The 57377-nt window shown below is 72.2% G+C and carries 46 protein-coding genes, 1 tRNA gene and 1 other RNA gene (1 of these 48 running past the window's edge); 13 read left to right on the top strand and 35 right to left on the bottom strand.

Going from position 1 to position 57377, the window contains the following annotated elements; genetic code table 11:
* The 7 genes from ACR9ZG_RS02155 to ffs all read right to left on the bottom strand — a co-directional run.
* Positions 1-495, bottom strand: partial view of an acyl-CoA thioesterase/BAAT N-terminal domain-containing protein gene (locus tag ACR9ZG_RS02155; RefSeq protein WP_481283176.1) — the 5' end (the start) only. Its footprint begins 762 nt before the window's first position; 495 of the gene's 1257 nt are visible here — the first part of the coding sequence; it begins with the start codon at positions 493-495; its stop codon lies beyond the left edge, outside the window.
* Positions 492-1790 (bottom strand): acyl-CoA thioesterase/bile acid-CoA:amino acid N-acyltransferase family protein, encoded by a 1299-nt coding sequence (locus ACR9ZG_RS02150; protein WP_481283175.1) that lies wholly within the window; start codon positions 1788-1790, stop codon positions 492-494. The genes ACR9ZG_RS02155 and ACR9ZG_RS02150 overlap by 4 nt, the downstream gene beginning before the upstream one ends.
* Positions 1787-3172, bottom strand: a complete 1386-nt coding sequence (locus tag ACR9ZG_RS02145) for an acyl-CoA thioesterase/bile acid-CoA:amino acid N-acyltransferase family protein (protein ID WP_481283174.1) — start codon at positions 3170-3172, stop codon at positions 1787-1789. The genes ACR9ZG_RS02150 and ACR9ZG_RS02145 overlap by 4 nt, the downstream gene beginning before the upstream one ends.
* 44 nt (positions 3173-3216) lie before the next feature.
* Complete coding sequence (locus ACR9ZG_RS02140; protein WP_481283173.1) at positions 3217-4413, bottom strand: acetate/propionate family kinase; 1197 nt, start codon at positions 4411-4413, stop codon at positions 3217-3219.
* A complete protein-coding gene (pta, locus tag ACR9ZG_RS02135) occupies positions 4410-6554 on the bottom strand; it encodes a phosphate acetyltransferase (RefSeq protein ID WP_481283172.1) in 2145 nt (714 codons plus the stop codon). Before pta ends, ACR9ZG_RS02140 begins: the two co-directional genes overlap by 4 nt.
* Before the next feature lie 2 nt (positions 6555-6556).
* Positions 6557-7918, bottom strand: a complete 1362-nt coding sequence (locus ACR9ZG_RS02130) for a DUF1254 domain-containing protein (protein WP_481283171.1) — start codon at positions 7916-7918, stop codon at positions 6557-6559.
* Positions 7919-8076: 158 nt separating this feature from the next.
* Positions 8077-8173: signal recognition particle sRNA small type (gene ffs / locus ACR9ZG_RS02125), an RNA gene on the bottom strand.
* 101 nt (positions 8174-8274) lie between these two features.
* On the opposite strand from ffs, the gene ACR9ZG_RS02120 reads away from it, so the two are divergent.
* A tRNA-Ser gene (locus tag ACR9ZG_RS02120) sits at positions 8275-8362 on the top strand.
* A gap of 80 nt (positions 8363-8442) precedes the next feature.
* Here the strand turns inward: ACR9ZG_RS02120 and ACR9ZG_RS02115 are convergent.
* Positions 8443-9465 (bottom strand): aldo/keto reductase, encoded by a 1023-nt coding sequence (locus tag ACR9ZG_RS02115; protein WP_481283170.1) that lies wholly within the window; start codon positions 9463-9465, stop codon positions 8443-8445.
* A 90-nt stretch (positions 9466-9555) separates the two neighbouring features.
* On the opposite strand from ACR9ZG_RS02115, the gene ACR9ZG_RS02110 reads away from it, so the two are divergent.
* From ACR9ZG_RS02110 to ACR9ZG_RS02070, 9 genes are all read left to right on the top strand, one after another.
* Positions 9556-10161: a TetR/AcrR family transcriptional regulator gene (locus tag ACR9ZG_RS02110; protein ID WP_481283169.1), complete on the top strand. Its 606-nt coding sequence runs from the start codon at positions 9556-9558 to the stop codon at positions 10159-10161.
* A gap of 63 nt (positions 10162-10224) precedes the next feature.
* Positions 10225-11253 carry a LacI family DNA-binding transcriptional regulator gene (locus tag ACR9ZG_RS02105; protein WP_481283168.1) on the top strand — a complete coding sequence of 343 codons (1029 nt, stop codon included), beginning with the start codon at positions 10225-10227 and terminating at the stop codon, positions 11251-11253.
* Between the two features lie 119 nt (positions 11254-11372).
* On the top strand, positions 11373-12698 hold the full coding sequence (locus tag ACR9ZG_RS02100) for an ABC transporter substrate-binding protein (protein ID WP_481283167.1): 1326 nt from the start codon (positions 11373-11375) through the stop codon (positions 12696-12698).
* 31 nt (positions 12699-12729) lie between these two features.
* Positions 12730-13695: a carbohydrate ABC transporter permease gene (locus ACR9ZG_RS02095; RefSeq protein WP_481283166.1), complete on the top strand. Its 966-nt coding sequence runs from the start codon at positions 12730-12732 to the stop codon at positions 13693-13695.
* On the top strand, positions 13692-14639 hold the full coding sequence (locus ACR9ZG_RS02090; RefSeq protein ID WP_481283165.1) for a carbohydrate ABC transporter permease: 948 nt from the start codon (positions 13692-13694) through the stop codon (positions 14637-14639). The genes ACR9ZG_RS02095 and ACR9ZG_RS02090 overlap by 4 nt, the downstream gene beginning before the upstream one ends.
* A gap of 48 nt (positions 14640-14687) precedes the next feature.
* Positions 14688-16193 carry an arabinosylfuranosidase ArfA gene (gene arfA / locus ACR9ZG_RS02085; protein WP_481283164.1) on the top strand — a complete coding sequence of 502 codons (1506 nt, stop codon included), beginning with the start codon at positions 14688-14690 and terminating at the stop codon, positions 16191-16193.
* Between the two features lie 147 nt (positions 16194-16340).
* Entirely contained in the window at positions 16341-16871 is a 531-nt protein-coding gene (locus ACR9ZG_RS02080) for a hypothetical protein (RefSeq protein ID WP_481283163.1), read from the top strand.
* 59 nt (positions 16872-16930) lie between these two features.
* The gene (locus tag ACR9ZG_RS02075; protein ID WP_481283162.1) at positions 16931-17773 is read left to right on the top strand and encodes an AraC family transcriptional regulator; all 843 of its coding nucleotides are present in this window, start codon (positions 16931-16933) and stop codon (positions 17771-17773) included.
* The gene (locus ACR9ZG_RS02070; RefSeq protein ID WP_481283161.1) at positions 17770-18606 is read left to right on the top strand and encodes an aminoglycoside phosphotransferase family protein; all 837 of its coding nucleotides are present in this window, start codon (positions 17770-17772) and stop codon (positions 18604-18606) included. Before ACR9ZG_RS02075 ends, ACR9ZG_RS02070 begins: the two co-directional genes overlap by 4 nt.
* Before the next feature lie 31 nt (positions 18607-18637).
* On the opposite strand, the gene ACR9ZG_RS02065 is transcribed toward ACR9ZG_RS02070, so the two are convergent.
* From ACR9ZG_RS02065 to ACR9ZG_RS01975, 19 genes are all read right to left on the bottom strand, one after another.
* Positions 18638-19153 (bottom strand): N-acetyltransferase family protein, encoded by a 516-nt coding sequence (locus ACR9ZG_RS02065; protein WP_481283160.1) that lies wholly within the window; start codon positions 19151-19153, stop codon positions 18638-18640.
* Between the two features lie 139 nt (positions 19154-19292).
* Entirely contained in the window at positions 19293-21128 is a 1836-nt protein-coding gene (locus ACR9ZG_RS02060; protein ID WP_481283159.1) for a helicase HerA-like domain-containing protein, read from the bottom strand.
* 65 nt (positions 21129-21193) lie between these two features.
* Positions 21194-22471 carry a saccharopine dehydrogenase family protein gene (locus ACR9ZG_RS02055; protein WP_481283158.1) on the bottom strand — a complete coding sequence of 426 codons (1278 nt, stop codon included), beginning with the start codon at positions 22469-22471 and terminating at the stop codon, positions 21194-21196.
* Between the two features lie 91 nt (positions 22472-22562).
* Positions 22563-22988 (bottom strand): hypothetical protein, encoded by a 426-nt coding sequence (locus tag ACR9ZG_RS02050; protein ID WP_481283157.1) that lies wholly within the window; start codon positions 22986-22988, stop codon positions 22563-22565.
* 35 nt (positions 22989-23023) lie between these two features.
* Positions 23024-23734 (bottom strand): class F sortase, encoded by a 711-nt coding sequence (locus ACR9ZG_RS02045; protein WP_481283156.1) that lies wholly within the window; start codon positions 23732-23734, stop codon positions 23024-23026.
* The gene (locus ACR9ZG_RS02040; RefSeq protein ID WP_481283155.1) at positions 23731-30315 is read right to left on the bottom strand and encodes a beta strand repeat-containing protein; all 6585 of its coding nucleotides are present in this window, start codon (positions 30313-30315) and stop codon (positions 23731-23733) included. The genes ACR9ZG_RS02045 and ACR9ZG_RS02040 overlap by 4 nt, the downstream gene beginning before the upstream one ends.
* Positions 30316-30442: 127 nt before the next feature.
* Positions 30443-31129, bottom strand: a complete 687-nt coding sequence (locus ACR9ZG_RS02035) for a phosphatase PAP2 family protein (protein WP_481283154.1) — start codon at positions 31127-31129, stop codon at positions 30443-30445.
* A 31-nt stretch (positions 31130-31160) separates the two neighbouring features.
* Positions 31161-32738, bottom strand: a complete 1578-nt coding sequence (locus ACR9ZG_RS02030) for a hypothetical protein (RefSeq protein ID WP_481283153.1) — start codon at positions 32736-32738, stop codon at positions 31161-31163.
* A 36-nt stretch (positions 32739-32774) separates the two neighbouring features.
* The gene (locus ACR9ZG_RS02025; RefSeq protein WP_481283152.1) at positions 32775-34004 is read right to left on the bottom strand and encodes a multidrug effflux MFS transporter; all 1230 of its coding nucleotides are present in this window, start codon (positions 34002-34004) and stop codon (positions 32775-32777) included.
* Positions 34005-34220: 216 nt separating this feature from the next.
* A complete protein-coding gene (locus ACR9ZG_RS02020; protein WP_481283151.1) occupies positions 34221-35399 on the bottom strand; it encodes an ROK family transcriptional regulator in 1179 nt (392 codons plus the stop codon).
* Between the two features lie 102 nt (positions 35400-35501).
* Entirely contained in the window at positions 35502-37748 is a 2247-nt protein-coding gene (gene yicI, locus ACR9ZG_RS02015) for an alpha-xylosidase (protein ID WP_481283150.1), read from the bottom strand.
* Positions 37749-38651 carry a carbohydrate ABC transporter permease gene (locus ACR9ZG_RS02010; RefSeq protein ID WP_481283149.1) on the bottom strand — a complete coding sequence of 301 codons (903 nt, stop codon included), beginning with the start codon at positions 38649-38651 and terminating at the stop codon, positions 37749-37751.
* Entirely contained in the window at positions 38651-39616 is a 966-nt protein-coding gene (locus ACR9ZG_RS02005; RefSeq protein ID WP_481283148.1) for a carbohydrate ABC transporter permease, read from the bottom strand. Before ACR9ZG_RS02005 ends, ACR9ZG_RS02010 begins: the two co-directional genes overlap by 1 nt.
* The gene (locus ACR9ZG_RS02000) at positions 39613-40920 is read right to left on the bottom strand and encodes an ABC transporter substrate-binding protein (RefSeq protein WP_481283147.1); all 1308 of its coding nucleotides are present in this window, start codon (positions 40918-40920) and stop codon (positions 39613-39615) included. Before ACR9ZG_RS02000 ends, ACR9ZG_RS02005 begins: the two co-directional genes overlap by 4 nt.
* Before the next feature lie 209 nt (positions 40921-41129).
* Positions 41130-42350 (bottom strand): ROK family transcriptional regulator, encoded by a 1221-nt coding sequence (locus tag ACR9ZG_RS01995; RefSeq protein ID WP_481283146.1) that lies wholly within the window; start codon positions 42348-42350, stop codon positions 41130-41132.
* 19 nt (positions 42351-42369) lie between these two features.
* The gene (locus tag ACR9ZG_RS01990) at positions 42370-43482 is read right to left on the bottom strand and encodes a Gfo/Idh/MocA family protein (RefSeq protein WP_481283145.1); all 1113 of its coding nucleotides are present in this window, start codon (positions 43480-43482) and stop codon (positions 42370-42372) included.
* Positions 43467-44159: a ThuA domain-containing protein gene (locus ACR9ZG_RS01985; protein WP_481283144.1), complete on the bottom strand. Its 693-nt coding sequence runs from the start codon at positions 44157-44159 to the stop codon at positions 43467-43469. The genes ACR9ZG_RS01990 and ACR9ZG_RS01985 overlap by 16 nt, the downstream gene beginning before the upstream one ends.
* 38 nt (positions 44160-44197) lie before the next feature.
* Complete coding sequence (locus ACR9ZG_RS01980) at positions 44198-45385, bottom strand: Gfo/Idh/MocA family protein (RefSeq protein ID WP_481283143.1); 1188 nt, start codon at positions 45383-45385, stop codon at positions 44198-44200.
* Between the two features lie 96 nt (positions 45386-45481).
* The gene (locus ACR9ZG_RS01975) at positions 45482-46513 is read right to left on the bottom strand and encodes a LacI family DNA-binding transcriptional regulator (RefSeq protein ID WP_481283142.1); all 1032 of its coding nucleotides are present in this window, start codon (positions 46511-46513) and stop codon (positions 45482-45484) included.
* A 52-nt stretch (positions 46514-46565) separates the two neighbouring features.
* Here ACR9ZG_RS01975 and ACR9ZG_RS01970 point away from each other — a divergent pair, with 52 nt between their 5' ends.
* Positions 46566-47540, top strand: a complete 975-nt coding sequence (locus tag ACR9ZG_RS01970) for an acetylxylan esterase (RefSeq protein ID WP_481283141.1) — start codon at positions 46566-46568, stop codon at positions 47538-47540.
* Positions 47541-47632: 92 nt separating this feature from the next.
* Here ACR9ZG_RS01970 and ACR9ZG_RS01965 read toward each other — a convergent pair whose 3' ends face one another.
* From ACR9ZG_RS01965 to ACR9ZG_RS01945, 5 genes are all read right to left on the bottom strand, one after another.
* Positions 47633-48295 carry a class I SAM-dependent methyltransferase gene (locus ACR9ZG_RS01965; RefSeq protein ID WP_481283140.1) on the bottom strand — a complete coding sequence of 221 codons (663 nt, stop codon included), beginning with the start codon at positions 48293-48295 and terminating at the stop codon, positions 47633-47635.
* A gap of 229 nt (positions 48296-48524) precedes the next feature.
* On the bottom strand, positions 48525-49805 hold the full coding sequence (locus tag ACR9ZG_RS01960; RefSeq protein WP_481283139.1) for an MFS transporter: 1281 nt from the start codon (positions 49803-49805) through the stop codon (positions 48525-48527).
* 46 nt (positions 49806-49851) lie between these two features.
* Positions 49852-50157 carry a thiamine-binding protein gene (locus ACR9ZG_RS01955; protein WP_481283138.1) on the bottom strand — a complete coding sequence of 102 codons (306 nt, stop codon included), beginning with the start codon at positions 50155-50157 and terminating at the stop codon, positions 49852-49854.
* 54 nt (positions 50158-50211) lie between these two features.
* Complete coding sequence (locus tag ACR9ZG_RS01950; RefSeq protein WP_481283137.1) at positions 50212-51501, bottom strand: hypothetical protein; 1290 nt, start codon at positions 51499-51501, stop codon at positions 50212-50214.
* Positions 51502-51553: 52 nt separating this feature from the next.
* Positions 51554-52423 (bottom strand): ADP-dependent NAD(P)H-hydrate dehydratase, encoded by an 870-nt coding sequence (locus tag ACR9ZG_RS01945; protein ID WP_481283136.1) that lies wholly within the window; start codon positions 52421-52423, stop codon positions 51554-51556.
* Between the two features lie 51 nt (positions 52424-52474).
* Here ACR9ZG_RS01945 and ACR9ZG_RS01940 point away from each other — a divergent pair, with 51 nt between their 5' ends.
* Positions 52475-53107, top strand: coding sequence for an HAD family hydrolase (locus ACR9ZG_RS01940; RefSeq protein ID WP_481283135.1), 633 nt, complete (start codon positions 52475-52477; stop codon positions 53105-53107).
* 8 nt (positions 53108-53115) lie between these two features.
* Entirely contained in the window at positions 53116-54222 is a 1107-nt protein-coding gene (locus tag ACR9ZG_RS01935; RefSeq protein WP_481283134.1) for an NADH:flavin oxidoreductase/NADH oxidase, read from the top strand.
* 47 nt (positions 54223-54269) lie between these two features.
* Here the strand turns inward: ACR9ZG_RS01935 and ACR9ZG_RS01930 are convergent, their stop codons facing one another.
* The 3 genes from ACR9ZG_RS01930 to ACR9ZG_RS01920 all read right to left on the bottom strand — a co-directional run bounded on the left by ACR9ZG_RS01930 (position 54270) and on the right by ACR9ZG_RS01920 (position 57116).
* A complete protein-coding gene (locus ACR9ZG_RS01930) occupies positions 54270-54647 on the bottom strand; it encodes a VOC family protein (protein ID WP_481283133.1) in 378 nt (125 codons plus the stop codon).
* A gap of 110 nt (positions 54648-54757) precedes the next feature.
* Positions 54758-55795, bottom strand: coding sequence for a hemolysin family protein (locus tag ACR9ZG_RS01925; RefSeq protein WP_481283132.1), 1038 nt, complete (start codon positions 55793-55795; stop codon positions 54758-54760).
* A complete protein-coding gene (locus tag ACR9ZG_RS01920) occupies positions 55788-57116 on the bottom strand; it encodes a hemolysin family protein (protein WP_481283179.1) in 1329 nt (442 codons plus the stop codon). The genes ACR9ZG_RS01925 and ACR9ZG_RS01920 overlap by 8 nt, the downstream gene beginning before the upstream one ends.
* Positions 57117-57377 lie beyond the last annotated feature (261 nt).

Below are 57377 nucleotides of genomic sequence, written 5' to 3'. Positions count from 1 at the left end.
GACCGCGCGCGAGGGGGCCGCCGCGGCCAGCCCGACGCGCTGCACCCGCGTCGCCGCGACCCTCCTGCCCGCGATCGCCGCGGTGAGCTCGACGGTCTGCGTGCTGATGCCCCAGCCCTCGTCGGCCGTCGCGGCGGCCCCCGAGGCGCTGCGCAGCGACCAGAACAGGCCCATCCCGTCGGCGCCCGTGAACGGCGCTTCGAGCGGCGCCTCGCGGTCGAGGTCGACGACGCCCGTGGCCGGTACGGCGTAGACGGCCCGGGAGGTCCACAGCCGGCCGACCTCGGCGGTGATCGCCACGCGCTCCCCCGGCGGCAGGGCGACCAGCCGCAGGTGCACCGCCTCCCACGCCGGGCTGGGGTTCTGGGCGACCTGGAACCGCGGGCCGGCGCCGGTGCCGCCAGGAGCGCAGCCCGCCAGCACCGCCGCCGGCAGCAGCAGCGCGGCCAGCGCCGCGGCAGCCCGGAGCAGGCGCGGGAGGCGCCGCCCGGTCACCGCCGCACCTCCCGTTCCAGCGTGCCGATGACCGCGGCCCAGAAGGTGCGCCGCCCCTGCTCGGTGGCCTGCGCGGTCGCCGGCGGCAGGTCGTCCAGGCCGATCGGCAGCAGCGGAGCGGTCACGACGTCGTGAGCGGCGCCGGGCGTGCGCATCGCGATGTCGCCGAGACGCGGGCCGCGGGCGGCCTGCACGGCCGACGCCCACGCGCACGACGACGGGAGCAGCTCGTCGGCGAGGCCGCACGCGAGGATCACCGGCCCGGGGATCAGGCGCACGGGCGGGAGGGCGGTGTCGGCGGCCGGACGCCCCGGCTCCTCGCACGGGACCGGCTCGCCGCGGTCGGTCAGCGTCGGCGAGCCTCCCCTGGCCGCGCACAGCAGCGCCGTCGCGCCGCCCGCCGCGATCGCGCCCCGCACGAGGGCCGGCCGGTGGGCGGCGAACCACAGCGCCATCCCGGCCGCCGCCCCTGTCCCGTAGACGAACACGCGATCGTCGTCGACGAGCTGCCGGCCGGCGAACCAGGCCAGCGCCGTGTCGAACGCCTCCACCGACAGCGCGGCCGACCCCGGCAGCTGCCCCTCCGGCCCGAAGGCGGGCAGCACGAAGACGGGGAACCCCGCGGCGGCGATCACCCGGGCCGCGAACACCGCGGAGGCCCCTCCCTCATCGCCGTCGATGAGCAGCACGCCCGGCCGCGGGCGCGCGCTCGGCAGCGGGGTGGGCGCCACGATCCAGCCGACGGTCGCGATCGACGGGGTGCCCGTCGCGTCGGGAGGGACGCCCTCCGGCACCAGCTCCTCGGGCGTGACGAACCGCTGCACCGTCACCTCGGCGAGCCCCTGCCGCCGCAGGGTCGCCGTCGCGACCCTCCTGCCGCTCTGCTCGGCGGCGATCACGACATCCACCCCGCCGTACGCCCAGGCCCGCTCCAGCTCGTCCTGGCCGGCGGGCGGCCCGGTCATGCTCCAGAGCGGCCCGCCCGGGTCTGTGCCGGTGTAGCGGCCGAGGGCGGGAGGCTGCGCGGCGAGCGACACCGTCCCGTCCGGCGGCACCGGGAAGACGCTCCGGGAGCGCCAGATGCCGGCGGCGGTCTGCGCGGTCGCCGTCAGCACGACCGGCTCGCCAGGACGCAGCCCGCGCAGCGTGATGCCGACCTCGCCGGTGACGGTCGTCCCGTACTCCTGCACGGAGAGCCGCGGTCCGCCGACCGTCGACAGCCCGCAGCCGGCGAGGAGGGCGGCGCAGACCGTCGCGGCGACCAGCGCCGTGAGCCGCGCGCGCCGTCCGGTCACGACCGCGCCGCCCGCAACACGACGCGGCCGACCGCGTCCCAGAAGCCGATCCTGGCCTGCTCGGTCGGCTGGGCGGGCGCACCCTCCGGCACGGCGATGGGGAGCCCGGGCGGGACGGTGATCGCGTGCGCCGCGCCCTCGGCGACCAGGGTGACCGAGCCCTCCTCCGACACCCGGCCGGCGGCGAGCGCCTGCTGCCACGCGCACGCCTCCGGCAGCACCTCGTCGTGCTCGGCGCACGCCAGCACGACCGCGCCCGGCACATGGTCGAGGCGGAACATGGAGGCGGGAGTGACCGGCGCCGGGGCCACCCGGCACGGCCAGTCGATGCCATCCTCGACGACCGGGGAGCCTCCCGACGGCGTGCACACCAGCGCCGGGGTGCCGCCGGACGCGAACACGCCCTCGAAGCGCGACCCGAACCGGTTCGCCGCCCACAGTGCGAGCTGCTCGGAGGCGCCCGTGCCGTAGACGAAGAGCGAGCGGGGATCGACGTCCGCCCGCTCCCCGAGCCAGTCGAGCACGGCCTCCACGGTGCCGGAGTCGATCACGCTGGAGAGGAGGACGCCGTCGCCGTCGGCGGTGACCGGCAGTACGAACACCGACGCGCCCAGTTGTGCGAGGAGCGGGGCGGCGAACGAGCCAGACGCCCCGGGCGACGCGTCGTCGAACATCAGCACGGCCGGGGTGACCGGTCGCTCCAGCGTGGCAGCGCTCCAATACCGGCCGATGGGCTGATCCTCGTGCGTCTGCCGCGGGAGGCCGGGAGAAGGGCCGGAGTCCCTGCCGTCGGCGGTCGTGTTCGCCTCCGCCGCCAGCAGGTCGCGCGTGTAGACCGTGCGGGGGCGGAGATTCGAGGCCAGCCCCTCCAGCCGGAACGTCCGCTCGGCCACCACGCGGTCGCCGGCCGATGCGGTCAGGCGCACCGGCAGCGTCTCGCGCATCCACTGCCGGGCGAGGTCCCGGCCGGTCAGCTCGGGCCCGCGGAGCGACCAGTAGAGCCCGATCGAGTCGGGCTCGCGGAACGGCGCGAGCTGCGGACGGGCCGAGGCGAGGTCGAGCGTGCCGCTCGCGGGCACCGTGTAGGTGGCAGACGACCTCCACGTGCCGCGGTCGGTCGTGACGGAGGCCGCCAGCCGCAATCTGCTGCCCGGCTCGGCGCCCACGAGCTGCAGCGGCACCGGCCACAGCACCGAGCTGTAACGGATGAGCGGAGGCGTCACGAACCGCGGACCGAAGTCGCCGCCGTCGGACGGGGCGCAGCCGGCGAGCAGGGTCAGGCCGACGGTGACGGCGACCGCGGCGAGCAGGCGGGCGAGCCGCGACCGCTCCCCCGGGCCGGGACCATGCCCTCCCGCTCGTCCGCCGCTCCGTCGCCGCATCCTGCCACTGCCTGTCTGTCGCGCCTCTCGCGCGCCGCCCGGCCCTAGCCGGCGGCGCCCACCGCCTGGAGGGACTGGCGCGCGATCTCCAGCTCCTCGTTCGTCGGCACCACCAGCACGGTGACCGCCGAGTCGTCGGCCGAGATCACCCGGGGCTCGCCCGACGCCGCGGCGTTGCGCTCGTCGTCCAGCCGGATGCCGAGGACCTCCAGCCCGGCCACCGCCTCCGCCCGCAGCGCGGCGTCGTTCTCGCCGATGCCCGCGGTGAAGACGAGCACGTCGAGGCCGCCGAGCAGCGCCGTGTACGCGCCGATGTAGTGCTTGAGCCGGTGGACGACGGTGTCGAGCGCCCGTCGCGCGCTCTCGTCGCCCTCCCGCGCCGCCGCGCGCACGTCGCGCATGTCGCCGTGCCCGGTGAGGCCGAGGAGACCGCTGCGCCGGTTCAGCAGCTCGTCCAGGTCGTCGGTGCTCAGCTGCGCGCGGCGCGCCAGGTGGACCAGCACGGCCGGGTCGAGGTCGCCGGAGCGCGTGCCCATGACCAGGCCCTCCAGCGGCGTCATGCCCATCGAGGTCTCCACCGAGCGCCCGCCGTCGACCGCGCAGGCCGACGCGCCGTTGCCGAGGTGCAGCACGATCTGCTTGAGCTCGCCGAGAGGGCGGCCGAGGAAGGCGGCGGCCGCCTCCGACACGTACTTGTGCGAGGTGCCGTGGAAGCCGTAGCGGCGCACGCGGTGCCGCTCGGCCAGCCCGGCGTCGATCGCGTACGTGTACGCCTCCGGCGGGAGCGTCTGGTGGAAGGCCGTGTCGAACACCGCTACGTGCGGCACGTCGGGGAACGCCGTCTTCGCCGCGCGGATGCCCTGCAGATTCGCCGGGTTGTGGAGGGGTGCGAGGTCGGCGAGGTCCTCGATGTTGATCTCGACCAGCGGCGTGACGATCGTCGGCTCGAAGAACCGCTTGCCGCCGTGCACGACCCGGTGCCCGACCGCGACGACCGGGTCGGCCTCCAGGTCCGGACCGCTCTCGGCGAAGGCGTCGAGCATCGCCCGGAAGGCGGCGGTATGGTCCGGGATCGGCAGCGAGCGCTCGCTCGTGCCCTCCGGGCCGCGGTGCCGGATGTGGCCGCTGGCCTCGCCGATCCGCTCGACGAGGCCGGTGGCCAGCGACTCCTCGCTCGCCGCGTCGATCAGCTGGTACTTGAGCGACGACGAGCCGCTGTTGACGACGAGGACGGTGCTCATCCGAGAGCCGCCTGGATCGCCGTGATGGCCACGGTGTTGACGATGTCGTCCACGGTCGCTCCTCGCGAGAGGTCGTTGATCGGCTTGCGCAGGCCCTGCAGCACCGGCCCGATGGCGACGGCGCCCGCGCTGCGCTGCACCGCCTTGTACGTGTTGTTGCCGGTGTTGAGGTCGGGAAAGATGAACACGGTCGCGCGGCCGGCCACTTCCGAGCCGGGCATCTTGGCGGCCCCGACGGCCGCATCCGCCGCCGCGTCGTACTGGATCGGGCCGGCCACCGCGAGCTGCGGCGCCCGCTCCCGCACCAGCGCGGTGGCGGTGCGGACCTTGTCGACGTCCTCGCCCGTCCCGGAGTCGCCGGTCGAGTACGACAGCATGGCGACCCGCGGCTCGATGCCGAACTGCTCCGCCGTCGTCGCCGACGAGACCGCGATGTCGGCGAGCTGCTCGGCGGTCGGGTCGGGGATGACCGCGCAGTCCCCGTAGACCAGCACGCGGTCGGCCAGCGCCATCAGGAAGACGCTCGACACGACGGAGACGCCCGGCCGGGTCTTGATGATCTCGAAGGCGGGCCGGATGGTGTGCGCCGTCGTGTGCGCCGCACCCGAGACCATCCCGTCGGCGAGCCCGAGATGCACCATCATCGTGCCGAAGTAGGAGGAGTCGGTCACCGTGTCCGACGCCTGGTCGACCGTGATGCCCTTGTGCGCCCGCAGCCGGGCGTACTCCTCGGCGAAGCGGAGCCGGAGCACGTCGTCGAACGGGCTCAGCACCTCCGCCTTCGACAGGTCGAGGCCGAGCTCGATCGCCCGCGAGCGCACCTCGAACGGCTCCCCGAGGATGGTGAGCCGCGCGACCCCGCGCGCGAGCAGCGTCGCGGCCGCCCGCAGCACGCGGTCGTCCTCGCCCTCCGGCAGCACGATGTGCTTGTCGGCGGCTCGCGCCCGCTCCAGGAGGTCGTACTCGAACATGAGCGGCGTGACGACCTCGTGCCTGCTCACGTCGAGCCGGGCGAGCAGGGCGCCGGCGTCGACGTGCCGCTCGAACAGCGCCAGCGCGGTGTCGTACTTGCGCTGGGAGTCGGCGGCGAGGCGGCCACGGGCGTGCGTGATCCGCACGACCGTCTCGTAGGTGTCGAGGCTGCTGCGCACGATCGGCAGCGGCGAGCGCAGTCCGGCGAGGAGGCGCTCGATCGGCTCAGGGAGGTCGAACCCGCCGTTCAGCACGATGCCCGCGATCGACGGGAAGGTGCCGGAGGCGTTGGCCATGAGCACCGCGAGCAGCACCTCGGTCCTGTCGCCGGGGACGACGACGACCGCACCCTCCACGAGCCGCGGGAGCACGTTGTTCATCGACATGCCCGCGACGACCACGCCGAGCGCCTCGCGGGCCAGCAGCTCCTCGTCGCCGGCGAGCAGCGACGCGCCCGTGGCCTCCATGATCGAGCGGATGCTCGGTGCGACGAGGAACGGGTCCTCGGGGATCGCCCACACCGGGGTGGGGTCGGAGGGCGCTGCGCGCCTGCCCCTCGGCGCGGCGGCGCGGACCGCCTCCCCCACCGCCGTCACGATGTCGTCGAGGTGCTCGGCGTCCGCGCGGTTGGCGACGACGGCCAGGAGGCCGGCGTGCTCCTCGCGCAGCTCGGCCACGGCCAGCTCGGCCAGCTGCCGCAGGTCCTCGGCGGAGCGCGGCTCGGCCTGACCCAGGCGCTCGCCGAGCCCCTGGCCGATGCGGCCGCCGAGCACCAGCAGCACGGGGGCGCCGAGGTTGGCGGCGATGCGGGCGTTGTAGGCCAGCTCGGTGGGGCTGCCGACGTCCGTGTAGTCGGAGCCGAGGATGACGACCGCGTCGCAGCGCGCCTCCACGGCCCGGAACCGGTGCACGATCTCGGCCAGCGCGGCGTCCGCGTCGGCGTGGACGTCCTCGTAGGTGACGCCGATGGCCTCCTCGTAGGAGAGGTCGGCGGTGACCCGGCCGAGCAGCAGCTCGAGGACGTAGTCGCGCTCGACGGTCGAGCGGGCGATGGGCCGGAAGACGCCGACCCGCTCGACCGAGTGCCGCAGCGCTTCCAGGACGCCGAGGGCCACAGTCGACTTGCCGGTGTGCCCCTCCGCCGAGGTGATGTAGAGCGAGCGCGCCATCGTCAGCCGACCCGCTCGATCGCGGGGAGGCGGTACGCGCCGGTGAGCACGTCGTCACCGGGCGCGTACATGCGCAGCAGCGGGCGGAACTCGCCCTCCGGTGCCGGCAGCCAGTTGGCCGCGGCCGTCGGGTCGGTGGGTCGGGTGGCGCTCATCGTGATGGTCAGTCCTCCGTCGTCGTCGTACACGATCCCCTCCGTCCGGTCGCCGATGGAGTACCGCCCGATCGGGTTCTCGACCAGGAAGTACTCCGGCAGGTCGTACATCGTCAGGGACCAGAAGGCGCCGACCGGCGGGGTCGGCGACAGGCGCAGGCGGTACACGTGCTCTCCGGTGAGCGGCGCGCCGTCGGCGTCCTCGTAGGTGGAGGCGTAGGCCGCCTCGTAGCCGTGGTTGCCCCAGAGCCCGCCCAGCGCGGCCGCGGCGCGGGTGGCGTAGCGGGTCCTCTGGTCGTCCAGCCGCCACGCCGGGTCGTCGAGGGCGCCCACCTCGAAGAAGTCGAGGTTGTAGTCGAAGGCGTGGAGGTTCAGCTGCCAGTGGTCGACGACCGCGGCGGCGGAGCGCAGCCCGGCCTGGAGCGCCTCCTTGCCCACCGCGTACCCGGTCTCGAGCGCCGCGAGCAGCGCCTCCGGCAGTTCGGGGATCGGGACATCGCCGGTCAATCCCAGCTCGGCGTAGGACGCGAGCGCACCGAGATCGCGCTGGGCCGGCGGGAACGCCTGGGACCACACCCGCATCCGCTCGAAGAACGTGAGCGCCTCGGTGGCGGCCGGCGGGACCGGCGGCAGCCCGTCCGGCGGGGTCAGCGCGCGCCGCAGCGGCACCAGGCTGAGGGCGTCCTGGAGGGCGTGGACGGCAGGCAGGTCAGCCTCGCCCGCGACGGCCCACCGGCCGACGATCGTGCCCACCCTGGTCGGGAAGCGGATGATCGTGGGGCTCTCGGCGGACTGCGGCACGTCGGAGGGAACCTCCCACCCCGGAGGCACCAGCAGGAACTCGCCCGCCCGCTCGCCGGTCGCGCGGGTGCCGACGTAGGCGAAGTTGTTCGTCCACGCGTCGACGAACTGCAGCACGTAGTAGCGGTCCCCCGCCTCCGGGACCGATAGCAGCACCGGCCCGACGCTTAGGTCGACCTGCGCGATCGAGTACAGGGTGTCGTTGTTGATCGACACGAACGCGTCAGCCGGGCCGGCCAGCGCGCGGGCATGACCGAACGCGTTGAAGGGAGTGGGCGGCACGGAACCGATGCCCAGCCGGGTGAAGCGGTCGACCTGCTCCAGGTCGAACACCAGCGGGAACCCGACGACGTACGCCTCGGAGGCCAGCTCAGCCCATCCGTGCTCGGTCAACCCGTGCTCGGTCACTCCACCACCTCGCTCCACGATGCGGGACTCTCATTCTACAGAACGTAGAAGAGCGGTGTCACTCGCGCACACTCTACGCGGAGGGGGTGACGGTTTCGCTGGGCGATGGCACAGAGCGCGGGCGGTGAACGCGGGCGAGGAATCAGTGCGCGGGCAAAGAAAAAGACCCCTCACGCACCCGCCAGAGCCCGGTTACCCTTGCTGCGTCTCCGCCCTGGGGGAGTTGGCCTGGATGGCGCCACGTGAGGAGCCGAGAACAAGTGTAGCGGGTGACGCTGGGAGCGTGGTGCAGCGAGCGCTCCCGCCGTCCGGTAAGATACTTCAAGCCGTCTCCCGCAAGGGATGATGACGACCCAGGAGAATTCGCCTAGTGGCCTATGGCGCACGCTTGGAAAGCGTGTTGGGTGCAAGCCCTCGGGGGTTCGAATCCCCCATTCTCCGCCACGATCGGCAAAGGCGGGTGCGCGAGCACCCGCCTTTCTTGTCCGCTCAGGTTCTTCGTCTGCTCAGGTTTCTCCGTCCGTTCAGGCCGCCGACCGCTCCCCCGCCGCCCGCCGCCGCAGCCCCGCGTCCGCGACCTCCGGCCCGCGGTAGACCATGTCCATCGCGCCGATGCTCTCGCCCGGCGGGACGATCGCGTCGATGCGGTCGAGGATCTCGTCCGACAGCGACACCTCGGCGCCGGCCAGCGTGTCCTCCAGCTGCTCCATCGTGCGCGGGCCGGCGATGGCGGAGGTGACCCCCGGGTGCGCGATCGTGAAGGCCATCGCCAGGTGGGTCAGCGGGATGCCGCCCTCGTCCGCCAGGGCGAGCAGCTGTTCGATCGCCGCGAGCCGGCGCTCGTCGCGGAAATGGCGCATGCCGGTCCCGGCCCGGAAGTTGTCGTTCGCCGCGCCCGCGCGGTACTTGCCCGTCAGTGCACCGCCGGCCAGCGGACTGTAGACGAGGGTCCCCATCCCGTACCGCTGCGCGACCGGGAGGATCTCGCGCTCGATCTCGCGGTCCAGGATCGAGTAGTTGGGCTGCTCGGTCCGGAAGCGCTCGAAGCCGCGGCGCTCGGCCGCCCACTGCGCCTCCACGATCTCCGACCCGCGCATCGACGAGCTCCCGATCGCCCTGACCTTGCCCTGGCGCACCAGGTCGGTGAGGGCCGAAAGGGTCTCCTCGATGTCGGTCTCCGGGTCGGGGCGGTGCAGCTGGTAGAGGTCGATGTGGTCGGTGCGGAGGTTGCGGAGCGAGCGCTCGACGGCCTGCATGATCCAGCGGCGGGAGGCGCCGCGGTGGTTGATGTCGTCGTCCACCGGTCCCCAGAACTTGGTCGCGAGCACGACCTGGTCGCGGCGGCCGGCGATGGCCTCGCCGACCACCTCCTCCGAGTCTCCGTAGCGGTCGGCCGTGTCCACGAAGTTGATCCCGGCGTCGAGAGCGCGGTGGATGATCCGGACGCCCTCCTGCCGGTCGGGGTTGCCGAACGAGCCGAGCATCATGGCGCCGAGGGCGTACGGCGTGACCTTGATGCCGGTGCGGCCGAGGGTGCGGTATTGCATGGATCCTCCTGTAGTCTGCAAAGACGGAACAACGTTCCGCTACTGCTGGATCACTATACGGAACATTGTTCCGTTTACGCAAGGAGTCCCATGGCATCCCCCGCTGCCGGACGTCCCGCGCGAGCCGACGCGCGCAAGAACCAGGAGGCCCTGCTCGCCGCCGCCCGCACCGTCTTCGCACGCTCCGGCGTCGACGCCCCCGCACGCGAGATCGCCGCAGAGGCCGGCGTCGGGGTCGGCACGATGTACCGGCACTTCCCGGCCCGGTCGGACCTCGTCGCCGCCGTCTTCACGACCGAGATCGATGCCACCGCCGCGGCCGCGGAGAAGTTCCTCGCGACCGAGACGCCCGGTGCGGCGCTCGAGCTGTGGATCGCCCGCTTCACCCGCTTCGTCGCGACGAAGCAGGGGCTCTCGGCGGCGCTGCGGTCCGGCGATCCGGCGTTCGACTCCCTCCCTCGGTACTTCGCCGAGAAGCTCGGCCCGGCCATGCGCTCGCTGCTCGACGCTGCCGCGGCCGCGGGCGAGGTCCGCTCCGGCGTCGACCCGCTCGACCTCCTGCAGGCGGTGGGAGACCTCAGCCACCGCGCGCCCTCCGGCGACGGGTCTCCGAATGCGATGGTGCGCCTGCTGATCGACGGGCTCCGGACCGGCGCCGGGGAAAGCGCGTCGGATCACCGCTCCTCCGGTGGGTGACACGAGCCCACCGCCCTCTACAACGATGTAAGGTCGTCACAGGACGAGGGCGGGGAGGCTTGGATGTCCGCGACGATGCACGATGTCAGCCGGCTCGCCGGGGTGTCGATCAAGACGGTGTCCAACGTCATCAACGACTACCCCTACGTGCGCGACGAGACGCGGCGACGCGTGCTCGACGCCATCGCCGCGCTCGGCTACACGCCCAACCTGTCGGCGCGGAGCCTCCGGTCGGGGCGGACCAACGTCATCTCGCTCATCATCCCGGAGCTGCGCAACGCCTACTTCGCCGAGCTCGCCGACGCCGTCATGAAGGCGGCCGCCGCGCGCGGGCTGTCCGTGCTGATCGAGCAGTTCGGCAACGAGCGCGAGAGCGAGCTGAGCGTGCTGCAGAAGCCGCGCGGGCAGATGGTCGACGGCGTGCTCTACAGCGTCCTCGCCCTCGACGAGGCCGACAAGGAGATCATCGGCGGCATCCCGACCCCGATGGTGCTGCTCGGCGACCGCATCTTCAACGGCCCGAGGGACCACGTCACCATGCAGAACGTCGAGGGCGCACGCGCCGCGACCGAGCACCTGCTCGCGAGCGGCCGACGACGCCTCGTCGCGCTGGGCGCCCACCCGGGCGAGGTGATCGGCTCGGCAGGGCTGCGCCTCGCGGGCTACCGGGAGGCGCTCGCCGCGCACGGGGTCGCCTACGACGAGCGGCTCGCCATCCCCGTCGGCACGTGGCACCGCAGGGACGGCGCGGAGGCGATGCGGGGGTTCCTCGCGCTGGGCCTCCCCTTCGACGGCGTCGTCGCCTTCAACGACACTCTCGCCCTCGGCGCGCTGCGCGTGCTGCAGGAGGCGGGGCTCCGCGTGCCGGAGGACGTCGCGGTGACCGGCTACGACGACATCGACGAGACGCAGTACTCGATGCCGACCCTCTCGACCATCGATCCCGGCCGCGACGAGATCGCCCGGACCGCGGTCGACCTGCTGATCGAGCGGATCGAGGGAGGCACCGCCGCCTTCACCCCGCGGGAGATCGCCGTGCCGTTCCGCCTGGTCGAGCGCGAGTCGACCGCCGTCCGCGTGCCGGCACACTGACCCTCGGACAGGCCACGGCAGAAACTGTTTGACACGGTCACATCGCGGAGGGCATCATGTCTACAACGTTGTAGTACAACGTTGTAGACAAGGGTGTCACACACCGCGAAGGGAATCCAATGAAGAAGCTCCTTGCCGTGGGAGGCGTGGTCGCGGTGGCGGTCGCAGCCCTCACCGGGTGTTCCGCGGGCAGCGCCGCGGCCAGCTGCCAGAACAAGATCGTAGAATCCGACGCCAAGCAGGTCACCATGTGGGCCTGGTACCCCAACTTCGAGCCCGTGGTCGACCTGTTCAACAAGACGCACAAGGACGTCCAGATCTGCTGGACCAACGCCGGCGCCGGCAACGACGAGTACACGAAGTTCTCCACCGCGATCCAGGCGGGCTCGGGGGCGCCCGACGTCGTCATGCTCGAGACGGAGGTCGTGCCCAGCTACATCGCCGACGGCTCCATCGTGAACCTGAGCAAACTCGGCGCCGACTCGGTCAAGGAGAACTACTCCGAGGGCGCCTGGAGCGACGAGTCGAAGGACGGCGACGCGTACGCGATCCCGGTCGACGGCGGCCCGGTCGGCCTCCTCTACCGCAAGGACCTGTTCGACAAGTACGGCATCGCGGTCCCGACCACGTGGGACGAGTACGCCGCCGCCGCGCAGAAGATCTCCGACGCCACCGGCGGCAAGACCAAGCTGACCGACTTCCCTGGCAACGGCCGTGCGTTCCAGACCGCGCTCTTCGCGCAGGCGGGCAACAAGCCGTTCACCCTCACCGGCGACCAGGGGATCGAGGTGAACCTGAACGACGAGGCCAGCACCAAGGTCCTCAGCTACTGGAACGACCTGGTGAAGAAGAAGCTCGTCGGCACCGAGGACTCCTCCACCACCGACTACAACACGCACCTCGTCAACGGCACCTACGCCTCCGCCATCGCCGCCGCCTGGCTGCCCGGCTACCTGCAGGGCTTCACCGGCGCCGACAAGAACGCGAAGTGGGCCGTGGCGCCCGTTCCCCAGTGGGACACCGCGAACCCGGTGCAGATCAACATCGGCGGCTCGGCCTTCGCCGTGAGCAAGCAGGCGCAGGACCAGAAGGCGGCCGCGAAGGTCGCGACCGAGATCTTCGGCACCGAGGAGGCGTGGAAGCTCGGCATCGAGAAGGCCGCGCTCTTCCCGCTCTGGAAGCCGATCCTCGAGTCGAGCTACTTCACCGACAAGAAGTACGACTTCTTCGGCGGCCAGCAGATCAACAAGGACGTCTTCCTCACGGCGGCGACCGACTACAAGGGCTTCCAGTTCAGCCCGTTCCAGAACCTCGCCTACGACAAGCTGACCGTTGCGATCAACGCGATCAACAAGGGCAAGGCGACTCCCGAGGAGGCGCTGAAGACCTACCAGGACGCGGTGACCGCCTACGCGAAGCAGCAGGGGTACACCGTCACGAAGTGACGGCACCCCGACCCCTGAGAAGGACAGCACCATGACCCAATCCGCTGTGGTCGCGCCGCCGCGGCCGTCCCGCTCCCCCGCCGAGAGGCGCGGGGCGGGGCGGCCCCGCCGCGACATCGTCGGCTCGCGCCGCGCCCGCTGGGGCTGGGCGTTCACCGCCCCGTTCGCCGTCTTCCTGCTGGCGTTCCTGCTCATCCCGCTCGTCTACGCGTTCGTGCTCAGCCTGCAGAACTCGACGCTCGCGGGAGGCACGAGCTGGGTCGGCTTCGCCAACTACGGCCGCGCGTTCACCGACCCGCTCTTCCTCGACGGCGTGTGGCGCGTGCTGCTGTTCGCCGTGGTGATGATCCCGGCCCAGATGGTGGTCGCGCTGGTCGCCGCTCTGCTGATCGACGCGCTGACCACCCGGTTCGCCCGCATCTCGCGCCTGCTGATCTTCGTGCCGTACGCGGTGCCGGTCGTGATCGGCGCGCTGATGTGGGGCTTCCTGTACAGCCCGAGCTTCGGCCCGGCGCAGGAGGTGTTCGGCTGGTTCGGGCTGGAGGCGCCGAACTTCTTCTCCGACCAGAACGTCTTCGGGTCGCTGGTGAACATCGTCACCTGGCAGTGGGCCGGCTACTACATGATCATCCTGTACGCGGCGCTGCAGGGCGTCGACCCGTCGATCTACGAGGCGGCGCGCGTCGACGGCGCCACCGGCTGGCAGATCGCGCTGCGGATCAAGATCCCGATGGTCGCCTCCTCCCTGCTGCTCGTGCTCGTGTTCGCGCTGATCGGCACGCTGCAGTTCTTCAACGAGCCGCAGATGCTGCGCGGGATGGCGTCGGGCTCGATCACCTCCAACTACACGCCGAACATCTACGCGTACACCGTCGCGTTCTCGTACCACCAGGTGAACTACGCGTCGGCGATCGCGTTCGCGCTCGGGCTCGTCGTCTTCGTCGGGTCGTACGCCTTCATGTTCGCGACCCGCAAGAGAAGTGGACTGATGAAATGACCGCCCTCGCCACTGATCAGCAGAGCACCGAGCAGGGCGCGCGCGCCGGCGGCGAGCGCCGGGCCCGCCTGGCCTCGCGGCCTCCGCAGCGCCGCGGGCGCGGGCGCGTGGTCGTGCCGCACATCGTGCTCGCCGCCTTCATCGTCTACTTCGCGCTGCCGTTCTGGTGGCTGATCGTCGCGAGCACCAAGAGCCAGCAGACGCTGTTCGACGGCAAGACCAGCCCGCTGTGGTTCGGCGGCGGCTTCGACCTGTTCAGCAACATCGGCTCGCTGTTCGGCTACTCGGGCGGGCTGTACGCGCACTGGCTCGGCAACTCGTTCCTGTACGCCATCGCCGGCGGCCTGGGGGCGACCGTGCTGTCGGTGCTCGCCGGCTACGGGTTCTCGATGTACGGGTTCCGCGGCAGGAGGCTGTTCTTCGCCGTCGTGCTCGGCTCCGTGATGGTCCCCGCGACCGTGCTCGTCATCCCGCTGTTCGTGATGATGAGCAACGCGCACCTCACCAACACGGTCTGGGCGGTCATCCTGCCCTCGATGCTGAACCCGTTCGCCGTGTACCTGATGAAGGTGTACACCGACGAGGCCATCCCGCCCGAGATGGTCGACGCGGCCAGGGTGGACGGCGCCGGCGAGCTCCGCATCTTCGCGCGGGTCGCCCTCCCCCTGATGCGGCCGGCGGTCGTCACGGTGCTGCTGCTGTCGATCGTCGGCACCTGGAACAACTTCTTCCTGCCGCTCGTGATGTTCTCGAACCCGCAGCTGTTCCCCGTCACCGTCGGTCTCGGCGCCCTGCAGTCGCAGGCGCAGGTCAACACCGGCGGCCAGTCGCTGTGGAACCTCGTCATCACCGGCGCCCTGATCTCGATCGTGCCGCTCATCGTGTCGTTCCTCACCCTCCAGCGCTACTGGCAGGGCGGACTCTCGATCGGCAGCGTCAAGTGACGGGCGCCCCTCCCACCACCCCAACCCATGAAGGACACTAGGAATCCCATGCCAGAAACCCGTATCGCCCTCGACCGCTCCGCGCGCGTCGCTCCCGCCAACCGCCGGCTGTTCGGCTCGTTCGTCGAGCACCTCGGCCGCTGCGTGTACGACGGCATCTACGAGCCGGGGCACCCGACCGCGAACGAGGACGGTTTCCGGCTCGATGTGGTCGACCTCGTGCGCGAGCTCGGCTCGACCACGATCCGCTACCCGGGCGGCAACTTCGTCTCCGGCTTCCGGTGGGAGGACTCGGTCGGCCCGCGCGACCAGCGTCCGGTCCGCCGCGACCTGGCGTGGCACTCCCTGGAGAGCAACCAGGTCGGCCTCGACGAGTTCTCCCGCTGGCTGAAGCTGACCGACTCCGAGCTGATGCTCGCGGTCAACCTCGGCACGCGCGGCATCCAGGCGGCCCTCGACCTGCTCGAGTACGCCAACCACCCGTCAGGCACCGCGCTCAGCGACTGGCGGACCGCCAACGGGACACCGGAGCCGCACGACATCCGGATGTGGTGCCTCGGCAACGAGATGGACGGCCCCTGGCAGACCGGCTACATGACCGCCGACGACTACGGCAAGCTCGCCGCGCGGACCGCCGCCGCCATGAAGATGGCCGACAAGGACCTGGAGCTGGTCGTCTGCGGCTCGTCCGGCTCGGGGATGCCGACCTTCGGCGAGTGGGAGCGGATCGTGCTGGAGCACTCCTACGAGCACGTCGACTTCATCTCGGCGCACGCGTACTACCAGGAGCGGAACGGCGATCTCGGCTCGTTCCTCGCCTCGTCGATCGACATGCAGTACTTCATCGACACCGTCGTCGCGACGGCCGACCACGTGGGCTACAAGCTCAAGAGCGCGAAGAAGATCAACATCTCGTTCGACGAGTGGAACATCTGGTACCTCGACGAGCACAAGGAGTCCGACGAGGTCAACGAGGAGTGGCGCTACGCCCCGCGCCAGCTGGAGGACGTGTACTCGGTCGCCGACGCGGTCGTGCTGGGCAACCTCCTCATCACGCTGCTCAAGAACAGCGACCGGGTGACGTCGGCCTCCCTCGCCCAGCTGGTCAACGTGATCGCCCCGATCATGACCGAGCCGGGCGGCCCGGCGTGGCGGCAGACGACCTTCTACCCGTTCTCGGTGATGTCGCGCCTGACGCGGGGCGAGATCCTGCGGCCCACGATCACCACCGGCACGTACGACACGGCCGTTCACGGCGAGGCGGGCCTGGTGGATGCGGTCGCCAGCTTCGACGCCGAGGACGGCTCGGCGGCCGTCTTCCTCGTCAACCGCAGCCAGACGGAGACCGAGACGGTGCGCATCGACGTGCGCGACCTCGGCGTCTCCACCGTCCGCGAGGCGGTCTCGCTCTGGGACGAGGACGTGTACGCCAAGAACACGCTCGAGCACCAGGACCGCGTCGGCCTGCGCCAGAACGCGACCGCGGCGCTCGACGGCGGCGTGCTGACGGTCGAGCTGCCTCCGGTGTCGTGGACGGCGGTCGCGCTCGGCTGAACGGCGTGAGCCACCTCTGAGAAGCACGCGGGCCGGCGCCCGGGAGCGGCGGGGCTTGTCCCCCAAAATGCCGCTACCGGGCGCCGGCCCGTCTGCGTCAGGCTCGAGGGGATGGGTGGGCATCAGCACGTGGAACAGGAACCGGGAGTGACGCAGGAGACGATCCTGCGACCGCACCGGCACCTCTTCCTGCGCGGCATCGTCGCCGTCCTGGCCCTGACCACCCCGGTGTTCGCCGTGCTGTACTGGCTGAGCATCCCGGACGGGCCGTGGGGCTCGGTGCTGGCCGCGCAGCTCCTGGTCTTCGCCGCCACCATTCTCGGCGTCCAGTCGTTCCTCGCGACCGCGGTCGAGCTGATCGACGGCGGCGTGCGGGTCCGCGACGGGCTCGGCCGCACCCGGGAGGTGCGCGGCACCGACGTCGCGACCACCCACATCGTGCAGCTGTACGACGGCAGCACACTCGACACCCTCCCGCAGCTGTTCGCGCTCGACGCCGAGGGGCGCACGGTGCTGCGCATGCGTGGCCGGTTTTGGGCGCCCGGCGATCTCGAGCGCGTCGCGGAGCAGCTGGAGGCGCCGATCAGCCGCCCCGAGGAGTCGATGACGTTCGCGCAGCTGCGGCGGAGCCGCCCGCGGATGCTGCCCTGGTACGAGCGCCTGCTCCGCCTCGGCTGAACCGGGCCACGGCGACCGCTGTCGCCGCCGCGTCGGGCGTGCGTGCCAGGATGACGGACGTGAGAGCGTCGACCGCATCCACCGCCGCCGTGCCGCGCAGCGCGGGCCGGCTGACCCCGTCCGCCGACGTGACGGTCGAGCGGCGGTTCCCCGGTGAGCCCGCTGCCGTGTTCGTGCGGCATTACTGGCTGCCGCGGTGGAGCCTCCCCGCGGGCGAGCTGCGGCGGGAGGCGGTGCTGGAGTACCCGTCGGCGAACCTCGCGATCGAGCCGGCCGCGGCGGCGCTGCACCGCGCGAACCGGGGACTCAGCACGCGGACGCTCACCGGCTCCGGCTGGACGTTCGGCGCCCTGCTGCGGCCCGGCGTCGCGCGCGGCTGGGCCGGCGCGTCCCTGCGGTCGCAGCCGCCGGTCATGGCGCTCGACGGACTCGGCGACCGGGAGACCGCGGCAGCGCTCGCGGCGTGCGTGCCGGCCGTCCGTGCCGCCATGACGGACGGTGACGGCGGATCCGCGATCGCAGCATTCGAAGCGGCGCTCGCGACCCTGCCCTCCCCCGGCGACGACGCACGCCTGGTCGACGCGATCGTGGCGGCCGTCGAGGAGGATCGCGACCTGCTCCGCGTGGAGCAGCTGGCCGGGCGGTTCGGGCTCGGCGTCCGCAGCCTCCAGCGCCTCATCGCCGGGCACCTCGGGTTCGGGCCGAAGTGGCTGATCCAGCGGTACCGGCTGCAGGAGGCCGCGGCCGCGCTCCGGTCGGATGCCCCTCCCCGGCTCGCCGCCCTGGCAGCCGACCTGGGCTACGCGGACCAGGCGCACTTCAGCCGCGAGTTCGCGGCGGTGATCGGCACGACGCCGCGCGCCTACGAGTCGCAGGCGGCCCAGAACGCTCGGCACCCATGACGGATACGCACGCCGCCGCCCTCGCCCGCCTTCGCGAGCGCTGGAGCCTCACGCCCGACGGCGACGCCTTCGCCACGGCGACCAGCGTGCTGCAGCCGGTCCGCGCGGAGGGTCGCCCGGCCTTCCTCAAGCTGGCGATCGACGACGAGGAGCGGGCCGGCGGCGAGGTGCTGCGCTGGTGGCAGGGCCGCGGCGCGGCCGCCGTGCTCGCCGCCGAGGGCGACGCGCTGCTCCTTGAACGCGCGACGGGCGACCGCGACCTCGCCCGGCTCGCCGCCTCCGGCCCGGACGGGGACGACGAGGCGACCCGCATCCTGTGCCGGGTGGGCCGGCGCCTCCACGCCGCCGACGGCCCGGGGCGGCCGGAGGGGTTGGCCGGGCTGTCGCGCTGGTTCCGCGAGCTGCCTCTCCACGCGACCGACGCATCCCACGCCCACGACGGCCTCTACCCGCGTGCGGCGGCCGAGGCGGCGGCCCTGCTGGCGCAGCCGGCGGAGGATGTCGTGCTCCACGCCGACCTGCACCACGGCAACGTGCTCGACTTCGGCGAGCGCGGCTGGCTCGCGATCGACCCGAAGCCGGTGCACGGCGACCCCGGTTTCGACGTGGCGAACATCCTGTGCAACCCCGGACCGGAGGTGGCGCTGCGGCCGGGGCGCCTGGAGCGCGCGGTCGCCGTCATCGCGGCGGAGACGGGGATGGCGGCGCGCCTCGTCGTGCGCTGGACGCTCGCCTGGGCCGGCCTGTCGGCGGCGTGGTCCGAGCGCAGCGGCGGTGACGCGTCGGTGGCCGTCGGGGTCGGGAGGCGCGCGCGGGCGCTGCTCGACGGGTGACGGTCGCGCTCGGCCTGGTGGCTGCGGGTCGTCAGTCCCGTGGCCGCGGGGTGTCGTCGAGGATCAGCTGCAGGAACGCGAGGTCGAGCCAACCGCCGAACTTGGCGCCGACCTGCGGCATCAGGCCGACGCGCTCGAACCCGAGCTTCTCGTGCAGCCGGACCGACCCGGTGTTGCCCGCCTCGACCGCCGCGACCATGACGTGCTTGCCGAGGGAGCGCGCCCGCTCGATCAGCGCCTCCATCAGCCTCCCGCCGAGTCCGGCTCCCCGCTGGTCGCTGCGGACGTACACCGAGTGCTCGACGGTGTGCCGGAAGCCGTCGAACGGCCGCCAGTCGCCGAACGATGCGTACCCGGCGACCTCTCCGTCGTCGTCGAGGGCGACCAGCACCGGGTAGCCGGCCCGCCGCCGGTCGGCGAGCCAGGCGGCGCGGTTCGCGAGGTCGACCGTCGTGTCGTTCCAGATCGCCGTCGTGTGCTCGACCGCGTCGTTGTAGATCGCCGCGATGCCGGGGACGTGCGACTCGTCCGCGTCCGTGATACGCATCCTGCTCCTTGCCCCCGCTGCTCGTCGCCCCGCCGACTCGTGAGCACATGTCACCACTCGGCGCCAGAAGTGACATCATGTCACGACTCGGCAGGGCGCGCCGGGCGTGTGGAGGCGGCGGGCTAGCGGCGGCGGCGGGCTAACGGCGGCGGCGCGTGCCGAAGATGCCCTCCACGACGCCGGTGAGGATGTCGCGGGTCGCCTTCGAGCCGAGCACCTGCTCCAGCACGCTGTCCTGCGGCTTCGACGCGGTGCGGCGGCGGGGAGACGTCTGCTTCAGGATGCGCTCGTACTCGCGCTGGGCGGCGTCCCGCCGGCGCTCCTCCTCCTTCGCGGCCTCCTTCGCCGCACGCTCGGCCGCCTTCTGCTGCTGCTCGGCCGCGGCAGCCGCCTCCTTCGCGGCCTTCTCGCGCTCCTCGGCGGCCGCGGCCTCGGCGGCGGCGGCGTCCAGGCGCCGGGCCAGCTGCTCGCGCGCGGAGTCGCGGTCGACGGCGGCGCCGTACCTCGCCTGCAGCGGTGACGCGGCGATCGCCGCCTCCACCCGCTCCTCGGGCGCGGGCGACATCGAGCCCTGCGGGGCGCGGAGGCGGGTCCAGGCCACCGGGCTCGGCGCGCCCTTCTCGTTCATCACCGTCACCACGGCTTCGCCGATCCCGAGCGATTGGAGGACCGCCGCCAGGTCGTAGCCGGAGGTCGGGTAGGTCGACACCGTCGCCTTCAGCGCCTTCGCGTCGTCCGGGGTGAAGGCGCGGAGCTGGTGCTGCACGCGCGATCCGAGCTGGGCGAGCACGTCGCCCGGCACGTCCTTCGGCGTCTGGGTGACGAAGAAGATGCCGACGCCCTTCGACCGGATGAGCCGCACGGTCTGGGCGATGGAGGCGAGGAAGTCCTTCGACGCGTCCCGGAAGAGCAGATGCGCCTCGTCGAAGAAGAACACCAGCTTCGGCTTGTCGAGGTCGCCGACCTCCGGCAGGTCGTTGAACAGATCGGCGAGCAGCCACATGAGGAACGTCGAGAACACGGCCGGCTTGTCCTGCACGCCGGGGACCTCCAGGAGGCTGACCACCCCGGTCCCGTCCGGCGCGACCCGCAGGAACTCGGCCGTGTCGATCTCGGGCTCGCCGAAGAACGCGTCTGCGCCCTGATCGGCGAACGCGATGAGCTCGCGCAGGATGACCCCGACGGTCGCGCTGGAGAGGCCGCCCAGCCCCGCCAGCTCGCCCTTGCCCTCGTCGCTCGTCAGGAACGTCAGCACGGCGCGGAGGTCGGCCAGGTCGAGCAGCGGCAGCCCCGCGCCGTCGGCGTAGTGGAAGACCAGGCCGAGACTCGACTCCTGCGTCGCGTTCAGGCCGAGCACCTTCGACAGCAGCAGCGGCCCGAAGCCCGCGACGGTCGCGCGGATCGGCACCCCGCGCCCGACGCCGCCGAGCGAGAAGAACTCGGTGCTGACGGCGCGCGGCGACCAGTCCTGCCCGATCGCGCCGGTGCGCTGCAGCAGCGCGTCGCCGCCTTCGCCCGGCACGGAGATGCCGGACAGGTCGCCCTTGATGTCGGCCGCGAAGACCGGCACCCCGGCGGCGGAGAGCTGCTCCGCGAGCACTTGGAGCGTCTTCGTCTTCCCGGTGCCGGTCGCGCCGGCGATCAGCCCGTGCCGGTTCGTCATGGCGAGCGGGATGCGGACGGGGACGTCGGCGAGCGGCTCGCCGTTGACGAGCGCGCCGAGTTCGAGCGCCGGGCCGTCGAAGGCGTAACCGGCCCGCACCGCGGCGACCTCCTCCGGGGTGAGCGGAGCGGTGGAGGCGGCGGTCGCAGGAGCAGCCTTCGCCCGCGCCGCCGCCGCCTGCGCCTCCGCGCGCGCCGACGCCTCCTGGGCCCGCCGCACCGCCTCCGCCGCCTCCGCCTGCAGCCGCTCGGCCTCCGCCGCCGCGGCCAGCGCCTCCGCTTTGGCCTTCTCCAGCGCTTCCGCGTCGCTCATGCGGCTCACTGTACTGACGACCGGCCCAGCGGCCTAGGCAGGCAGCGGCCTAGGCGGGCGGCGGCCTAGGCGCGCGCAGCCTCCCGCATCCCCCACGCCTGCCCGTAGCCGCCCTCGGCCTCGGGCCGCGCCATCAGGTCGAGGAAGGGCTGCGCGTCGAACGCCTCCGGGCCGAGCACGCCCGCGCCCGACCAGACGCCGGTCGCGAGCAGTTCGAGCGCGATGACCGGGTTGATCGCCGTCTGCCAGACCACGCACTGCGACTCGTACTCGCGCATCGTCCACTCGTTGTCGCTCACGTGGTACAGGTACACCTCGCGCGGTCGCCCGTCCGTGCCGAGGCCGGTGACGTTGACGCCGGCGCAGGTCTTGCCCGTCATCCGCGGTCCGATCGTGGCCGGGTCGGGCAGCGCCGCGGCTACCACGTCGCGCGGGGCCACCTCCACGGGTCCGTTCGCGCTGCGGACCCGGATCGGCGTCGTGGAGTCGAGGCCCAGCAGGTGCAGGGTCTTCAGCACCCCGATGAACTCGGCGCCGAGGCCGTACTTGAAGGTCACCCGCCGCGCGTCGAGCCAGCGCGGCATGAGCAGCACCTCCTCGTGCTCGACGTTGACGCACTCGACCGGGCCGATGCCCTCGGGGAAGTCGAACACCTCCGGCTCGCTGAACGGCTCGGTCGTGCGCCAGCCGGAGTCCTTCTCGAAGATCACCGGCGGGTTGAGGCACTCCTCGATGGTGGTCCAGATGCTGAACGATGGCGCGAAGATCTCGTTGCCGGCCTCGTCGCGCACGACGAGGTTCGCGCCGTCGCGGGTGCCGAGCTCGTCGATCGACGCGAACAGGTGGTCGGCCGCGTACCGCGCGAACACGTCGCTCAGCCCGGGCTCGACGCCCATGCCGACGAGCGCGAGCCGGCCCGCCGCCTCCCAGTCGCCGCGCTGGGCGAACTGGTCGTCGCCGAGCTTGACGCCGGTCTGCGCGTACGGATCGGTCGGGTGCGGCTCCGACAGGCTCATCGCCATGTCGAGGTAGTCGGCCCCCGCGGCGAGCGCCCCGGCGAACACCGTCGGCACGAACGACGGCTCGACCGCGTTCATGACGTGGGTCGCGCCGTGCTCGCGCGCGACGGCGGCGACCACATCCGGGTCGGAGGCGTCGATCGCCGCGGTGCGGAACCGGGAGGCGACCTCGTCGCCGTGCCGCTCGCGGATCCACGCCACGGTCCGCTCGGCGCGCGCCGGGTCGTAGTCGCTGACGACGATGGTCTCGTAGAACGCGCGGCGTGCGGCGATCTTGGCGATGGCGTCGCCGACGCCGCCCGCACCCACCAGGAGAATCCTCATCCGCCAGACGCTACCGGAGGAGGGCGGCGCCGGGCCAGCATTCCGCGCCGGCCCGGCGCCGTGCACGCGCCGCGCAGGCGCCGCGCAGGGCTCAGTCGACGAGGGCCGCGCCGGTCACACAGGTGATGTTCGCCGCGTCGGCGGGCAGCGTGGACGTCACCTTCCAGTCCTTCGCGACACCGGACTTCAGCTTCGTCACGGTCGTCTCGGCACGCGCCTGGACCGCGTTGGTGTCGCGGGAGACCCAGCTCACCGTGATGCGCACGTCGCCGCTCTTGGCCTCCGGCAGCGTGATGGTGCCGGTCGCCGTCACGGCGCCGGGCGTCGTGTCGCACCCGACGGTCCTGGTGCCGCTGATGACTCCGGCGCCCGGCTTGGCGTTGGGCGAGCTCGTGGCTGTCGGGGTGCCCGTTGCCGAGGGCGCCGCGGTCGACGTCCCGGTGCAGCCGGAGAGCAGGAGGGAGGCGCCGAGGGCGGCGACGGCGAGGGAGGCGGTGCCGAGAGTGCGTGCGTTCATGGTGGTTCCTTTGAGGTCAGGGGTCGGACTCGGGTTCAGCGGACCAGCCGCGCGGTGACGACCAGGTTGCGGGTCGACGGGGCACCGCTCGGCGTCTGCAGGCAGGTGATGAGGACGAGCCGGTCCGGCGCGTTCGTCCACACGGCTCGGGAGGCGGCCAGCTCGGTCTTGTCGATGACCGACCAGCCGGTGACGGCGTAGGAGAGCGAGCCGAGGAGGACGCGGGTTCCCGGCCGCACCGCAGCCGTGCCGCGCTCCGTGTCGATGAGGTGGTTGCCGGGTGCGACGCCTCCCCCACGGACCGAGTGCAGGGCGACATAGACCGTCCCGTCGCCCGCGTGCGCGGGGTCGGCGCCTCGGTCGCGCACCAGGTATGCGGCGGTGAAGCCGGGAGGCGTGACCACGCCGTCGACGCTGTTCAGCGCGCCGAGTGGCACGTCCAGGGCGACGTCGGGGACGCGGAGGCGCAGCCCGGTGTTGGGCACGACCTCCATCCGCCGCTGCTGGGCGGGTGTCGGGACGACACCCGCCTCGACCCGGATGCGGTTCCCCTCCAGGTCCGGCAGCGTGCCGGACGCCTCCGTCGCGACCGCCGCGCCGAACGGGCCAGGGCCGAGCAGCCCCGGGCTGAGGAACGCGGCGACGGCGGCCCCGAGCAGCGCTGCGGCGACCGCGGCGAGTGCGAGCGAGACCAGCCGGCGGGACGTGCCGACACCCTCCCGCCGCCGCGCCCTGGCGTGCCTCATCGGCCCGTTCCGCCGCGTGCGCGGCGCCGGACGATCAGCGCCGCCGCGGCGGCCAGGAGTCCAAGCACCCCGAGCGCGGTCGGCATCGACAGGTCGCGAGCCGGCTCGGCGACGGCTCCACCGGTCTGCGCCGCCACGCCCGGCAGGACGACCGGTTGGTGCAGCGGAGGCTCCGGGACGAGCGGGGTCGTGACCGACGCCGGGGCGGAGGCCACCGGCTGCTCGGCGGGATCGACGCCGGTCGCGACCGCGGAGCTGCCGACCGCACCCGCGCTGATGTCGGTGCGGCTGACGCGGTAGTCCGCGACGGCGGTCGCGGTCTCGCCGGGGGCGAGCGCACCCTCCTCCCCCGGCCAGTCCACGGTGAGCGCCGAGAGACCGGGGAGCTCGTCGACGATGTCGACGGCGGTGACGGTGACGTTGCCGCTGTTCTCGACGGCGTAGCGATAGCGGAGCGCATCCCCGACGCGGGCGGGCTCGTGCACGCCGGAGGCGTCGACCGTCTTGACGAGCGTGAGCGCGGGGGCCGCGACGAGCGGCGTGTCCGTCTCGGCCGGTCCGGTCGCCACTCCGTCGCCGTCCGGGCTCGTGCCCGTCGCGACCGCCGTGCCGGACACGTGGCCGGTGTCGATGTCCTCCTGGGTGACCGCGTAGGTTCCCGTGGCGACCGCCGACTGTCCGGGCGCCAGCACGCCCGGCTCGCCCGGCCACTGGTAGACGAGCTCCGACAGCCCGGGAAGGAGGTCGCTGAGCGTGATGCTGGTCAGGGTCACGTTGCCCGTGTTCGTGGCGACGAACGTGAAGCCGATCCGCTCCCCCGGCGTCGTGGCCTGCGACAGGGCCGACCCGTCCGCCTCCGCCTCGATGGTCAGCGCGGGAGCGCCCACCAGCGGGGTGTCGGTCTCTGCCGAGGTGGAGGGCACGTCGCCGCCGTGCGGCTCCGTGGCGCGGGCGGACGCGGCGTTGGCCACGTGCCCGGCGTCGATGTCGGCCTGCGTGATCGCGTAGGTCGCGGTCGCGGTGAAGCTCGCGCCCGGCGCCAGCACGCCGGTGTCGCCCGGCCACGAGGTGGTCGGCGGCGAGAGTCCGGCCAGCGGGTCGGCGAGCTCCACCTCGTGCAGCGTCACGGTGCCGCTGTTCGTCGCCGTGAGCGTGTAGGTCACGACGTCGCCGGGCTTCACCGGGTCGCCCAGGCCCGACGTCTCGGCCGCTTTGGCGAGGACCAGCGACGAGGTCGTCGACAGGGCCGTGTCGGTGGAGGCCTCCGGCGCGGCCACCATTCCTCCGTCCGGCCGCGTGCCGCTCGCCGTCGCGACGTTGAGCAGCCGGCCGCGGTCGAGGTCCGCCTGGGTCAGGGCGTACGTGGCGGTCGCGGAGGCGGTCTGCCCCGGCGCCAGCAGCCCGGGCTGCGCGGGCCAGGTGTAGTCGAGCGCGGTGAGGCCGTCCAGCTCGTCCGCGATGGCGACGCCGCTGAGGGTCACGTTGCCGCTGTTGGTGGCGGTGAGGCGGTAGGCGATCCGGTCGCCGACGCGGGCGGGGTCGCCGACCGCGGTCGTGTCGGCGGCCTTCGTCAGGGTCAGGGCGGCCGACACCACCAGCGGGGTGTCGGTCGCCGCGGGCGGCGAGACGACAGTGGCGCGGGTCGGGTCGAGGCCCGATGCGGTCGGGCTGTTCGCGAGGTGCCCGGCGTCGATGTCGGCCTGGCCGACCGCATACGTCGCGGTGCCCGTGGCCTGCTGACCCGGTGCCAGCACGCCCGCGGCGGCCGGCCAGGAGTACCGGACGGCGGAGAGCCCTGCGAGCGGGTCGGCCAGTGTCACGCCGGTCAGCGTGCTGTTGCCGCTGTTGGCCACGGTGAAGTGGAACGTCACGACGTCGCCGGGAGCGGCGGGCTCCTGCACCGCGGAGGCATCGGCCGTCGCCGCGAGGGCGATCGCGGCGACCCGCACCAGCGGTGTGTCTGTCGCACTCGGCTCGGCCAGAACAGCGCCACCGGAGGCCGGGGAGGCGGACGCCGTCGCCGTGTTCGCCACGTGCCCGGCGTCGATGTCGGCCTGGGTGATCGTGTACGTCGCCGTTGCCGTCGCCTCAGCACCGGGAACGAGGAGGCCGGCGGCCGCCGGCCAGCTGTACCGCACCGCGGACAGGCCCGCCAGCGGGTCGGCGACGGCCGCCTTCGTGAGCGTCGTGTTGCCGTCGTTGCGGAGCGTGAACCGGAAGGCGATCGTGTCGCCCACCGACGCGGGCGAGTGCACGGCGGACGCGTCGGCGGCCTTCGCCACCAGGAGCGCGGCGACCGCCGCGAGCGGCGTGTCGGTCGCCGCGGGCATCGCCGCGACGGCGGCGCCCGCCGGGTCGACGCCGGTGGCGGTCGCCGTGCTGGCGACGTGCTCGGCGTCGATGTCGGCCTGCGCGACCGGGTAGGTCGCGGTGGCCGTCACCTCCTCTCCCGGGGCGAGGACCCCGGCAGCACCCGGCCAGGCGTACTCGAGGGCGGAGAGCCCGGCCAGCGGATCCGCGACCGTCACCCCGGACAGGGTGGTGTTGCCGTCGTTGCGCACGAGGAACCGGTAGGCGATCGCATCGCCCACCTTCGCGGGCGAGGCCACCGCAGAGGCATCGGCCGTCTTCACCAGCGCCAGGGCCGCCGCCGTCACCAGCGGCGTGTCGGTCGCCGCCGGCCGCGCGTCGACCGCGGCGCGCTGCGGGTCGAGTGCGGAGGCGGTCGCCGTGTTCGCCACATGGCCGGCATCGATGTCCGCCTGCGTGATCGCATACGTCGCCGCCGCGGTCGCCTCCTGCCCCGGAGCGAGCACCCCCGCCGTACCCGGCCAGACGTACCGGATGGCCGAGAGCCCCATCAGCGGGTCGGCGACCTCCACGCCGGACAGCGTCGTGTTGCCCTCGTTGCGGAGCGCGAACCGGTACGCGATCGCGTCACCCGCCTTCGCCGGGGACGACACCGCGGAGGCATCGGCGGTCTTCGTCACCGTGAGAGCCGACGACACGGTCAGCGGGGTGTCCATCGCCGCCGGAGTGGCCACGACGTCCGCCGCGGCCGGGTCGAGGCCGCTCGCGGTCGCCGAGTTCGCGACGTGCCCGGCGTCGATGTCGGCCTGCGCGATGGCGTAGGTCGCGGTCGCCGTCGCCTGCTCGCCCGGAGCGAGGACGCCCGCCGCGGCGGGCCACGTGTACGTGATGGCGGAGAGTCCGGCCAGCGGGTCGGCGACCTGCACGCCGGTCAGGGTGCTGCTGCCGCTGTTCGTCACGGCCAGGCGGTAGGTGATGACGTCGCCCACGACGGCGGGTGCCGCGACCGCAGAGGCGTCGGCCGTCCCCGCGAGGGTCAGCGCCGCGGTGCGCGTCAGCGGCGTGTCCGTCGTGCTCGGCGACGCGTTGACGGGGGTACCGGCCGGGCCGGCGCCCGAGGCGGTCGCCGTGTTCGCCACGTGACCGGCGTCGATGTCCGCCTGCCGGACGGCGTAGGTCGCCGTGGCCGTCGCCTCCTGCCCCGGAGCGAGCACCCCCGTCGTACCCGGCCAGGTGTAGGTGAGTGCGGACAGGCCGGCCAGCGGGTCGGCGATCGCCACTCCCGAGAGCGTCGTGTTGCCGTCGTTGCGTACCGTGAGCCGGTAGGCGATCGTGTCACCCGCCTTCGCCGGGGACGACACCGCGGAGGCGTCGGCCGTCTTCGTCAGGGTCAGCGCCGACGCGGCCGTCAGCGGCGAGTCGGTGCTGCTCGGCGCGGACTCCACCCCGGCGCCGGAGAGGTCCGTCGCCGAGGCCGATGCCGTGTTGCCGACGTGCCCGGCGTCGATGTCGGCCTGCGTGATCGCGTAGTCGGCGGCGGCCGACGCGGTCTGGCCGGGGGCGAGGTCACCCGCAGCCGCCGGCCACGTGTAGCGCAGCGCGCCGAGTCCGGCGAGGCCGTCGTGCACCGCCGCGCCGGTGAGGGAGACGGTCCCCGTGTTGCTCATGCTGAACCGGTAGGTGATGACGTCGCCGACCTTCGCCGGGGTGGAGACGCGGGAGGTGTCTGCGGTCTTGGTGAAGGCGAGGGCCGGGGCGCCTTCGATCGGCGTGTCCGTGCTCGCGTCGTTCGACACCACCGTGTCGCCGCCGGGACCGGCGGCCGTCGCATGGGCGGTGTTGGTCACGTGTCCCGCGTCGAGGTCAGACTGCGTGAGGGCATAGGTCGCCGAGCCGGTGGCGCTCTGCCCGGGGGCAAGCGTCGCGGGCGCGCCCGGCCAGCTGTAGACGATGCCGGAGAGTCCGGTGAGCTCGTCGGTCACCGCTACCGCATCGAGTGTCACATTGCCCGAGTTCGTGATGCTGAAGCCGTAGCGGAGGGTGTCGCCCATCCGCACCGGCGTGTGGAGACCCGAGTCGTCGGCCGTCTTCACCAGCCGCAGGCCGGGGGCCGCGGTGAGCGGCGTGTCCGTGGCGGCCGGGGCCGAGGCGACCTGGTCGCCTGAGGGAGCGGACGCCGTGGCCGTCGCACGGTTGGCGACGTGACCGGCGTCGACGTCCGCCTGACCGATCGCGTACGTGGCCGTCGCGGTCGCCTTCTGACCGGGTGCGAGCACGCCGGCCGCTGCCGGCCAGGCGTACGAGAGCGCCGAGACTCCGCTCAGCTGGTCGATCACGGCGACGCCCGAGAGCGACACGTTCCCGGTGTTCGTCACCTCGAACCGGTACGTGACCGTCTCCCCCGGCGTCGACGGAGTGGAGAGGGCGCCGGTGTCTGCGGTCTTCACCAGCCGGATGGACGCCGCCTCGGCGAGCGGCGTATCGGTCGCTGCGTCCGGCGAGACGGCGTGCTCCCCGCCCGTGCCGGACCCGGCGGCTATCGCGCTGTTCGCGACGTGACCGGCGTCGATGTCGGCCTGGGTGACGGTGTAGGTCGCGGTCGCGGTCGCCTTCTGGCCCGGCTGCAGCGCGCCAGCGGCTCCGGGCCAGGTGTACGTCAGCCCCGACAGCCCGGCCAGACGGTCGGCGATCGCCACGCCGGTGAGGGGAAGGTCGCCGTCGTTGGTGGCCGCGAAGGAGTACGTCAGCACATCGCCCGCCCGTGCCGGGGTGTGCAGCGACGAGGCGTCCGCGGTCTTCACGAGCGCGAGCGCCGCCCGGGCGCCCGCGACCTTCAGCTCCTTCACGAGGGCGGTGTCGATATTCGCCCAGTTGTCGATCAGGCGGTTGTTGCCCCAGGTGCCGCCGGAGGTCGTGTCCGTGGAACCGGGGTTGAAGTACGGGTTCCCCGAGCGCGAGCAGGAGCCGATGCCCCACCCGTGCACCCCGCTCGCACTGTCCGCACCGGTCGGGCCGGAGGCGAGCTGCGGGGTGGTCGAGCACTTGATCGCCGCCTGCGGATCCTCCTTCGGGTCGCTCAGCGGGGTGTCGTCCCAGAAGATGCGGTTCTGTTTGCCGTCCTGCGGGCCGTTGAGGCGGGTGACGACGACGCCGCGAGGTTCCAGTTCGACGTCGTTGTCGTCGAAATGCACCTCGGCGTGTGCGGTGGTGGAGACCCGGAACGCGATGGGCGTCGACGTCGGGATGGGCGCTCCTCGACCGTCCTCGCCGTCGAACGAGATGGTCGCACGCCCGCCGACGACCGCGGCGTCGAAGCGGCGATCGGCGGCTCCCGCGTAGGAGCCGTCGCCGTCGGCATCCACCTCGACCAGGACGGTGCCCTCGAAGTGGGAGATCGCCAGGCGCAGCTCTCCTGCACGGCTGCCGGGAGACGCGGCCGCGTACGAGACGTCGTCGATCGTCGGCTCGGCGGCCGCGGGCAGCAGCCAGGTGCTGGAACCGCCGGGCAGCGTCACCGTCGCCGGCAGGTCGGCGGCGGGCGCCGCGAAGAAGATCTTGTACGGGGTGTGGGCGCAGGCGTCGTCGCTCGGCGCCGCGTACGAGACGGAGCGGTGCAGGGAGGCGCAGGTGACCGGGTCGGCGTTGCCGAAGGCGTCGGCCTCGAAGCGCGCCGCCGAGCCGTCCATGCCGAAGCGGTCGACGCGGTACACATAGCCGCCCTCGGTGACGTACCAGAGCGACAGGTCGAGCGAGGAGGAGTTGTCCTGTGCGTACGACTCGGTCCACACGCGTCCCGCCACGTCGGCGCCTCCCGACTGTGCGCCGACGTGCCAGGTCATGTTGACGCGGCTGAGGTCCTTGCCGTCTCCGATGCCGTTCGGCGCGGGGATGGCCACGGTCCACACCCCGGAGACGGCGCTGACCTGCGAGAAGGAGCAGGCCGTCCCGTTGGCGGCGGAGGGGACGAGCGCCGTGCAGCGCAGCGCCTCGGTGCCGTCGGGAGCCGTCACGACGACGACCGGGTCGAACGCCTTCGACGAGTTCGACCCGATCTTCCGGATCTCCGCCACGACCGTCTCGCCGCTCTTGGCGTAGACGTACCAGGTCTGAGCCTCCGACGTCGTGCCTCCGACCGGATTGGTCTCAGCGCGCGCGGGCGACGGGAACGCCCCCACGAGCATCGCCACCAGGGCGATCAGCGTCAGCAGGGCGACGGCGAGGGTCCCTCGACGACGGCGAGGGGGAATGGGGAGCGTGAGCGCACGGGACACGGGCGGCCTTCGGGTGAGGATGCGCGCGGTCGGGCGGGGACCCGGAGCGCGCGAGGGCCGCCGTGCAGGCGGAACGGCGACCGGATCAGTAGGGACGCCTCACTATAGGTATGTGCGACCTGGTATATCAAATGCGGGATGCGTGGCGGGGGAAGAACGGATGCGGCGCCGCGCTCTCGAGCGCGATCCGGTGCGCCAGCGGCGCCCACACGATGACCGCGATCGCCGCGCCGAGCAGCAGGCCGCCCACCGTGTCGCTGAGCCAGTGCGCTCCGAGATACGTGCGGCTGACGGCCATCAACACCGCCCAGGCGCCCCCGACGCACCACACCCACACCCGCGGGAACAGGATGCCGAGCACGACCACCATCGTCGCCGCGTTCGCCGTATGCCCCGACGGGAATGAGCCGGTGTCGACGTGCACGAGGATGTCCGTCGGCCGCGCCCGGCCCACCGTGTGCTTGAGCAGCTGGACCGCGCCCAGCGAGAGCAGGCTGGCGAGCGCGAAGTACACGGCGCCCCACGGCCTCCTGAACGCCAGCAGCAGCAGGAAGATGACCAGCGGCACGACCACCGAGCCGAACAGCGTCCCTCCCGCGTAGTTGAAGAACAGCGCGGGCGCGAGCCAGAACGGCGAGCGGTGCTCGACGATCTCGCCCATCCACTCCTGGTCGACGCTGAACGCCCGGCTGCGCCGGAACGCGATGATCACACCCAGCCCGACCACCAGCGCGATCGCGACCGATGCCGAGACGACGGGCCACCTCCTGGTGACCTTCGCCGCCTTCGGGATGTCATGGCCGGTGTCGCTCATGCCCACACCGTACCCGTGGGCCGGGGCGCGGCTAGTGCTCGCCGACTCGCGGTATCAGCTGGACGCCCGTTCGGATTCCGTGTTCGAACAGCTGGTATTGCATGAACCGCATCATCCCCTCGATCTGGCCGATCTCGCCGCTCGCCACCGCCCATCCGGTGGACCGCCCGCCCTGCGCCTTGCGGCGGGCGACGAAGGTTTCTCCCGGCAGGGCGGCTCGAAGAGCTCGTGCGAATCCTCGAGAGCGCACATCGTCATGGCGAACCCAGACGACGCCGCCAGCCTCCCGCCCCTCTGCTCGCAGAGACTCGGAGTATGTCGCGGCGTCGGATCGCACCTGTTGTGCGATCGAGACGAGAGAGCCGTCGCTCCAACGGGGAAGCGGAGGGAAGGCCAGGCTGTGCTCTCGACTGCCGCCGTTCACCAACGCGGTACCCAGAGTCGGGGCACCTCCCGGGGATATGACCCAGGATGTGAACACAGGCGCGTAGCCGAATCGCGCGGGGAGGGCGACTCGCACCGAGAATTGCAGCGAACCGTCCGCGTTCACCCTCGACTCATACGGCTCAAACGGACCGAGTAGTGCACCGCAAAGCCGGAAGGCGATCAGCTCGGCCTCACCCGGGTTGGTCGCGTGGAACTCGTGGTGGGCGAACCCAGTCCATTTCTGCTCAGCCTGGTCGCGATCGAGGCAGTAACCGGCTACCTTCGGGACGATCATGTACGGATCGGGATACCGCAATCCCGGGCCCGGCAGCGTCGCTCCAGCCGTCGCTGATGGATCGTCCAGGGGGCTGATGCGCGCCCCGGTCCGGTCTTCGAGCGACTCGGCGACCCGCCACACGGGTGGCACGCTCATCCGCTGACGGTTCGCGGCCGGCGGGGTCGGTGGAAAGTCGGATGTCGACGCCCCGGCTTCGAAGTGGATCCCGTCGTAGTCCGCGAAGAGCACCGACTCGTCGAAGCGGCGGAAATAGGCGCCGGGAATGAACTCCCACGGCTGCGAGTCCGGAACGAAATCCTCCACCGACTCCATGTAGGCCTCGAAGACGCTGCCGTGATGGACCATCGCCAGCAGGATAAGCACATCCCAAAAGAAGCGCCGGGCATCGGCGTTGGTCTCGTCGTAACGGAGAGCCGTCAAGACGCGGCCCGCCTTCTGCGCGCCATCGGCCAGCTGCTCCGCCAGATCGGGTGAGATGCCAGCCACTGTTAGACACTCCTCGTTGGACCACACGAGATCGAGCGCACTGATGCGGCCCGAATGGTGGAGAGCGGTCATTCCCGCGGCGGTCGCTCGCTCGAGGGCGAGCTGCTCGTGGCCGAGAGCGATCGCTGATGATTGGGAGATGAGCTGGCGCCCAATCGACTTCTCGTATTCCCCGTACGTGACAGACGATCGATAGCGATGAGTCGAGAGCACGGATCCGCCCTTGATGCGTGCACTTGCCGACGGCTCGGCGCGCAGTCCGTCGACTAAGGACGCCAGGATGTCCTCATAGTCGTCTGCAACTACGAGAAGCGTCAGAAACGTATAGATGCTGTTCCCCCGCGATCGAAGCAATAGGCCAACCGTGACGCTGACCCAGTAGTCAGTGTGGTGGCCCATCCCGCCGAGGTGCGCCTGCCACTCCGCGGGGCGCGGCTAGTGCGCCAGCGCCGGCACTGTTCGCGGGCGGACGACGAGCCAGAGGGAGGCGATCGAGACCAGCGCGCAGATCGCCATCACGGCCCCCATGGGCGCGGCGCTGCCGACGCCGAGGATGCCGACGATCGGCGACACGATGCCCGCGATGCCGAAGTTCAGGGCGCCGAGGAGGCTCGCGGCGGTCCCCGCCTCGTGGCCGTGCCCGTTGAGCGCCAGCACCTGCACGCACGGGAAGCCGAAGCCGCAGGCGCAGATGAAGAACCACAGCGGGATCGCGACGCCCCAGAGGCCCACGTGCGCCTGGTCGAGCACGACGATGAGCACGGATGCTGCGAGCATCACGACCGTGGTGCAGGCGAGGATCCACTGCGGGCCGACGTACTTGGTGAGCCGGGAGGCCGACTGCACGCCGATGATGATGCCGATGGAGTTCACCGCGAACAGCAGGCCGTACTCCTGCGCGTTGAACTTGTAGATCTCCTGGAAGATGAACGAGCTCGACGACAGGTACGAGAACAGGCCGGTGAAGTTGGCGGCGCCGACGATCGCGATGCCCACGAACACGCGGTCCGAGAGCACGGCCTTGTAGCGCTGCCGCACCGTCGAGTGACCGGCGTCGTGGCGCCGCGCCTTGGGAAGCGTCTCCACGATCCAGAGCGAGACGCAGACGATCACGAACGCGCCGTAGCAGGCGAGCACGACGAAGATGCCGCGCCACGGCATCACGAGCAGCAGCCAGGAGCCGAGGACCGGTGCGAGCACGGGTGCGAGGCCGTTGACCAGGGCCAGCCGGCTGAGCATCCGCACCAGGGGGCGCCCGCCGAACAGGTCGCGCACCATGGCCATCGCCACGACGCCGCCGGCCGCGGCGCCGATGCCCTGCAGCGCCCTGGCGACGCCGAGCAGCTCGACGTTCGGCGCCACCGCCGCGGCGAGGCAGGACAGGATGTGGACCGCCGTCGCCGCGATCAGCGGCGTGCGCCTGCCGATCTTGTCCGACCACGGGCCGACGAGCAGCTGGCCCACGCCGAAGCCGATGGTGGTGGCGGTGAGGGTCAGCTGGATGGCCGCGGTCGAGACGTCGAAGTCGCCCTGCAGCGTGGGCAGGGCCGGGAGGTAGGTGTCGATCGTGAACGGGCCGAGTGCGGTCAGCGCCCCGAGGATGAGGATGTAGGCCAGGCGCTGCCGGCCGGAGAGCGAGTCGCCGGGATGCACGACGGTGGTCACGTGGGAGTCCTTCTGATGGAGGCGGATGGGGCTGCGCGCACCGTCGAGCGCAAAACGACAGCACCGCGGCGGGGCGCGGTGCTGTCGGGTGGAGGTTCGAATCGATTCGACTCGGAAGCTGGGATCGATCCTATCGCACGGCGGCGCCGCGATGTGACCGTTCCCACGGCCGCTGCGGGGGCGCGCTGTCGGGAACCGAACAGCCGACCGGCCGGCCTAGGCCGCGGGCGCGGCGAGCACCGGCGCGAAGGCCAGCTCGGCCGCACCGATCATGAGGATGTCGGCGCCGAGCGCCGCGCGCTCGATCCGCAGCGACTCCGCCGACGCGGCGAGCGCCTGCTCGCCTACCAGCGCGGGCAGGCGGTCGGGGGCGAGCCCGTGCAGCGCCCCGAGGAAGCCGCCGAGCACGATCAGGCCGGGGTCGAACACGTTCGTCGCGGTCCGCAGCGCGGTCGCCAGGTAGCCCAGCTGCCGCTCCACCTCGTCGGTCACCCGTGGATCGCCGGCGGCGACGGCGGCCGTGAGGGCAGCCTCCAGCTCCTCGGCCGCGGCGTCGGTCAGCCCGAGGGCGTCGAGCAACGCCTGCTGGCTCACCTCCGTCTCGAGGCAGCCGATCGCGCCGCAGTGACAGCGGATGCCCGAGGAGTTGACCAGCGTGTGCCCCAGCTCGCCCGCATAGCCGTTGACGCCGGTGAGCGGCGCGCCCCCGACGACGACGCCGGCCCCGATACCCGAGGCGCCGCCGTTGAGGTACACCAGGTCGGAGGCGCCGCGTCCGGCGCCGAAGAGCCGCTCGGCGTCGGCGCCGAGCCGGGCGTCGTTGGCGGCGAGCGCCGGCAGTCCGGTCGCGCGCCCCAGCTCGGCTGCGAACGGCTCCTCCGCCCACCCGAGGTGCGGCGCCAGGCGCACGACGCCGTCCTCCTCGCGCACCAGGCCGGGGACGGCGACGCCGATGCCGACGACGCGGGAGCCGCGCGGCAGCTCCCTGCGCAGCCCGTCGATCATCGCGGCGGCGATGGCGGCGGCCTCGCGCGCGGTCGGGACGTGCCCGGTCGGCCGGCGCAGCCTCCGGTGGACGGTGCCGTCGAGACCGACGACGCCGACCGTCACCGCGTCGATCTCGGGGTTGACGGCGAACGCGACCACCCGCCCGTCGGCGACGACCTCCGGGGAGGGCCGGCCGACCCGGTTGCCCAGCCGCGGCTCCCGCTCCAGCACGAACCCGAGCTGCACCAGCTCGGCGACGAGCGCTCCGACCGTGCTGCGGTTGAGCCCGGTCGCGCGGGTGAGCGCGGAGCGCGGCAGCGGTCCGTCGCGGTGCACCATCCCGAGCACGGTCGCGAGATTGTGCCGCCGCACCGTGTCGAGGTTGGTGCCAGCCGTTGTGCCGTTCATGGTCCCCGCCACCCTATCCCGCCCGCCGCGCGCCGGCGTCGACTCGTGACTCGTTGCGGCTTCCCGCAGGTGCTCACGACTCGACGCGCGCGGCCCGGGCGCTCAGGCGAGCTCCGCGACGCCCCCGACCGCCTCCGCGCTGCGGGAGGTGGCGACCTCGAGCAGCGTGAACGGGAAGTCCGCGGGACCGGTCGCCCGCACCGACGAGCCCGCACGCGTCACCACGTACTCCGCCGTCTCCCCGTCCGGCGACGTGACCGTCACCGAGCGGTCGCCGTCGGGTCCGGGGTACACGGCGAGCGTCAGCCCGTCGCGGTACTCGTAGTCCGGCCGGTCCTCCCGCGCGCCGAGCGGCAGCACGGCGCCCTCGCGCACGTAGAGCGGGAGGCTGTCGAAGCCGTGCGTCTCGCGCAGCCAGCGGCCTCCCTCCACCCGATCGCCGGTGAGGAGGGACGTCCACGTGCCCGCCGGCAGGTAGAACTCGACCTCGGCGGCTGAGAACACGGGCGCGACGAGCAGGTCGCCGCCGAGCAGGTACTGCCGGTCGAGGTGCTCGACCGCCGGATCGCCGGGGAACTCGAGCTGCATCGGCCGCATGACCGGCGTGCCGCGCAGCGCCGCCTCGCGGCCGGCGGCGTACAGGTACGGCATGAGGCGCAGCTTCAGCCTGGTGAACCGGCGGGTGACCTCCACCGCCTCCTCGTCGAACGCCCACGGCACCCGGTACGAGTCGCTGCCGTGCAGCCGGGAGTGGCTCGACAGCAGGCCGAACGCGGTCCACCGCTTGAACACCCCCGGGTCAGGGGTGCCCTCGAAGCCGCCGATGTCGTGGCTCCAGAACCCGAAGCCGCTGAAGGCGAGCGAGAGCCCGCCGCGCAGCGTCTCGGCCATCGACTCGTAGCTCGAGGTGTTGTCGCCGCCCCAGTGCACCGGCATGGTCTGCCCGCCCGTCGTCGCCGACCGTGCGAAGAGGACGGCCTCTCCGCGCCCGCGCTCCTCCTCCAGCACCTGGAACACGGCTTCGTTGTAGAGCTGCGTGTAGAGGTTGTGCATGCGCTCGGGCGACGATCCGTCGAAGTACTCGACCTCCAGCGGGATGCGCTCCCCGAAGTCGGTCTTGAAACAGTCGACGCCCTGCGCGACGAGGGCGCGCAGCTTGTCCTGGAACCAGCGGGTCGCCGCGGGATTGGTGAAGTCGACGAGCCCCATGCCGGCCTGCCACATGTCCCACTGCCAGACGTCGCCGTTCGGCCGCCGCACGAGGTAGCCGGCCTCCGCCGCCTCGGCGAACAGCGGCGAGCGCTGCCCGATGTACGGGTTGATCCACACGCAGACGCGCAGGTCCTTGCCGTGCAGCCGCGCGAGCATCGCCTCCGGGTCAGGGAACGTGCGCGGGTCCCACTCGAAGTCGCACCAGTTGAACTCGCGCATCCAGAAGCAGTCGAAGTGGAACACCGACAGCGGGAGGTCGCGCTCGGCCATCCCGTCGATGAAGGAGGTGACGGTCTGCTCGTCGTACGCCGTGGTGAAGCTGGTGGAGAGCCAGAGCCCGTACGACCAGGCCGGCACCTCCGCAGGGCGCCCGGTCAGTGCCGTGTAGCGCTCGAGGATCTCCGTGGGCGTCGGGCCGTAGATGAGGTAGTACTCGAGGCTCTCCCCCTTCACCGAGAACTGGACGCGCTCGACCGACTCCGAGCCCACCTCGTACGAGACGTGACCGGGGTGGTTCACGAGCACGCCGTACCCGCGATTGGTCAGGTAGAACGGCACGTTCTTGTACGCCTGCTCGCTGGAGGTGCCGCCGTCGGCGTTCCAGACGTCGACCACCTGCCCGTTCTTCACCAGCGGCCCGAACCGCTCCCCCAGCCCGTAGACGAGCTCGCCGACGCCGAGGGCGAGCTGCTCGTGCACGAACGCGCCCTCGCCCTCCACCGTCATGTAGCCCACCGACTTGTGCCCGCTCGAGGTGAGCACCCGGTCGCCCGCCGCGAACGTCAGCGACCACGGGGCACCGCGCCGCACGGTCGCCGTGAGGTCGCCGGAGCGGAGGCTGACGCTCTCGTCGCTCGCGGTCACCTCGCCGTGCCCCTCCTCGGTGCGCAGGGCGAACCCGCGCTCCTCGCGACCGCCCTGCCAGTGCTCGATCCGCACGCCGACCACGCCCTCCAGGGGAGAGCTGAGCGTGACGGTCAGGGTCGGCCGGTTGAGGGTGTCGCCGCGGCGTTCGATGATCTTGCCGGGCGCGGTGATCGTGACGGTCCCCTCCCCTGTGCACACGTCGTACGCCTCCTGGGCGTAGACGGGCGTGACCCCGGGGCGGAGCTGCCAGAAACCATCGGTGAACTTCATTTACTTGACCGCTCCTGCTGTGATGCCGCGCGTGAGGGTGCGCTGGAAGATGAGGAAGAAGACGAGCGTGGGGATGAGGCCCAGCAGCGCCGACGCGGAGGTGGTCGTCACATCCATCAGCCGGTCGCCCTGCAGGACGCTGATCGCGACCGGGACCGTCTGATTGTCGTTGGAGACCAGGAACGTCAGCGGGATGAGGAACTCGTTCCACGTCCAGATGAAGAAGAAGATGAGCAGCACGCTCAGCGTCGGCCGCGAGATCGGCACGACGACGCGCCACAGGATGCGCCAGCGGCCGGCCCCGTCGAGCGACGCCGCCTCCAGCACCTCCTTCGGGAAGGTCCCGTAGACGCTCGAGAGCAGGTACGTGCCGAAGGCGCTCTGGATCACCGTGAAGATGATGATGACGCTCCACACGTTGTCGTACAGCCCGACCTGCTTGAACATGAAGTACAGCGGGTAGAGCAGCGCCTCCTGCGGCAGCATGTTCGCGAGCAGGAAGAGCACGATGATCCAGGTGCGCGCCTTCACCCGCCCGATGCCGAGCGCGTAGGCGTTGAGCACCGAGATCACCACGGCGAGAATCGAGACCACGCCCGCGATGAAGACCGAGTTCCAGAGCTTCCGCGGGAAGTCGACCCGGTTCCAGAAGTTCACGAGCCCGTCCGTGTAGAACTGCGTCGGCAGCTGGAGCGGCCCGCCGGCGTTGTAGTCCGCGGGGCTCTTGAACGAGTTGATCAGGATGAGCAGGAACGGGAACGCGATGGCGACCCCGATCACGATCGCGACGGCGAGGATCACCCAGTCGGTCGCGGTCTTCTTCGGCTTCTGCCGCCGGAGCCGGCGCTGGGCGGCCGGGGGTGCGGAGGCGGACGCCGTGGTCGGCGTGAGGGTGGAGGTCATCAGCGCTCGTTCTCCCTGCGCTCTGCCCGGTTCTGGGCGACGATGAAGAGGATGGACACGGCCACGATCACGACGGTGAGCGCGGTCGCGATGGTGGCGCCGTAGCCGACCTGCTGGCTCTGGAAGAACTCGCTGTACGAGTAGTAGCTCGGGACCATGGTCGCGGTGCCGGGGCCGCCGCGGGTGAGCGTGTAGACCGGCCCGAACACCTTCAGCGCCGCGATCGTGCAGGTGAGCGTGACCACGAAGATCTCGGGCCGGATGATCGACACGGTGATCGAGCGGAACCGCTGGAACCAGTTGGCGCCGTCCAGCTCCGCCGCCTCGTACAGCTCGGGGTCGACGCGCTGCAGCGCCGCCATGAAGATGACGACCGGGTAGCCGAGCTGCACCCAGACCATCACGGCCATGATCGCGGCGAGCGCCGTGTCCGGGCTGCCGAGCCAGTTGTGCTGGAGGTCGCCCAGCCCGACCGCAGCCAGGATGGTGTTCAGCGCGCCGTTGTCGGGCCGCAGGATCCAGCCGATGACGATCGCCGCGATGACCACCGGGAGGATCTGCGGCAGGTAGTACGTGGCGCGCAGGAAGCTGGCGAGCCTCCCGCCGAACTTCTTCCCGATCAGGTCGAACAGCATCGCGGCGAGCACCAGGCCGACCAGGGTCGGGATCACCACCATCGCGACGATCATCGCGATGGAGTTGCCGAACGAGGTCCAGAACTTCTCGTCGGCGAAGAGCCGCTCCCAGTTGTTCAGGCCGGTGAACTTCGGCGGGCGGATGCCGCGGTAGCTCGTGAAGCTGAGGTAGACGTTCCACACCAGCGGGATCAGCACGATCACCGCGAGGAGGACGAACCCCGGCAGCAGGTAGAGCCAGAAGCCGCCCGGCCCGCTGGCCGGCAGCAGCGACTCGCTGCGGCGCCGGTTCGCGGGCCGGGAGGCCTTCGCGTCGAGGGTGGTGGTCACTGGTTCACGATCTCGTCGACGCCGTCCTGGTACTCGGAGCCGAGCTCCTTGTTGACCGCGGACGGGGAGGCGCCGTTGATGAGGTTCTGCAGGCCCGCGTTGAGCTGGTCGTAGAACGTCGGGGTGGGCCAGTCGGGGTAGAAGGCGATGCCGTCCTCACCGGTGAGCGCGTTGAAGTTGGCGATCAGCTCCTTCGACTTCTCGTCGGTGATGTCGTCGGTCTTCGCCGCGACGGGCACGCCGCCGTTGTTGCCGATGATCGCCTGGATCTTGTCGCTCATCGTGATGTCGATGAACTTCTCGGCGAGGCCCTTGTTCTTGGCGCTCTCCGGGATGACCCACATGTTGCCGGCCGAGCCGGGCGACAGCTTCGCGCCGGGGAACAGGAAGGTGCCCCAGTCGTAGCCGGTGATCTCGGTCTGGAACCGGCCGTACCACCAGCTGCCCGAGAAGAAGATCGGGTACTTGCCGGCGATGAAGGCGGTGCCCGCGTCCTCGGCCTTCAGACCCGACGCGTCCTTCGAGATGTAGCCCTTCTTCACCCAGTCGTCGATCGTCTCGGTGGCGTAGCTGAGCTCCTCGCCCTTCCAGTCGACCTTCCCCTTGTAGAGCTGGTAGTCGTCGACCCACTTCCGGTCGGCCTTGCTCAGCGCGAGCTGGTACCAGAGCTGGCCGAGCGGGTACTCGGCGGCCGACTCCGCGAGCGGGGTGACGCCGTTGTCCTTGAACTTCTGCAGCGCCGCGACGAACTCGTCCATCGTCTTCGGCACCTCGATGCCGTACTTCGCGAACAGGTCCTTGTTGTAGTAGACCTCGACGTACTCGCCGTAGTTCGGGACGCCGTACCACGAGCCGGAGCCCATGATGCCCTTGTCGTCGTACTTGGCCGTGGTCTGCAGGCTCGAGGCGAGCTTCTCGTCCCAGCCGTACTTCTTGACCGCGTCGTCGAGGTTGGTGAGCAGGCCCTGGCTCGACAGCAGTCCTGCCGTGGCGTTGCCCTTGTTGTACTCGAGGATGTCGGGGGCCTGGTTCGAGTTGAGCACCTGGGAGGCCGTGGAGCGGATCTGCTCGAAGCTCTTCGCCTCGAGCTTCACCTTCGCGCCGGTCTCCTGCTCGAACTCCGTGATGGCCTCGGTCCAGGCCTTGCCCATCGCCGAGTCCTCGCTCTCGTAGTGCCAGAGCGTGAGGGTCTTGCCCGTCCCGTCGGTGCTGTCGGAGCCGGACTCGGCCGCTCCCGAGCATCCGGCGAGCAGCAGCGCACCGGCGGCCAGGACGGCGCCGACTGCGAGGTGCCGTGAGCGCATCGTGTACCTCCTTGTAGTGGAGTGGGCGCGCGCGTCTCCGGCCTCGCAGCCACTCCGATGCATTTTGTTGGTGACAACAACTTAAGCGACGGAGGGCGCGAATGCAAGAGCGATTTCCGCCCGCAGCGCGGCGCAGAGGGCCAGAATGCTGGCGAGTACAGGCATTGTTCGCGATAGCAACAATGCGCGCCCCAGCGCGCCCGCCGAGGTCAGGCGGCGCCGGCGAGGGCCCGGGCGGGATCGGCGATGAGCTCCGCGAACACGAGCTCGGCGGCGCCGATCAGCAGCTGATCCGCTCCCAGCTCGGCCTCGGCGACGGCCACCCCCTCGCGCACGGAGCGCACGGCCTCCTCGAGCAGGTCGGGAGCACCGTGCGCGCGTGCGCCGCGGTACAGCGCGGCCAGGAATCCGCTCAGGACGACCCTGGTCGGGTTGAAGACGTTGACGGCGCTGCGCGCCGCGATGCGGAGCAGGTCGTAGTCGCGCCGGACGAGCGCGCGGGCCGCCGCGTCATCCGTCGTGGCCAGGCGGTCGCCGAGCAGCAGCGCGTCGGCGGACGACAGGCCGACGGACGCGAGCAGCTCGGCCTGGGTGACCTCGGCCTCCAGGCAGCCGCGCGAGCCGCACGAGCACTGCCTGCCATCGGTGCGCACGAAGGTGTGGCCGAACTCCCCCGCGTAGCCGGCGGCCCCGGTGAGCAGCCGGCCGCCGCTGATCGCGCCGCCGCCGATGCCCGACGCGCCTCCGATCAGGTACACGAGGTCGTCGATCCCGCGCCCGGCGCCGAACGCGCTCTCGGCGCGCAGGGCCAGGACCGCCGCGTTCGCCGCCCACGCCCGGTACCCGGTCGCGCGCTCCAGCATCGCCGCGAGCGGCTCCTCCACCCAGCCGAAGTGCGTCGCCTCGCGGACCGTGCCGTCTGACAGCCGGACCTGTCCCGGCACGGCGACGCCGATCCCGACGACGCGCATCCCGCTCTCCCCCGCCAGCATGCCGGCGATGCCCGCGGCGGCCAGCGTCACGGTCTCGCCCGCCGAGCGCGCGGTGGCCGTCTCGATCCTGACCCGCTTGAGGACGCGGCCGCCCAGGCCGACGAGGCCGACCAGCACGGCGTCCACCTCGGGATTCACCGCGACGGCGGCAACGCGGTCGGTGGCGCTCACCAGCGGACTCGGGCGCCCGCGCGGCGCGCGCTCCCCGGGCCCGGCGACGGGTGACTCGTCGACCGTGACCAGGCCCAGCGCGGCGAGCTCGGCGACGAGATCCCCGACCGTCGAGCGGTTGAGCCCCGTCAGCCGGGTCAGGTCACTGCGCGAGAGGGTGCCGTCGCGGTGGACGAGCCCGAGGATGCTCGCGAGGTTGCCCCGGCGCAGGACCTCGGTCGCGCCGCCCGAGCCGGGGCGGACGGAACTCAGGTCGGGCGCGGACATGTTCCGACAATAGTGCGCGTCACCAGGTGTCGGGACGCGCGCCGAGCGGCACCACCTCCGGCCGCTCCACCGTGGAGGCGAGCGTCACGACCTCGTGCTCCGCGCCCGCGCGCAGCACCGCCTCCATGATCTCCAGCACGTGGAACGCGAGCTCGCCGGAGGCGCGGGCCGGGCGGTCCGTCTCGATGGCGCGCGCGAGGTCGGCCAGGCCGTACCCGCGGCCCGCGTCCGCGTAGCCGGCGGCCACCGGCACCTCCCGGAACCCGGGATCGGCGGAGGTCGCCACCGCGACCGGCAGCGAGAAGTGGTTCGGGTCGGGCACGGCGATCGTGCCGTCCGTCCCGTAGACCTCGAACAGCGGCACGCGCGTGGCCCACACGTCGAACGACATGGTGACGGTCGAGACGACGCCGGAGGCGTGCTCCAGGATGGCCGTCACGTGCGTCTCCACCTCCACCGGGATCGCCGCGCCGGCGGACGGCCCGGTGCCGATGGTGCGCGAGCGCGCCGACCGGCCGGTGGCGCCCGAGACCCGGACGACCGGACCGAAGAACGTCACCAGGCTGGTCAGGTAGTACGGCCCCATGTCGAACAGCGGGCCGCCTCCCGGCTGGTAGTAGAACCCGGGTGCGGGGTGCCACAGCTCGTGACCCGGCGAGCTCCAGGAGGCGGCGGCCGCGACGGGCGCGCCGATGCGGCCATCGTCGAGCAGCGCCCTGGCGGTCTGGATGCCGGTGCCGAGCACGGTGTCCGGCGCGCTGCCGACGCGCAGGCCCGTCGCCTGGGCGCGCTCCAGGATCGGACGCGCCTCCGCGGTGGTCAGCGCCAGCGGCTTCTCGCCGTAGACGTGCTTGCCCGCGTCGAGCGCCCGGAGGGCCACCTCGGCGTGCGCCTTCGGGATGGTGAGGTTGAGCACGACGTCGATCGCGGGATGCTCCAGCAGGGCGTCGACGCTCAGCGCCTCCACCGTGCGGCCGTCGACGCTCTGCTCGGCGGCGACCGCGGCCGCCCGCTCGACGTCGAGGTCGGCGACCGCGCTCAGGCGGAGGTTCGGCAGCTTCGGGAACTCGGCGAAGTACTGGCGGCTGATCACGCCGACGCCGACGACCCCGACGTTCAGCGGGCGGCCCACAGCAGCCCCCGCTCGATGATGGTCCGGACGGGCTGCGACTCGACGATCTCCAGCCGGTGGCCGGGTGCCGAGACGAAGATGCGGCCGTCCCCCCATTGCCGCGTCCAGATCGCGGGCGAGGTGACGGGACGGTGCCACGCATCCCAGGGCCGGACCTCCTGCGTGGTCGTGGCCAGCACGTCGTTGTACTCGTCGCTCAGCACCCAGTACTGCTCGGTGACGAGGTCGAAGTCGTCGATCCCCTCGGTGATGGGATGCGTCCTGCCGTACTCGGTGATGTGGACGGTGTAGGGGATGTAGTTGTCCGACTGCTCGCCGACCCGCTCGGCCGGGTCCTTGCCCGCGTGGTGCGCGAACTGGCCGCCGATCATGTGCAAGTAGTCGGCGTTGTTGCGGTAGGAGTCGGCGATGCCGCCGTGCCAGCCGGCCAGCCCGGCGCCGCCGAGCACGGCTCGCTGCAGGCCCCGGAACTCGTCGTCCTGGATGGTGTTCATGGTGTTGATCTGGAGGATCAGATCGACGGTGTCCATGAAGGCGGCGTCGGCGTAGACGGGCGTGCCCTCCTCCACCCGCACGTCGAAGCCGTTCCGTTCGAGGAACGGGATGAAGAGGTCGGTGGTCTCGACGGGCATGTGCCCGTCCCAGCCGCCGCGGACGACGAGGGCCTGCTTGGTCATGCTTCCTTCCGGGGAGTGAGTCGGGTCGGTCGGGGTGCTCAGTCGGTGGTGGTCCAGGCGCTGCCCGCAGCGGCGCTGCGCTCGACGGCGGCGAGGACGCGCTGCACGTGGAGGCCGTCGGCGAACGACGGCTCCGGGTCGCCTCCGCCCGCGATCGCCTCCACGAAGTCCTTGACCTCGTGGCTGAACGCGTGCTCGTAGCCGATCGCGTGACCGGTCGGCCACCAGTTCGCCATGTAGGGATGCTCGGGCTCGGTCACGATGATGCGGGTGAAGCCCTGCTCGCCGGCGGGAGCGGTGGCGTCGTAGAACTGCAGCTCGTTCATCGACTCGAGGTCGAAGGCGATGGCGCCGCGTGACCCGCTGAGCTCGATGCGCAGGGCGTTCTTGCGCCCGGTCGCATAGCGCGTAGCCTCGAAGGCGCCGATCGCGCCCGCGGCAGCGCCGCCCTCCAGCCGGGCGGTGAACCAGGCGGCATCGTCGACGGTGACGGCGCCGCGACGGTCGGAGGCGGTGCCGGAGAGCCCGACGGACTCCCCCAGCAGCGGCCGCTCCTCCACGAAGGTCGTGAGGGTGCCAGACACGCTCTGCAGCAGCGAGCCGGTCAGGTGCTCGACGAGGTCGACGGCGTGCGCGCCGATGTCGCCGAGGGAGCCGGAGCCGGCGGCGTCCTTGTCGAGCCGCCACGTCATCGGGCCGTTCTCGTCGACCAGCCAGTCCTGGAGGTACAGGGCGCGCACCTGGCGGATCGTGCCGAGCCGGCCCTCCTGCACCAGCCGCCGGGCGTAGCCGATCGCCGGCACGCGCCGGTAGCTGAAGCCGACCATCGACTTCACCCCGCTGGCGGCCGCGCGCTCCGCGGCAGCGGTCATGGCCTCCGCCTCGGCGACGGTGTTCGCGAGCGGCTTCTCGCACAGCACGTGCTTGCCGGCGTCCAGGGCCGCGATCGCGATCTCGGCGTGCGACGATCCGGGCGAGCAGATGTCCACCACGTCGATCTCCGGGTCCTCGATCACCCGCCGCCAGTCGGTCTCCGCGTGCTCCCAGCCGAACTTCGCCCGGGCGGCCTCCACCCGGCTGCGGTCGCGTCCGACGATGGTGCGCATGACCGGCTCGGCCGGGAGGTCGAAGAACCGCGGAGCGACGCGCCAGCCCTGCGAGTGCGCGGCTCCCATGAAGCCGTAACCGACCATGGCGACCCGTAGCTGCTGCGGGGAATCGGTCATCCGTGTCGCTCCTTCGCGTGCGTGCTCGTCGCGGCGCGGTGGCCGCGATGCGACGCTATGGCGGCGTCGGGGAGGCTCGCAAGTTTCCCGGCGGAGTCAGAAAACTTTCGTGCGCGGTGGCGCCGTCGACTCCCGCACCACCAGCGACGTGGCGAGCTCCATCCGGGTGGTGTCGGCCGTGCCGGCGCGCAGCCGCAGGGCCAGTCGCGCCGCCTCCTCCGCCATCTCGCGCAGCGGCTGCCGCACGGTGGTCAGCGCCGGTCGCGCCCACCGCGCGGGCGCGACGTCGTCGAAGCCGACGACCGACAGGTCTCCCGGCACCTCGAGCCCGAGCGCATACGCGGCGTCGAGCACACCGAGCGCCTGGAGGTCGTTGCCCGTCACGATCGCGGTCGGCGGCTCGGCGAGCGCGAGCAGGCGCCGCGCCTCCCGCTCGCCGTCGGCGCGGCTGAACTCCACGGCGCCGACCAGCGCCGGATCGACCGCGGCCCCCGCCTCCGCCATCGCCGAGTGGAAGCCCGCCGACCGCGCCCGCGAGCAGAGCAGGTCCTCCGGCCCCGAGACGAGGGCGATCCGGCGATGGCCGAGCTCCAGGAGGTGGCGCGTGGCGGACATCCCGCCCGCCCAGTTGGTGGCGCCGATCGCCGGCGCCTCCGGGGGCGGATCGCCGGCGGGGTCGAGCACCACGAACGGGATATTGCGGGCGCGCAACTGCCGCCGCTGCTCGGCGGTGAGGTCCGAGAAGGTGAGCACGACCGCGACCGGCTTGCGCTGCAGCACACCCGGGAGCCAGTCGGCGGCCGGCTGGAGGTGGTCGCCCAGCACCGAGAGCGCGAGCACGAGCCCCGCCTCCCGCGTCACCCGCTCCACGCCGCGGATCAGCTCGACCGCCCACTCGCTGCCGAGGTCGGTGACCACCAGCTCCACGATCCCGCCGCGCTCGGGATCGGCTCCGCGCCGGGCGTACCCGGAGTCCAGGAGCAGCTCCTCCACGCGCCGCCGGGTGGCCGTCGAGACGCCGGGCCGGCCGTTGAGCACCTTGGAGACGGTCGACAGCGAGACGTTCGCCGCGCGGGCGATCGCCTCCAGCGTCGGGCGACCGGGAACCGGTAGCGTGCGTTCGGGCATGCAGCAACTGTGTCACGCCCGACCCCGACCGACGACGATCCTGGAGCGACCGATGCCCCTCACCGACCTCACCCTCGCCGAGCTGCAGGCGTTCCGCCCGGATGTGGCGGAGCCCGCAGACTTCGACGCCTTCTGGGCCGACACGCTCGCGGAGTCGCGCGCGGCCGGCGGAGAGGCGGTGCTGGCGCCCGCGACGACCCCCGTGAACCAGCTGATCATCGAGGACCTCACCTTCCCCGGCTTCGGCGGCGAGCCGGTGCGCGCCTGGGTGTCGCGGCCGAAGGACGCGTCGGGCCCGCTGCCGGCCGTCGTCCAGTTCCAGGGCTACAACGGCAGCCGCGGCCTCGCCGGCGAGTACGTCGACTGGGCGCTGGCCGGCTACGTGCACGTGTTCATGGACACCCGCGGACAGGGCGGAGGCTGGGGCTCCGGAGGCGACACCCCCGACCCGCACGGGTCAGGCCCCGCCACCTCCGGCTTCATGACGCGCGGCATCCACGACCCGCACGAGCACTTCTACCGCCGGGTGTTCACCGACGCCGTGCGCCTGGTCGACGCGACCCGCGACCTCCCGTTCGTGGACGCCGGCCGCGTCGCCGTCACCGGCGGCAGCCAGGGCGGCGGCATCGCGCTGGCCGCCGGCGCGCTCGCGGACGGTGTCGCGGCGGTGCTGCCGGACGTCGCCTTCCTCTGCGCCTACCGCCGCGGGGCCGAGGTCGCGGCGGGCGGTCCGTTCGTCGAGCTCGCCACCTACCTGTCCGTGCACCGCGACCAGGTCGACCGCGTGTTCGAGACGCTGTCGTACTTCGACGGGGTGAACTTCGCCCGCCGCATCCACGCACCCTCGCTGTTCTCCGTGGCGCTGATGGACAGCGTCGTGCCGCCGTCGACGACCTTCGCCGCCTACAACCACCTGGCCGCGGAGGACCGCGCGATCGAGGTGTACCCGTTCAACGACCACGAGGGCGGCTCCACCGCGCAGTGGCACAAGCAGGCGGCGTGGCTCGCGGAGCGGTTCACCGCCTGACTCCACTGGCGCACCGCATCTCGCGACTCCGGAGCCCGCGGTCAAGCCCGGCTCGATCTCCGGAGTTGCGCGTCGCCACCCGGCGTGCCGGCTCAGACCTCCGGAGCAACCACCGGCAGCAGCTCGGCGATGAGGAGCACCTCTGCGCCGTCGGTCCACTGCTCGTGCCGGCCGACCCGCAGGCCGATGGGGGCGAACGTCGCGTTCAGCGCCTCCACGCTGCGGAACGGCTCGTGGTGCAGCAGCGCGGGCGGCGGCGCGGCCCGGTGCCGGCCGGCGTCGAACGACACGAAGGAGCCGGTGACGGCGCGTCCGCCCGGACGCAGCACGCGCCTCCACTCGGCGATGGCGGCCGCCGTGTCGGGGAACAGCTGGAGGCCGGTGACGCACGTGACGAGATCGACCGAGGCATCCGGGACCGGCAGGCTCGCGGCGTCCGCGGTGACGATCTCGGCGCCGGGGAGATGCGAACGCGCGACCTCCACCATCCGCGGTGAGAGGTCGGCGCCGATGATCGTGCCGGTGACGCCGCGGGCGCGCAGGGCGCGGAGGACCAGGCCGGTGCCGGTCGCGACGTCGAGCACGTCCAGCGGACGTGGGAGGCCCTCCGCGTCGCGCGGGAGCTCCCGCACGATGAAGTCGGCGACCGCCTCGGCCAGCCCGCGGTGCATCGGGCTCTCGTCGTAGGTGGGCGCGCGGTCGTCGAACCGGCGCCGGATCTCGGCGCGGGCCGCCTCGTGGTCAGTCTCGGACACCCCCGCAGCCTAAACGCCCCCTCCCTCTGACGCACCCCCTCCCTCCGACGCCCCCGCCGCGATCGAGTTGTCGCAACACGCCGTGCGGCGCCGCGCCCCCCCCGCCCCGCGGGGGGCAAGGCGTTTGGGGGGCGGCGGGGGGGGGGGGGGAGGGGGCCCCCCCGGCCCGCCGGCCCCCCCCCCCCCCCCCGGGGGGGGGGGGGCCCCCCCGCCGCCCCCCCCGGGCCGGCTAGTCGACCGGGACGGGGTCGGGGCGCTGGGCATGCACGACGCCGGTGTCGACGCCGCGGCGCTCGCGCGAGCGGTCGATGCCGAACGACACGAACGCGAGCACGATGCCCGCCACGCACAGGATCCCGCCCACCACGATCGGCGACAGGTAGCCGAGGCCCGCGGCGATCGTCAGGCCGCCGAGGTAGGCGCCCGCCGCGTTCGCGATGTTCAGCGCCGAGTGGTTGAGGGCGGCGGCGATCGACTGGCTGTCGTGGGCGACATCCATCAGCCGGGTCTGGATCATCGGCGACAGCGCCGAGCACGCCGCGGCGACGACGAACACCGAGACCAGCAGCCCCACCACGCTCCACGCCGTGAGCCACAGCGCCGCCAGCGATACCAGCAGCACGCCGAAGAACAGCAGCATCCCGCGCTTCACGCTGCGGTCGGCCATGCGTCCGCCCAGGAGGTTGCCGACCGTCATCCCGACGCCGATGAGCACCAGCACCAGCGGCACGGACGACTCCGGCAGCCCGGTGACGGTCGTCACGATCGGCGCGATGTACGTGTACACGGCGAAGAACCCGCCGAAGCCGATCGCGCCGATCAGCAGCGCGAGCCACACCTGCAGCCGGCCGAACGCCCGCAGCTCGTTGCGCAGCGTCGCCGCCGGGTTGCCCGGCTGCAGCGGCACGAGCAGCCAGATCGCCACGAACGTCAGCGCGAAGATCGCGGCGACCACGAGGTACGCGATGCGCCAGCCGTGCGCCTGCCCGATCCAGGTGATGAACGGCACGCCGATGACGTTCGCGATCGTGAGCCCCGACAGGACGAACGCCACACCCTGCCCGCGCTTGCCCGGCCCCATGAGCGAGGCGGCGACCAGCGACGCGATCCCGAAGTAGGCGCCGTGCGGCAGCGCCGACACGAACCGCGCCAGCATCACCAGCGGGAAGGTGGGCGCGAGTGCGGAGGCGATCGTGCCGAGCGTGAAGGCGGCGGCCAGCCACAGCAGCAGCTGCTTGCGCGGCAGCCGCGCGGCGAACGCGGCGATGGTCGGCGCGCCGACGACGACGCCGAGCGCGTACGCCGAGATGATCCACCCCGCCTGCGCGTTCGCCTCGGTGGTGGACTGCGCGTACAGCTGCGGCAGGAGGTCGTGCGCGATGTTGGGCAGCAGCCCCATCGCGACGAACTCGGTGGAGCCGATGCCGAAGCCGCCGAGGGCGAGGGCCAGGAGGGCAAGACGAGTACGGGCCGACGACATCCGCGTCGGCCCGTCGGTAAGCGGGTTCACCGGTTCAGCTTAGTCGAATCGTTTCGACCACGCTGGCCCGCCGCGCTCACTGCTCGCGCAGCGCCTCCTCCAGCCGCTCCACCTTGCCGTCGATCTCGCCGCTGTACCCGGGGCGGATGTCGGCCTTCAGCACCAGCGACACCCGGCTCCCGTACTGCCCGACCGCCTCCGTCGCGCGGCGGATCACGTCGAAGACCTCGTCCCACTCCCCCTCGATCTCCGTGAACATCGACGAGGTGCGGTTCGGGAGGCCCGACTCGCGCACGATCCGCACGGCCGCCGCGACCGCGTCGTGCACCGACGCGTCCGGCCCCTCTCCCCCGCTCGGGGCCACCGAGAATGCCACCAGCATGTTTCCTCCTCACTCCGGCCTCCCGTTCGGGAGGCGCGATCAGTTCTGCGCGGGTCAGTGCCGCTCCACCGTCGCCGGCTGCGGCTCGGCGCCGCGCGGCGTGCGGAACGGCCAGGCGTGCGCGGGCAGCAGATCCAGCGCCGCCTCCGCCCGGTGCCGCTTCCGCCACAGCGCCGCGACCGCCCAGGCGAGCACGGCGAAGTACATCGCGTTGCGCACGGTCAGCACCACGACGAGCCACGGATCGAGCGCCAGCAGCCAGTCATACAGGAACGGGTAGAACACCTGCGTCAGCGCGGCGATGATGCCGACAAGGATCGCCGGCGTGCGGAATCCCCGGCCCTGGTACGCGAGCCCGATGACGACCGGTGCCGCGAGCCAGGCGACGTACTGCGGCGAGCCCACCTTGTTGAAGGCGATGAAGGCCGTGACGAGCGCCAGCGACAGCTCCGGCAGCACCCGGGTCACCGGGGTGTCGCGCAGCACGGCGCGGATGCCGATCAGCACGGTCACGACGGCCGACACGGCGAACAGCGGGTTCATCAGCTCACCCGCCGCGGCCGTCCCGGCGCCGCTGACCTGGAACGTGTTGAGGGCGGCGTCGTAGTAGACCTGGGCCCCCGGCACGCGCAGCAGCGCCTGCCACATCCAGAAGGTGCTGACCGGAGCCTCGACCTGGATGCCACGGGCGGTCTGCGCCGTGATGAAGCTGAGCACGTGCATCCCGGCGCCGAAGATGAGCGGGACGGCGACGATGATCAGGGAGGTCACCACGGCCACCGAGACGATCCGCCACCGGGTGCGGAACGCGACGACGGCCGCGGCCAGCAGCGCCGCCGGCCACACCTTGATCCAGGTGGCGATGGTCAGCACGGCGACCGCGGCCTTCTCGTGCACCGTCAGCCAGAGCAGTCCCACGATCGAGAGCGCCGCCGAGAAGGCGTCGAGCCGGCCGACCGCGATCGGGCCGAGGAGCAGGAGGAACGCCAGCCACCACCAGGCGGCCGCCAGGCGCCGCGGCTCCCGGCCGACGATCAGCACGGCGAAAGCGGCCGCGTCGACCAGCAGGACGAGCGTCAGCCAGCCGCCGACGTAGTTGTCGACGCCGAACAGCAGCGGCAGCATGATCGGCACGAAGGCGCCGAACGGGTACACCCAGTCCGTCGTGACGCCGACGACCGAGCTGCCGATCGCCGCCAGCCGCGCCCACGGCTCGTAGACGAAGATGACGTCGCCGAGGCCCTTGCCGCCGACGAGCGCGAGGCCGCCGACGACGAGGTGCACGAGGAGGAACGCGATCCAGAGGGCGAAGGGGCTCGCCGCGACCCGCCGGAGCATCCCCATGAGCCCTCATCCTAGGGGACGACCGCGGTGGGCCCGCCCAGACCGGGAGCCGCTACGCGACGCCGTCCGCCACCAGCTCGCGCACGACCCCCGCGAGCTCGCCCGCGATGTCGAGAGCGACGATCGGGCCGCCTCCTGACGCGCGCTCCCCCGCCCGGCCGTGCACCCAGGCGGCCGTCGCGGCGAGCGCGGCGAGCGCCTCCAGCGCCTCCTCGCGCGTTCCGGACAGCACCTCCTCGTGGGTCGCGACCAGCGCGCCCAGCACGCCGCCGAGCACGTCGCCGCTGCCCGCGGTGGCGAGCCACGGCGGGCCGGCGGTCACCGCCCGGTGCGTCCCGGCGGGCGTGGCGACGTGGGTGGTGTGCCCCTTGAGCAGCACCGTCACCCCGAGGAGGTGGGAGGCGCGCAGCGCCCACCCGCCCGGGTCGTCGGCGATGTCGGCGGCGCTGGGCGCCTGCGATCCGTCCTCCTCCGCCCGGGCGATCACGCCGGCGAGCTCGCGGAAATGCGGTGTGATCACGACGGGTCCGGCGGCGTCGCTGACGAGGTCGAGGGCGCCGGCGTCGATCACGAGCGGCGTGCCGTCCTCGATGGCGCGGCGCAGGCGCAGCGCGTCGTCCTCCGGCCGGGTGGAGGCGTCCATGCCCGATCCGATCAGCCACGCCTGCACCCGACCCGGCGCGGTGACCACCTCCGGGCGACGGCGCAGCACCTCCTCGGCCGGACGGGACGCCCCGAGGTAGCGGATCATGCCGACACCCGTGCGCGCCGCCGCCTCCACGCCCAGCACCGCTGCTCCGGGATACAGGTCCGATCCCGTCACGACGCCCAGCACGCCCCGCGTGTACTTGTCGCTCGCCTCCTCCGGCACGGCGATCCACTGCGCGGCGTCGCGCGCCTCCCACTGCCTGACCTCGCTCATCGGCACCTCCGTCCCACACCATATGCTCCGTCCGCGCCCTAGGCTGGCGGCATGGTCACCAGCGAGCGCGCCATCAGCATTCCCGGCAGGGTCGTCGTGTTCGACTACGGCGAGGTCATCTCGCTCACCCCCAGCGACGAGGACCGTGCGGCGCTCACCGCGCTGGCCGGCGGCGACGCGGACGTCTTCTGGCCGGCGTACTGGCGGCACCGTGCGGCGCTCGACCAGGGCACCCTGAGCATCCAGCAGTACTGGCGCAGCATCGAGCGCGAGCTGGGCGAGCAGTGGGGCGACGCGACGATCCACCGGCTGTGGCTGGCCGACTTCCGGAGCTGGCTCACCATCGACCGCGAGACGCTCGACGTGCTGGTCGACCTGAAGGCGGGAGGGACGCGCCTGGCGCTCCTCTCGAACGCCGGGCGCGACTTCGGCTCGTACTACCGCAACGGTTCGCTCGGCGACCTGTTCGAGAAGGTCTTCGTCAGCGGAGAGCTCGGGACGAGCAAGCCGGGCCCGGAGATCTTCCAGCACGTCCTCGACGAGCTCGGCGTCACGGCCGACCAGGCGGTGTTCATCGACAACAAGGAGGAGAACGTGCACGGCGCCGAGGCGGTCGGGATCGCCGGCCACGTCTTCACGACCGCCGCTGACCTCCGGGCATATCTTCAGTCGCTCGCGACTTGAATCGGTACATGGCCTCTCTCTTCGATCCCTTCACGCTGCGCGGCGTCACGGCCCGCAACCGCATCTGGACCTCGCCGATGTGCATGTACTCGGTCCTCGACCAGTCCGGCGTGCCGCAGACCTGGCAGCTGGTGCACCTGGGCGCCCTGGCCTCCGGCGGCAGCGGCATCGTGTTCACGGAGGCGACGGCGGTCAGCCCCGAGGGCCGCATCTCGCCGCAGGACACGGGTATCTGGACGGACGAGCAGGCCGATGCCTGGCGTCCGATCGCCGCATTCATCGCCGAGCAGGGCGCCGTCCCGGGGATCCAGCTCGCCCACGCCGGGCGCAAGGCGTCGACCTGGGCCGCCTGGGGCTTCGAGGGTCGCACGGGCTCCGTGCCGGTGGACGAGGGAGGCTGGACGCCCGTCGCCCCCTCTGCTGTCGCCTTCGACGACTACGCGGTTCCCGACGCGCTCGACCTCGCCGGCATCGAGAAGGTCGTCGCCGACTTCCGCGCCGCGGCCCGCCGGTCGGTCGACGCCGGATTCCAGGTGCTGGAGCTGCACGCGGCTCACGGCTACCTGCTGCACCAGTTCCTCTCCCCGCTCGCCAACCACCGCACCGACGAGTATGGCGGCTCGCTCGAGAACCGCGCGCGGCTGCTCCTGCGCATCACGGCGGAGGTGCGCGAGGAGGTCGGCGACGACGTGCCGCTGTTCGTCCGGTTCTCCGGCAGCGACTGGGTCGAGGGCGGCTGGGACGAGCACCAGACCGCGACGGTCGCCGGCTGGGCGCAGGAGGCGGGAGCCGACTTCTTCGACATCTCCAGCGGCGGCATCGCCCCCGGCGTCCGCATCCCGGTCGAGCCCGGCTACCAGGTCCCGTTCGCGCAGCACGTGCGCAGCTCGGCGGAGGTGGACGTGAGCGCCGTCGGCCTGATCACCGAGGCGGAGCACGCGGCGGAGATCGTCGCGAGCGGCCGCGCGGACGCCGTCATGCTCGGCCGCGAGCTCCTGCGCGACCCGCATTTCCCCCTGCGGGCCGCGCACGAGCTGGGCGTCGAGGTCGACTACTGGCCGCCGCAGTACCGCCGCGCGATGTGGCGCACGCGGTCGGTCGCCGGGCAGCGCTGAGGGGCGGCCAGCGCTGAGCGGCCGTGCCGCTCAGCGCGGCTCGGCCCTCAGGCGAGCTCGGTGAGGCAGAGGTAGTTGCCCTCGCTGTCACGGAACCAGGCGGACCGGCCGCTGCTGTCCGTGGCGATGCCGTTCTCGGTCTTCAGCCCGGGGAAGTCGTAGTCCTCGAAGACGACGCCCCTCCCCCGCATCCGCGTCATGGCGTCCTCGATGTCGGGCACGATCCAGCACATCGCGGTGTTCTGGGCCGTCCCGGCGTTGGCCGTCTCGTAGATCAGGATCTTGGCGTCGGTGCCGGTCGCATACCGGACCCCCGACTCCATGGTGTCCTCCGGCTCGAGCTCGAGCTTGTCGCGGTACCACTCCGTGGCCCGCCGCAGGTCCGAGGCAGGAAGCACGGAGTACGTGACGCATGACTCCAACATGAGTATTCCTCCTCTTCTATCCGGGCGGCATCGTACGCGCCGAGCAGCGCGGCGGGGATGCTGGACCCACCGGTCTGCCGGCGGCGGGTGAAGCGGAGTGGAGCGGCGGACTACCGGCGCCGGGTCGCGTCCTGCACCTCGCCGACCAGCTCCTCGATGATGTCCTCGAGGAACAGCACGCCGGCGGTCGCGCCCTCGCCGTCCACGGCCCGCGCGAGGTGGCTGCCCGAGCGGCGCATGGTCGCGAGCGCGTCCTCCAGGTCGCTGTCGACGAACACCGTGACGAGGCGGCGCACGCGCTTGGCGGGCACCGGCAGCTCGAAGCCGGTCTCCTCCAGGTCGAGCACGTCCTTGAGGTGGAGGTAGCCGGTCGGCTCCCCGTCGGCGTCGGGCACCACGTAGCGCGAGAAGCCGTGCTTGGCGACGGCCTTCTCGACGTCGGACGGCGTCGGCGACGGCGGCAGCGAGATCAGTGTGCCGGGGAGCACCATGACGTCGCGCACCTTCTTCTCGGTGAATTCGAACGCCGCCGTGAGCGCACCCGTGCGGTCGGTCAGCACGCCCTCGCGGGTCGACTGGTTGACGATCGTCGCCACCTCGTCGAGCGTGAAGGTGCTCGCGGCCTCGTCCTTCGGCTCCACCCCGAAGAGCCGCAGCACGGCGTTGGCGGAGGCGTTGAGCGCGACGATGATCGGCCGCACCGCACGCCCGATGGCGACCAGTGGAGGCGCGAGCAGCAGCGCCGCGCGGTCCGGCATCGAGAAGGAGATGTTCTTCGGCACCATCTCGCCGAACACGACGTGCAGGAACGACACGAGCACCAGCGTCACGATGAATGCGATCGTTCCCGTGACCTCCTCCGGCAGGCCGGTGAGGTGGAGGGGGCCCTCCAGCAGGTGGTGGATGGCCGGTTCCGACACGTTCAGGATCAGCAGCGAGCACACGGTGATGCCCAGCTGCGTCGTCGCGAGCATGAGCGTGGCGTGCTCCATCGCGACCAGTGCGGTCTTCGCGCTGCGCTTGCCGCGCTCGGCCAGCGGCTCGATCTGCGAGCGCCTGGCCGAGATCACGGCGAACTCGGCGCCGACGAAGAAGGCGTTGACGAGGAGGAGCACCACCAGCCAGGCGATGCCTGCCCAGTCACTCATGGCGCCCCCTCTCGCTCGTCGCCGCGTCCCCGGTGGCGGGCGCCTCCGGGTCCGGCGTGTAGCGGATGCGGTCGACCCGGCGACCCTCCAGGCGCTCGACGCGCAGCGTCCCGCCCTCGATCGGCACCTCGTCGCCGACCTTCGGGAGGCGGCCGAGCTCGTTCATGACGAACCCGGCGACCGTCTCGTACGGCCCCTCCTCCGGCACGGTGACGCCCGCGCGCTCCAGCAGCTCGTCGGGGCGGAGGATGCCGGGGAACGTGATGGAGTCGCGGCCGCGGACCACGCCGGCCCGCGTGCGGTCGTGCTCGTCCGCGACCTCGCCGACGATCTCCTCGACCAGGTCCTCGAGCGTCGCGATGCCCGACGTGCCGCCGTACTCGTCGACCACGACCGCCATCTGGTAGCCCTGGCCGCGGAGCTCGCCGAGCAGCGTCTCCAGGCTCATCGTCTCCGGCACGCGCAGCGCGTCGGTCTGCAGCGCCGACACCGGCACTTTCGCGCGACGCTCGCGCGGCACGGCGACCGCCTGCTTGACGTGAACGAAGCCGACCACGTCGTCCACGTCGTCGTCGACGACCGGGAAGCGGGAGTAGCCGGTGCGGCGGGTGAGCGCGATCACGGCCTCCGCCGGCTCCGTCCGTCGCACGCTCTCGATGCGCGGGCGCGGCGTCATCACGTCGGAGGCGTCGCGCGACGAGAAGGCCAGGGTGCGGCTGAGCAGCGTTGCCGTGTCCTCCTCGAGCACGCCGGCACTGGCCGAGCGGCGCACCAGCGACGACAGCTCGTCCGCGGTGCGCGCGCCGGACAGCTCCTCCTTCGGCTCGATCCCGAGCAGGCGGAGGAAGCCGTTGGCGGTGCCGTTGAGCAGGGCGACGAAGGGCCGGAAGACCGTCGTGAACACCGTCTGGAACGGGATGACGAGCTTGGCCGTCGCGAGCGGCAGCGCCAGCGCGAAGTTCTTCGGCACCAGCTCGCCGAGGATCATCGACAGCAGGGTCGCCACGACGATGGCGACCACCGACGCGATCGGGGTGACCGCGCCCTCCGGCAGCCCGGTCGCGAGCAGCGGGCCGCGCAGCAGCGAGCTGATCGCGGGCTCCATCGTGTAACCGGTGAGCAGCGTCGTCAGGGTGATGCCGAGCTGGGCGGCGGAGAGGTGGGTCGACGTGATGCGCAGCGCCGCGATCGTCATGGTGAGCCGGGACTCGCCCCGCTCACGACGGGCCTCCAGGTCGCCGCGGTCGAGGTTGACCAGCGCGAACTCGCTCGCGACGAACAGCCCGGTGCCGAGGGTCAGCAGGAGGCCGACGGCCAGCATGATCCACTCATAGAGCACGGCGGTCACCCCGCTCGCGACGATCGGTGCCCCGGGTGCGCGGGCTCAGCAGACGGAATGGGCTATGAGAGGGAGGGTCGTCCATTTCCCGGTCAGTATAGCGACGGCCCCTGTACGGGATGACAGGAATCGGGAGGCGGATTCCCAGCCTCCGCATCGACGCGCCACAGCGCCTCCCGAGCGCGCGGTCCGAGCATGACGGCACCGCTCACCGGAAGGAACAGAGATGACCACCCCCGCACC

This window comes from Leifsonia sp. KNZ12-8B (assembly GCF_056755495.1).
The sequence above is the reverse complement of the archived record's forward strand: the minus strand, read 5'-3'. Positions and strand labels throughout refer to the sequence as shown.

What these genes read in the sequence shown, in the direction of transcription:
- ACR9ZG_RS02050 (WP_481283157.1), bottom strand. Translation starts at nt 22,988, where the DNA reads ATGAACGCACGCACTCTCGGCACCGCCTCCCTCGCCGTCGCCGCCCTC.
- ACR9ZG_RS02045 (WP_481283156.1), bottom strand. Translation starts at nt 23,734, where the DNA reads ATGAGGCACGCCAGGGCGCGGCGGCGGGAGGGTGTCGGCACGTCCCGC.
- arfA (WP_481283164.1), top strand. Translation starts at nt 14,688, where the DNA reads ATGCCAGAAACCCGTATCGCCCTCGACCGCTCCGCGCGCGTCGCTCCC.
- ACR9ZG_RS02060 (WP_481283159.1), bottom strand. Translation starts at nt 21,128, where the DNA reads ATGAGCGACGCGGAAGCGCTGGAGAAGGCCAAAGCGGAGGCGCTGGCC.
- yicI (WP_481283150.1), bottom strand. Translation starts at nt 37,748, where the DNA reads ATGAAGTTCACCGATGGTTTCTGGCAGCTCCGCCCCGGGGTCACGCCC.
- ACR9ZG_RS01935 (WP_481283134.1), top strand. Translation starts at nt 53,116, where the DNA reads ATGGCCTCTCTCTTCGATCCCTTCACGCTGCGCGGCGTCACGGCCCGC.
- ACR9ZG_RS01920 (WP_481283179.1), bottom strand. Translation starts at nt 57,116, where the DNA reads ATGCTGGCCGTCGGCCTCCTGCTGACCCTCGGCACCGGGCTGTTCGTC.
- ACR9ZG_RS02065 (WP_481283160.1), bottom strand. Translation starts at nt 19,153, where the DNA reads ATGCGTATCACGGACGCGGACGAGTCGCACGTCCCCGGCATCGCGGCG.
- ACR9ZG_RS02140 (WP_481283173.1), bottom strand. Translation starts at nt 4,413, where the DNA reads ATGAGCACCGTCCTCGTCGTCAACAGCGGCTCGTCGTCGCTCAAGTAC.
- ACR9ZG_RS02105 (WP_481283168.1), top strand. Translation starts at nt 10,225, where the DNA reads ATGTCCGCGACGATGCACGATGTCAGCCGGCTCGCCGGGGTGTCGATC.
- ACR9ZG_RS02100 (WP_481283167.1), top strand. Translation starts at nt 11,373, where the DNA reads ATGAAGAAGCTCCTTGCCGTGGGAGGCGTGGTCGCGGTGGCGGTCGCA.
- ACR9ZG_RS02115 (WP_481283170.1), bottom strand. Translation starts at nt 9,465, where the DNA reads ATGCAATACCGCACCCTCGGCCGCACCGGCATCAAGGTCACGCCGTAC.
- ACR9ZG_RS02020 (WP_481283151.1), bottom strand. Translation starts at nt 35,399, where the DNA reads ATGAACGGCACAACGGCTGGCACCAACCTCGACACGGTGCGGCGGCAC.
- ACR9ZG_RS02010 (WP_481283149.1), bottom strand. Translation starts at nt 38,651, where the DNA reads ATGACCTCCACCCTCACGCCGACCACGGCGTCCGCCTCCGCACCCCCG.
- pta (WP_481283172.1), bottom strand. Translation starts at nt 6,554, where the DNA reads ATGGCGCGCTCGCTCTACATCACCTCGGCGGAGGGGCACACCGGCAAG.
- ACR9ZG_RS01940 (WP_481283135.1), top strand. Translation starts at nt 52,475, where the DNA reads ATGGTCACCAGCGAGCGCGCCATCAGCATTCCCGGCAGGGTCGTCGTG.
- ACR9ZG_RS01925 (WP_481283132.1), bottom strand. Translation starts at nt 55,795, where the DNA reads ATGAGTGACTGGGCAGGCATCGCCTGGCTGGTGGTGCTCCTCCTCGTC.
- ACR9ZG_RS02035 (WP_481283154.1), bottom strand. Translation starts at nt 31,129, where the DNA reads ATGAGCGACACCGGCCATGACATCCCGAAGGCGGCGAAGGTCACCAGG.
- ACR9ZG_RS01980 (WP_481283143.1), bottom strand. Translation starts at nt 45,385, where the DNA reads ATGACCGATTCCCCGCAGCAGCTACGGGTCGCCATGGTCGGTTACGGC.
- ACR9ZG_RS02145 (WP_481283174.1), bottom strand. Translation starts at nt 3,172, where the DNA reads ATGCGGCGACGGAGCGGCGGACGAGCGGGAGGGCATGGTCCCGGCCCG.
- ACR9ZG_RS02095 (WP_481283166.1), top strand. Translation starts at nt 12,730, where the DNA reads ATGACCCAATCCGCTGTGGTCGCGCCGCCGCGGCCGTCCCGCTCCCCC.
- ACR9ZG_RS01955 (WP_481283138.1), bottom strand. Translation starts at nt 50,157, where the DNA reads ATGCTGGTGGCATTCTCGGTGGCCCCGAGCGGGGGAGAGGGGCCGGAC.
- ACR9ZG_RS02055 (WP_481283158.1), bottom strand. Translation starts at nt 22,471, where the DNA reads ATGAGGATTCTCCTGGTGGGTGCGGGCGGCGTCGGCGACGCCATCGCC.
- ACR9ZG_RS02070 (WP_481283161.1), top strand. Translation starts at nt 17,770, where the DNA reads ATGACGGATACGCACGCCGCCGCCCTCGCCCGCCTTCGCGAGCGCTGG.
- ACR9ZG_RS01945 (WP_481283136.1), bottom strand. Translation starts at nt 52,423, where the DNA reads ATGAGCGAGGTCAGGCAGTGGGAGGCGCGCGACGCCGCGCAGTGGATC.
- ACR9ZG_RS02000 (WP_481283147.1), bottom strand. Translation starts at nt 40,920, where the DNA reads ATGCGCTCACGGCACCTCGCAGTCGGCGCCGTCCTGGCCGCCGGTGCG.
- ACR9ZG_RS02110 (WP_481283169.1), top strand. Translation starts at nt 9,556, where the DNA reads ATGGCATCCCCCGCTGCCGGACGTCCCGCGCGAGCCGACGCGCGCAAG.
- ACR9ZG_RS02090 (WP_481283165.1), top strand. Translation starts at nt 13,692, where the DNA reads ATGACCGCCCTCGCCACTGATCAGCAGAGCACCGAGCAGGGCGCGCGC.
- ACR9ZG_RS01930 (WP_481283133.1), bottom strand. Translation starts at nt 54,647, where the DNA reads ATGTTGGAGTCATGCGTCACGTACTCCGTGCTTCCTGCCTCGGACCTG.
- ACR9ZG_RS01970 (WP_481283141.1), top strand. Translation starts at nt 46,566, where the DNA reads ATGCCCCTCACCGACCTCACCCTCGCCGAGCTGCAGGCGTTCCGCCCG.
- ACR9ZG_RS01950 (WP_481283137.1), bottom strand. Translation starts at nt 51,501, where the DNA reads ATGGGGATGCTCCGGCGGGTCGCGGCGAGCCCCTTCGCCCTCTGGATC.
- ACR9ZG_RS01975 (WP_481283142.1), bottom strand. Translation starts at nt 46,513, where the DNA reads ATGCCCGAACGCACGCTACCGGTTCCCGGTCGCCCGACGCTGGAGGCG.
- ACR9ZG_RS02030 (WP_481283153.1), bottom strand. Translation starts at nt 32,738, where the DNA reads ATGGGCCACCACACTGACTACTGGGTCAGCGTCACGGTTGGCCTATTG.
- ACR9ZG_RS01995 (WP_481283146.1), bottom strand. Translation starts at nt 42,350, where the DNA reads ATGTCCGCGCCCGACCTGAGTTCCGTCCGCCCCGGCTCGGGCGGCGCG.
- ACR9ZG_RS01985 (WP_481283144.1), bottom strand. Translation starts at nt 44,159, where the DNA reads ATGACCAAGCAGGCCCTCGTCGTCCGCGGCGGCTGGGACGGGCACATG.